General features: G+C 67.5%; 60 protein-coding genes, 1 tRNA gene and 1 pseudogene (1 of these 62 cut by a window edge). 32 read left to right on the forward strand and 30 right to left on the reverse strand.

The window, feature by feature from the left end; genetic code table 11:
- The first annotated feature begins 85 nt into the window (after nucleotides 1-85).
- Together artA (GQS65_RS03230) and artA (GQS65_RS03235) are read left to right on the forward strand one after the other, a co-directional pair.
- On the forward strand, nucleotides 86-994 hold the full coding sequence (gene artA, locus GQS65_RS03230; RefSeq protein ID WP_158203242.1) for an archaeosortase A: 909 nt from the start codon (nucleotides 86-88) through the stop codon (nucleotides 992-994).
- Nucleotides 995-1000: 6 nt separating this feature from the next.
- A complete protein-coding gene (artA, locus tag GQS65_RS03235) occupies nucleotides 1001-2011 on the forward strand; it encodes an archaeosortase A (RefSeq protein WP_158203243.1) in 1011 nt (336 codons plus the stop codon).
- A gap of 24 nt (nucleotides 2012-2035) precedes the next feature.
- On the opposite strand, the gene dph5 is transcribed toward artA (GQS65_RS03235), so the two are convergent.
- Complete coding sequence (gene dph5 / locus GQS65_RS03240) at nucleotides 2036-2923, reverse strand: diphthine synthase (protein WP_158203244.1); 888 nt, start codon at nucleotides 2921-2923, stop codon at nucleotides 2036-2038.
- 103 nt (nucleotides 2924-3026) lie between these two features.
- Between dph5 and GQS65_RS03245 the strand changes: the two genes are divergently transcribed.
- Nucleotides 3027-4007, forward strand: a complete 981-nt coding sequence (locus tag GQS65_RS03245; RefSeq protein ID WP_158203245.1) for a class I SAM-dependent methyltransferase — start codon at nucleotides 3027-3029, stop codon at nucleotides 4005-4007.
- 42 nt (nucleotides 4008-4049) lie between these two features.
- On the opposite strand, the gene GQS65_RS03250 is transcribed toward GQS65_RS03245, so the two are convergent.
- The gene (locus tag GQS65_RS03250) at nucleotides 4050-4283 is read right to left on the reverse strand and encodes an amphi-Trp domain-containing protein (protein ID WP_158203246.1); all 234 of its coding nucleotides are present in this window, start codon (nucleotides 4281-4283) and stop codon (nucleotides 4050-4052) included.
- A gap of 129 nt (nucleotides 4284-4412) precedes the next feature.
- On the opposite strand from GQS65_RS03250, the gene GQS65_RS03255 reads away from it, so the two are divergent.
- Together GQS65_RS03255 and GQS65_RS03260 are read left to right on the forward strand one after the other, a co-directional pair.
- Nucleotides 4413-4688, forward strand: a complete 276-nt coding sequence (locus GQS65_RS03255; RefSeq protein WP_233265006.1) for a HalOD1 output domain-containing protein — start codon at nucleotides 4413-4415, stop codon at nucleotides 4686-4688.
- A gap of 198 nt (nucleotides 4689-4886) precedes the next feature.
- On the forward strand, nucleotides 4887-5165 hold the full coding sequence (locus GQS65_RS03260) for a UPF0058 family protein (RefSeq protein ID WP_158203248.1): 279 nt from the start codon (nucleotides 4887-4889) through the stop codon (nucleotides 5163-5165).
- Between the two features lie 221 nt (nucleotides 5166-5386).
- Here the strand turns inward: GQS65_RS03260 and GQS65_RS03265 are convergent, their stop codons facing one another.
- On the reverse strand, nucleotides 5387-6535 hold the full coding sequence (locus GQS65_RS03265) for a thiolase family protein (RefSeq protein ID WP_158203249.1): 1149 nt from the start codon (nucleotides 6533-6535) through the stop codon (nucleotides 5387-5389).
- Between the two features lie 297 nt (nucleotides 6536-6832).
- Here GQS65_RS03265 and GQS65_RS03270 point away from each other — a divergent pair.
- Nucleotides 6833-6905, forward strand: a tRNA-Thr gene (locus GQS65_RS03270).
- A gap of 372 nt (nucleotides 6906-7277) precedes the next feature.
- Entirely contained in the window at nucleotides 7278-7838 is a 561-nt protein-coding gene (locus tag GQS65_RS03275) for a DUF3267 domain-containing protein (protein ID WP_158203250.1), read from the forward strand.
- A gap of 31 nt (nucleotides 7839-7869) precedes the next feature.
- On the opposite strand, the gene GQS65_RS03280 is transcribed toward GQS65_RS03275, so the two are convergent.
- From GQS65_RS03280 to btuC, 3 genes are all read right to left on the reverse strand, one after another.
- Complete coding sequence (locus GQS65_RS03280) at nucleotides 7870-8598, reverse strand: hypothetical protein (protein ID WP_158203251.1); 729 nt, start codon at nucleotides 8596-8598, stop codon at nucleotides 7870-7872.
- Between the two features lie 106 nt (nucleotides 8599-8704).
- Entirely contained in the window at nucleotides 8705-9616 is a 912-nt protein-coding gene (locus GQS65_RS03285; protein ID WP_449271787.1) for a heme ABC transporter ATP-binding protein, read from the reverse strand.
- The gene (gene btuC / locus GQS65_RS03290) at nucleotides 9613-10749 is read right to left on the reverse strand and encodes a vitamin B12 ABC transporter permease BtuC (protein WP_394351426.1); all 1137 of its coding nucleotides are present in this window, start codon (nucleotides 10747-10749) and stop codon (nucleotides 9613-9615) included. The genes GQS65_RS03285 and btuC overlap by 4 nt, the downstream gene beginning before the upstream one ends.
- 59 nt (nucleotides 10750-10808) lie before the next feature.
- On the opposite strand from btuC, the gene GQS65_RS03295 reads away from it, so the two are divergent.
- The 4 genes from GQS65_RS03295 (at nucleotide 10809) to GQS65_RS03310 (ending at nucleotide 14092) form a co-directional block, all read left to right on the forward strand.
- Nucleotides 10809-11969: a PGF-CTERM-anchored ABC transporter substrate-binding protein gene (locus GQS65_RS03295; protein ID WP_158203252.1), complete on the forward strand. Its 1161-nt coding sequence runs from the start codon at nucleotides 10809-10811 to the stop codon at nucleotides 11967-11969.
- Nucleotides 11970-12058: 89 nt separating this feature from the next.
- A complete protein-coding gene (srp19, locus tag GQS65_RS03300; protein ID WP_158203253.1) occupies nucleotides 12059-12337 on the forward strand; it encodes a signal recognition particle subunit SRP19 in 279 nt (92 codons plus the stop codon).
- Nucleotides 12334-12561, forward strand: a complete 228-nt coding sequence (locus GQS65_RS03305; protein ID WP_158203254.1) for an H/ACA ribonucleoprotein complex subunit GAR1 — start codon at nucleotides 12334-12336, stop codon at nucleotides 12559-12561. The genes srp19 and GQS65_RS03305 overlap by 4 nt, the downstream gene beginning before the upstream one ends.
- 502 nt (nucleotides 12562-13063) lie before the next feature.
- Nucleotides 13064-14092, forward strand: a complete 1029-nt coding sequence (locus tag GQS65_RS03310; RefSeq protein ID WP_158203358.1) for a presenilin family intramembrane aspartyl protease PSH — start codon at nucleotides 13064-13066, stop codon at nucleotides 14090-14092.
- Nucleotides 14093-14264: 172 nt separating this feature from the next.
- On the opposite strand, the gene GQS65_RS03315 is transcribed toward GQS65_RS03310, so the two are convergent.
- Both GQS65_RS03315 and GQS65_RS03320 read right to left on the reverse strand, forming a co-directional pair.
- The gene (locus GQS65_RS03315) at nucleotides 14265-15254 is read right to left on the reverse strand and encodes an ornithine cyclodeaminase family protein (RefSeq protein WP_158203255.1); all 990 of its coding nucleotides are present in this window, start codon (nucleotides 15252-15254) and stop codon (nucleotides 14265-14267) included.
- Nucleotides 15255-15344: 90 nt separating this feature from the next.
- A complete protein-coding gene (locus GQS65_RS03320; RefSeq protein WP_158203256.1) occupies nucleotides 15345-15557 on the reverse strand; it encodes a hypothetical protein in 213 nt (70 codons plus the stop codon).
- A 264-nt stretch (nucleotides 15558-15821) separates the two neighbouring features.
- Between GQS65_RS03320 and GQS65_RS03325 the strand changes: the two genes are divergently transcribed.
- Nucleotides 15822-17111, forward strand: coding sequence for an MFS transporter (locus tag GQS65_RS03325; protein WP_368279786.1), 1290 nt, complete (start codon nucleotides 15822-15824; stop codon nucleotides 17109-17111).
- A 29-nt stretch (nucleotides 17112-17140) separates the two neighbouring features.
- On the opposite strand, the gene GQS65_RS03330 is transcribed toward GQS65_RS03325, so the two are convergent.
- Nucleotides 17141-17587 (reverse strand): DUF3054 domain-containing protein, encoded by a 447-nt coding sequence (locus tag GQS65_RS03330; protein ID WP_158203257.1) that lies wholly within the window; start codon nucleotides 17585-17587, stop codon nucleotides 17141-17143.
- Nucleotides 17588-17689: 102 nt separating this feature from the next.
- On the opposite strand from GQS65_RS03330, the gene GQS65_RS03335 reads away from it, so the two are divergent.
- Entirely contained in the window at nucleotides 17690-18241 is a 552-nt protein-coding gene (locus GQS65_RS03335; RefSeq protein WP_158203258.1) for a GNAT family N-acetyltransferase, read from the forward strand.
- A gap of 57 nt (nucleotides 18242-18298) precedes the next feature.
- On the forward strand, nucleotides 18299-18616 hold the full coding sequence (locus GQS65_RS03340; protein ID WP_158203259.1) for a DMT family transporter: 318 nt from the start codon (nucleotides 18299-18301) through the stop codon (nucleotides 18614-18616).
- A gap of 15 nt (nucleotides 18617-18631) precedes the next feature.
- Here the strand turns inward: GQS65_RS03340 and GQS65_RS03345 are convergent, their stop codons facing one another.
- Nucleotides 18632-18901: a hypothetical protein gene (locus GQS65_RS03345; protein ID WP_158203260.1), complete on the reverse strand. Its 270-nt coding sequence runs from the start codon at nucleotides 18899-18901 to the stop codon at nucleotides 18632-18634.
- Nucleotides 18902-18980: 79 nt separating this feature from the next.
- On the opposite strand from GQS65_RS03345, the gene fen reads away from it, so the two are divergent.
- Both fen and GQS65_RS03355 read left to right on the forward strand, forming a co-directional pair.
- Nucleotides 18981-19955, forward strand: a complete 975-nt coding sequence (gene fen, locus GQS65_RS03350; protein ID WP_158203261.1) for a flap endonuclease-1 — start codon at nucleotides 18981-18983, stop codon at nucleotides 19953-19955.
- Between the two features lie 70 nt (nucleotides 19956-20025).
- Nucleotides 20026-20286, forward strand: coding sequence for a BolA family protein (locus GQS65_RS03355; RefSeq protein ID WP_158203262.1), 261 nt, complete (start codon nucleotides 20026-20028; stop codon nucleotides 20284-20286).
- A 33-nt stretch (nucleotides 20287-20319) separates the two neighbouring features.
- Here the strand turns inward: GQS65_RS03355 and GQS65_RS03360 are convergent, their stop codons facing one another.
- From GQS65_RS03360 to GQS65_RS03405, 11 genes and pseudogenes are all read right to left on the reverse strand, one after another.
- The gene (locus tag GQS65_RS03360; protein WP_158203263.1) at nucleotides 20320-21480 is read right to left on the reverse strand and encodes an ABC transporter ATP-binding protein; all 1161 of its coding nucleotides are present in this window, start codon (nucleotides 21478-21480) and stop codon (nucleotides 20320-20322) included.
- 33 nt (nucleotides 21481-21513) lie between these two features.
- Nucleotides 21514-22464: a carbohydrate ABC transporter permease gene (locus tag GQS65_RS03365; protein WP_158203264.1), complete on the reverse strand. Its 951-nt coding sequence runs from the start codon at nucleotides 22462-22464 to the stop codon at nucleotides 21514-21516.
- A complete protein-coding gene (locus GQS65_RS03370) occupies nucleotides 22461-23456 on the reverse strand; it encodes a carbohydrate ABC transporter permease (RefSeq protein ID WP_158203265.1) in 996 nt (331 codons plus the stop codon). Before GQS65_RS03370 ends, GQS65_RS03365 begins: the two co-directional genes overlap by 4 nt.
- 21 nt (nucleotides 23457-23477) lie before the next feature.
- Nucleotides 23478-23744: a hypothetical protein gene (locus tag GQS65_RS21565; protein ID WP_233265007.1), complete on the reverse strand. Its 267-nt coding sequence runs from the start codon at nucleotides 23742-23744 to the stop codon at nucleotides 23478-23480.
- Between the two features lie 4 nt (nucleotides 23745-23748).
- A pseudogene (locus GQS65_RS03375) lies at nucleotides 23749-24804 on the reverse strand (ABC transporter substrate-binding protein); the annotation flags it as partial.
- 163 nt (nucleotides 24805-24967) lie between these two features.
- The gene (gene gfcR, locus GQS65_RS03380; protein WP_158203266.1) at nucleotides 24968-25591 is read right to left on the reverse strand and encodes a transcriptional regulator GfcR; all 624 of its coding nucleotides are present in this window, start codon (nucleotides 25589-25591) and stop codon (nucleotides 24968-24970) included.
- Nucleotides 25588-25821: a hypothetical protein gene (locus GQS65_RS03385; protein WP_158203267.1), complete on the reverse strand. Its 234-nt coding sequence runs from the start codon at nucleotides 25819-25821 to the stop codon at nucleotides 25588-25590. The genes gfcR and GQS65_RS03385 overlap by 4 nt, the downstream gene beginning before the upstream one ends.
- 95 nt (nucleotides 25822-25916) lie before the next feature.
- On the reverse strand, nucleotides 25917-27041 hold the full coding sequence (locus tag GQS65_RS03390; RefSeq protein ID WP_158203268.1) for a DUF5305 domain-containing protein: 1125 nt from the start codon (nucleotides 27039-27041) through the stop codon (nucleotides 25917-25919).
- Between the two features lie 45 nt (nucleotides 27042-27086).
- Complete coding sequence (locus GQS65_RS03395) at nucleotides 27087-28250, reverse strand: signal peptidase I (protein ID WP_158203269.1); 1164 nt, start codon at nucleotides 28248-28250, stop codon at nucleotides 27087-27089.
- Between the two features lie 76 nt (nucleotides 28251-28326).
- Nucleotides 28327-28833, reverse strand: coding sequence for a DUF1102 domain-containing protein (locus GQS65_RS03400; RefSeq protein WP_158203270.1), 507 nt, complete (start codon nucleotides 28831-28833; stop codon nucleotides 28327-28329).
- 215 nt (nucleotides 28834-29048) lie between these two features.
- The gene (locus tag GQS65_RS03405; RefSeq protein ID WP_158203271.1) at nucleotides 29049-29618 is read right to left on the reverse strand and encodes a hypothetical protein; all 570 of its coding nucleotides are present in this window, start codon (nucleotides 29616-29618) and stop codon (nucleotides 29049-29051) included.
- A gap of 397 nt (nucleotides 29619-30015) precedes the next feature.
- Between GQS65_RS03405 and GQS65_RS03410 the strand changes: the two genes are divergently transcribed.
- The 6 genes from GQS65_RS03410 (at nucleotide 30016) to GQS65_RS03435 (ending at nucleotide 35832) form a co-directional block, all read left to right on the forward strand.
- A complete protein-coding gene (locus GQS65_RS03410; protein ID WP_368279789.1) occupies nucleotides 30016-30561 on the forward strand; it encodes a DUF7344 domain-containing protein in 546 nt (181 codons plus the stop codon).
- Nucleotides 30558-31208, forward strand: a complete 651-nt coding sequence (locus tag GQS65_RS03415) for a hypothetical protein (protein WP_158203272.1) — start codon at nucleotides 30558-30560, stop codon at nucleotides 31206-31208. The genes GQS65_RS03410 and GQS65_RS03415 overlap by 4 nt, the downstream gene beginning before the upstream one ends.
- A 39-nt stretch (nucleotides 31209-31247) precedes the next feature.
- Nucleotides 31248-32483: a mandelate racemase/muconate lactonizing enzyme family protein gene (locus tag GQS65_RS03420; RefSeq protein WP_158203273.1), complete on the forward strand. Its 1236-nt coding sequence runs from the start codon at nucleotides 31248-31250 to the stop codon at nucleotides 32481-32483.
- Nucleotides 32484-32951: 468 nt separating this feature from the next.
- Nucleotides 32952-33398, forward strand: a complete 447-nt coding sequence (locus GQS65_RS03425; RefSeq protein ID WP_158203274.1) for a DUF7344 domain-containing protein — start codon at nucleotides 32952-32954, stop codon at nucleotides 33396-33398.
- A gap of 170 nt (nucleotides 33399-33568) precedes the next feature.
- Nucleotides 33569-34621: an HTH-type sugar sensing transcriptional regulator TrmB gene (gene trmB / locus GQS65_RS03430; RefSeq protein WP_158203275.1), complete on the forward strand. Its 1053-nt coding sequence runs from the start codon at nucleotides 33569-33571 to the stop codon at nucleotides 34619-34621.
- The gene (locus tag GQS65_RS03435) at nucleotides 34618-35832 is read left to right on the forward strand and encodes an HAD hydrolase family protein (RefSeq protein ID WP_368279791.1); all 1215 of its coding nucleotides are present in this window, start codon (nucleotides 34618-34620) and stop codon (nucleotides 35830-35832) included. The genes trmB and GQS65_RS03435 overlap by 4 nt, the downstream gene beginning before the upstream one ends.
- A gap of 90 nt (nucleotides 35833-35922) precedes the next feature.
- Here the strand turns inward: GQS65_RS03435 and GQS65_RS03440 are convergent, their stop codons facing one another.
- A complete protein-coding gene (locus GQS65_RS03440) occupies nucleotides 35923-36249 on the reverse strand; it encodes a hypothetical protein (protein ID WP_158203276.1) in 327 nt (108 codons plus the stop codon).
- A 115-nt stretch (nucleotides 36250-36364) separates the two neighbouring features.
- Here GQS65_RS03440 and GQS65_RS03445 point away from each other — a divergent pair, with 115 nt between their 5' ends.
- From GQS65_RS03445 to GQS65_RS03460, 4 genes are all read left to right on the forward strand, one after another.
- The gene (locus GQS65_RS03445; protein WP_158203277.1) at nucleotides 36365-37774 is read left to right on the forward strand and encodes a class II fumarate hydratase; all 1410 of its coding nucleotides are present in this window, start codon (nucleotides 36365-36367) and stop codon (nucleotides 37772-37774) included.
- Nucleotides 37775-37881: 107 nt separating this feature from the next.
- Nucleotides 37882-38346 carry a DUF4395 domain-containing protein gene (locus GQS65_RS03450; protein ID WP_158203278.1) on the forward strand — a complete coding sequence of 155 codons (465 nt, stop codon included), beginning with the start codon at nucleotides 37882-37884 and terminating at the stop codon, nucleotides 38344-38346.
- A gap of 76 nt (nucleotides 38347-38422) precedes the next feature.
- Nucleotides 38423-40285, forward strand: coding sequence for a Glu-tRNA(Gln) amidotransferase subunit GatE (gene gatE, locus GQS65_RS03455; protein ID WP_158203279.1), 1863 nt, complete (start codon nucleotides 38423-38425; stop codon nucleotides 40283-40285).
- Nucleotides 40286-40344: 59 nt separating this feature from the next.
- Nucleotides 40345-40647: a DapH/DapD/GlmU-related protein gene (locus GQS65_RS03460; RefSeq protein WP_158203280.1), complete on the forward strand. Its 303-nt coding sequence runs from the start codon at nucleotides 40345-40347 to the stop codon at nucleotides 40645-40647.
- 40 nt (nucleotides 40648-40687) lie between these two features.
- On the opposite strand, the gene GQS65_RS03465 is transcribed toward GQS65_RS03460, so the two are convergent.
- On the reverse strand, nucleotides 40688-43309 hold the full coding sequence (locus GQS65_RS03465) for a penicillin acylase family protein (RefSeq protein WP_158203281.1): 2622 nt from the start codon (nucleotides 43307-43309) through the stop codon (nucleotides 40688-40690).
- A gap of 87 nt (nucleotides 43310-43396) precedes the next feature.
- On the opposite strand from GQS65_RS03465, the gene GQS65_RS03470 reads away from it, so the two are divergent.
- Nucleotides 43397-43582 carry a hypothetical protein gene (locus GQS65_RS03470; RefSeq protein ID WP_158203282.1) on the forward strand — a complete coding sequence of 62 codons (186 nt, stop codon included), beginning with the start codon at nucleotides 43397-43399 and terminating at the stop codon, nucleotides 43580-43582.
- Nucleotides 43583-43846: 264 nt separating this feature from the next.
- On the opposite strand, the gene GQS65_RS03475 is transcribed toward GQS65_RS03470, so the two are convergent.
- Both GQS65_RS03475 and GQS65_RS03480 read right to left on the reverse strand, forming a co-directional pair.
- The gene (locus GQS65_RS03475) at nucleotides 43847-44575 is read right to left on the reverse strand and encodes an RNA methyltransferase (protein ID WP_158203283.1); all 729 of its coding nucleotides are present in this window, start codon (nucleotides 44573-44575) and stop codon (nucleotides 43847-43849) included.
- A gap of 48 nt (nucleotides 44576-44623) precedes the next feature.
- Nucleotides 44624-45409, reverse strand: coding sequence for a helix-turn-helix transcriptional regulator (locus GQS65_RS03480; RefSeq protein ID WP_158203284.1), 786 nt, complete (start codon nucleotides 45407-45409; stop codon nucleotides 44624-44626).
- A 206-nt stretch (nucleotides 45410-45615) separates the two neighbouring features.
- Between GQS65_RS03480 and GQS65_RS03485 the strand changes: the two genes are divergently transcribed.
- On the forward strand, nucleotides 45616-46374 hold the full coding sequence (locus GQS65_RS03485; protein WP_158203285.1) for a hypothetical protein: 759 nt from the start codon (nucleotides 45616-45618) through the stop codon (nucleotides 46372-46374).
- Between the two features lie 69 nt (nucleotides 46375-46443).
- Here GQS65_RS03485 and GQS65_RS03490 read toward each other — a convergent pair whose 3' ends face one another.
- Entirely contained in the window at nucleotides 46444-46968 is a 525-nt protein-coding gene (locus GQS65_RS03490; protein WP_158203286.1) for a hypothetical protein, read from the reverse strand.
- Nucleotides 46969-47086: 118 nt separating this feature from the next.
- Here GQS65_RS03490 and GQS65_RS03495 point away from each other — a divergent pair, with 118 nt between their 5' ends.
- Nucleotides 47087-48730 (forward strand): bacterio-opsin activator domain-containing protein, encoded by a 1644-nt coding sequence (locus GQS65_RS03495; RefSeq protein ID WP_158203287.1) that lies wholly within the window; start codon nucleotides 47087-47089, stop codon nucleotides 48728-48730.
- A 65-nt stretch (nucleotides 48731-48795) separates the two neighbouring features.
- On the opposite strand, the gene GQS65_RS03500 is transcribed toward GQS65_RS03495, so the two are convergent.
- Both GQS65_RS03500 and GQS65_RS03505 read right to left on the reverse strand, forming a co-directional pair.
- Nucleotides 48796-49173: a DUF7344 domain-containing protein gene (locus GQS65_RS03500; protein ID WP_158203288.1), complete on the reverse strand. Its 378-nt coding sequence runs from the start codon at nucleotides 49171-49173 to the stop codon at nucleotides 48796-48798.
- 72 nt (nucleotides 49174-49245) lie between these two features.
- The gene (locus GQS65_RS03505; protein WP_158203289.1) at nucleotides 49246-50277 is read right to left on the reverse strand and encodes a M48 family metalloprotease; all 1032 of its coding nucleotides are present in this window, start codon (nucleotides 50275-50277) and stop codon (nucleotides 49246-49248) included.
- 105 nt (nucleotides 50278-50382) lie between these two features.
- Between GQS65_RS03505 and GQS65_RS03510 the strand changes: the two genes are divergently transcribed.
- Both GQS65_RS03510 and GQS65_RS03515 read left to right on the forward strand, forming a co-directional pair.
- Nucleotides 50383-51513 (forward strand): dihydropteroate synthase, encoded by a 1131-nt coding sequence (locus tag GQS65_RS03510; RefSeq protein ID WP_158203290.1) that lies wholly within the window; start codon nucleotides 50383-50385, stop codon nucleotides 51511-51513.
- 164 nt (nucleotides 51514-51677) lie between these two features.
- Nucleotides 51678-52370, forward strand: a complete 693-nt coding sequence (locus GQS65_RS03515) for a 6-hydroxymethylpterin diphosphokinase MptE-like protein (protein WP_158203291.1) — start codon at nucleotides 51678-51680, stop codon at nucleotides 52368-52370.
- A gap of 30 nt (nucleotides 52371-52400) precedes the next feature.
- Here GQS65_RS03515 and GQS65_RS03520 read toward each other — a convergent pair whose 3' ends face one another.
- Both GQS65_RS03520 and GQS65_RS03525 read right to left on the reverse strand, forming a co-directional pair.
- A complete protein-coding gene (locus GQS65_RS03520) occupies nucleotides 52401-52592 on the reverse strand; it encodes a hypothetical protein (protein ID WP_158203292.1) in 192 nt (63 codons plus the stop codon).
- A gap of 3 nt (nucleotides 52593-52595) precedes the next feature.
- The gene (locus GQS65_RS03525) at nucleotides 52596-53567 is read right to left on the reverse strand and encodes a quinone oxidoreductase family protein (protein ID WP_158203293.1); all 972 of its coding nucleotides are present in this window, start codon (nucleotides 53565-53567) and stop codon (nucleotides 52596-52598) included.
- Nucleotides 53568-53696: 129 nt separating this feature from the next.
- On the opposite strand from GQS65_RS03525, the gene GQS65_RS03530 reads away from it, so the two are divergent.
- Nucleotides 53697-53950, forward strand: the 5' portion of a protein-coding gene (locus GQS65_RS03530; RefSeq protein WP_158203294.1) for an FAD-binding oxidoreductase. Its footprint extends 1159 nt past the window's final position; only the first 254 of its 1413 coding nucleotides appear in the window; the start codon lies at nucleotides 53697-53699; its stop codon lies beyond the right edge, outside the window.

Genomic DNA, 53950 nt, shown 5'->3' on the forward strand with positions numbered 1-53950 from the left:
ACCGGGCGACGGAGATTCGCTGGTACTGACCCGCCCGGACCACAGGAGACTTATCCACCCGCGCCAGAGGTACAGTCAGGATTTCATGGCATCACCTACGACCGACCTGCTGGCGTGGCTCGTCGTCGGCCTGTTCACCGGTGGCTCGCTGCTGGTGACCGTCGACCGTCGCCTCGGCCGGTCGCTCTGTGTCCTCGCGTGGGGCGTCTTCGCCGTCTTCTGGGCGCTGCTGGTCCCCCACTTCACCTTCGTCGTCCAGAGCGCCATCGAGGGCGTCGCCGCCGCCGTCGCGGTTCCGGGCTGTCTCTACGCCGGCTACCTCCTCGCTCGCGGCCGTGACTCGTTGCTGGTGCTCTCGCGGGCCGTCGGCGTGATGGGGCTCATCTACCTCCCCTTCCTCACGAGCGACGCGCTCCGAGGCTGGCTCATCGAGACCGTCGCCGTCCAGACGCAGTGGGGTATCAATCTCCTGGGGTACTCCCCCGAACTGATGACCAGCGAGTCCGGTTACGAGTCGCTGTTCGTCTTCCGGCGTCACGGCCTGGTCAACGCCACCGAAATCGTCCTGATGTGTACCGGTCTTGGGAGCCTCACCATCTTCGGTGGTCTCATCGCGGCCGTCGACGCGCCGCTACGCCGGAAACTACAGGCGGCGGCCGTCTCGATACCGGTCATCTACGCACTCAACCTCGTGCGCAACGTCTTCATCGCCGTCGCGTTCGGCGACCAGTGGTTCCAGTGGCTCTACGGCCCCGCGAACGCGGTGTTCGCCCTCGACTCCCCCGAACTGGCGTCGTTCTACGTCGCCGACCGCGTGCTCGCCCAGTCGCTGTCGGTCGTCGCGCTCGTCGCCATCCTCTGGCTGGTCGTCAACCGACTCCCCGAACTGCTCGTCGTCGTCGAGGACGTGCTCTACATCCTCACCCGCCGCGAGTACGACCTCGAACGCGCGTTCGACCTCGACACGACCGAGAACGCCTCGGCCGCGGACTGACCCGCCATGACCGCCCTCCTGCAGACCGGAGACGCACTCCTCGACGCGCTCGCAGCGCTCGGCGTCCTCTCGGACCCGCTGGCGTGGCTGGTCGTCGCCACGTTCCTCGGCGCGGCGCTCCTCGACGTCGCGGAGCGACGCGAGGCCCGGCCGCTGGCCGTCGTCGGGTGGGTGCTGTTCGGCCTGTTCTGGCTCACATTGGTCCACCACTTCGTGGTCGTCCAGAAGAGCATCGTCGAGGGCGTCGGCGTCGCGCTCGCGGTTCCGGGCTGTCTCTACGCCGGCTACCTCCTGGCGAACGGCCGCGAATCGCTGATGGTCCTCTCGCGGGCCGTCGGCGTGATGGGCCTCGTGTTCTTCCCGATACAGGCTATCGGCCCGGCCCGCCAGTTCCTCATCGAGTCGGTCACTCAGCAGACCGAGTTCGTCATGGGACTGCTCGGCCAGACCGCGCCGACGGACTTCACCGTCGTCAGCGGGGCGACCGTCGACCCACCGCGCCGTGACTACCAGAACACCTTCGAGTTCTACCAGGGCGACCACCGCATCACCTACACCATCCTCGTCGCGTGTACCGGTCTCGGGAGCATGGCTATCTTCGCGGGTCCCATCCTCGCGGTCCGGGCACCGTGGCGACGCAAACTCCGGGCGCTGGCGGTGAGCATCCCCGTCATCTACGGACTCAACATCGCCCGCAACGTCTTCATCGCCATCGCGTTCGGCCAGAGTCGCCTCCAGGTGTTCCCGACCCTCGTCATGGACCTGTTCGGGACGACCGACCCCTACATGGTGTCGTACTACGTCGCCGACCGACTGCTCGCACAGTTCCTGTCGGTCGTCGCACTCGTCGGCATCACGTGGTTCGTCGTCCGCGAACTGCCCGAAATCGCGGTCGTCCTCGACGACGCGCTCTACCTGCTGACCAGGAAGGAGTACGACCTCGCGGCCACGCTCGGGGCGGACCCGTCGGGCGACCGGCCGACCGCGGCGGCGACCGACCGGCCGACCGACGACTGACCCGCGACCGCGTCACACCACCGCTCAGACGGTGGACTCCTCGACGAGCGCCGCGGGTGCGTCCGCGAGTTCGCGGAGGGCGTCGGCTTCGAGCAGGTGGAGGTCGCCGGGAATCACCAGCAGGTGGAGGGGGCCCCCGAACGCCCGGTCGGCGAGGGTGTCGAGTCGGTCGGCGGCGACGAGCGGGTCGGGGCTCCCGGCACGACAGACCGCCACGGCGAGCGTCTCGGGGAGCGCCCCGCTCAGCAGGTCCGCCGCGTAGTCCGCGGACATGAACTCCTCGTGTTCGCGTTCGTCGGTCGCCAGTTCGGCGTTGCGGCGGTCGGTCGAACTCCCCCGCACCTTGATATCGAGGAAGACGAGCGTGTGGAGGCCACGTTCGCGGTTGGCCGCGATGGTGTCGAGGACGCTGTCGGGGACGCCGTCGCCCCCGTCGTCGGAACGCGTCGCGTTCTGGCTGGCACGTGAACCGCGCCGGGATTCACGACTGTGGACGAACGGGAACGGGAGCGTCGTCGCCTTCCCGAACCGGTAGTTCTGGAGGCCCGTCAGCGAGGAGGCGGCGGCCTCGGCGGTGGTGCCGTGGACGACACGCGTCTCGATGCCGCGTGCTTCCGCCCGCATCCGCAGGTCGACGTGTGTCGTCGAGATCATCGTGTCGCCCGCAGTGAAGAAGACGACGTCGACGTCTTCGGCCGCATCGAGGATGGGGTCGGGGTTCTGTTCGACACCGGCACGGTCCCGAACCTCGACGTCGCAGTCGTGGAACGTCTCCAGTTGGTCGAGCGAGCTTCCCATCAGCCGCGAGGTGTAGAACTCGGCGAAGACGCGGTCGGCCGCTGCGAGCGTCTCTCGGCCCTCGAGGGTCACCGAGCGCTCGTCCCAGAGTCCCAGTCCGACGAACGTGAGCATACTCCCGGTGGTCGGCGCGGAGGCTTAACCGCGTGGACTCGTCGGCGGCCGGGACGCCACGGCGAAGCGTCACGCTTAGCCCACCCCGCCCGCGAGAGAGCGTATGGAAGTGCCCTGTGTCCGCGTCCGCCCGCAGGACGGCGAGGCGACGCGGAGTGCCCTCGCCGCCCGTGACCTGGTCGACGGCGACCACGAGATTACGGTCGAAGAGGGCTGGCTCTACGTCCCCGTCACCGAGGCGAGTGTCGCCGCGAACGCAGGGTACGACGTCGTCGCCCACGACGTGGCGGCGCGGCGCGGTCAACTGATGCCCGCCGACGTCCTCGGCGAGGAACCCAGCTACGAGCGTCTCGGCGACATCGCCATCGTCGACGAGGAGGACCCCGACAGGGCACGGGCCGTCGCCGACGCCATCGTCGAGAGCGACCTCCCGGTCGAGAGCGTCCTCAACCGCGCGTCGAAGGTCAAGGGCGAACTCCGGGTACGAGACTGGGAGGTACTGGCCGGGGACACCCGGACCGTCCACCGCGAGTACGGCTACGAGTACGTCCTCGACCTGGCGACGGTCTACTTCTCGCCGCGTCTCGCCACCGAACGTCACCGAGTCGCCCGGCAGGTCGACGCGGGCGAACGGGCGTTCGACATGTTCGCCGGCGTCGGCCCGTTCGTGATTCCCTTCGCGGGACGTGGGGCGACCTGCGTCGGGACGGACCTCAACGGGGCGGCCATCGAGTTCCTGCTGGAGAACGCGGAACGCAACGGCGTCGCCGACCGGGTCACGGCCGTCGCGAGGGACGTCCGCGAGGTGGCGACCGACTACGAGGCCTGGGCGGACCGACTGGTGATGAACCTCCCACACAGCGCCGACGCGTTCCTCGATACGGCCGTCGCGCTGGCGGGCGACGACTGCGTGGTTCACTACTACGACATCCAGCACGACGAGGACCCGTTCGGCCCCGGCGAGCGAGCCATCCGCGACGCTGCGGGGTCGAGTTACGAGGTGCGCGTCGAGAACCGCCACGTCGTCCGGTCGTACGCACCCCACGAGGAGAACGTCTGTCTGGACGTTCGGCTCACGCGGTGAGGCTGCGGACCGTCGTCACGGGTCGGGACGGTCGGTCGTCGATTACGGCTTCCACTCCATCGTGACCGTGATGGTCTCGCGGTTGCCCCTGAGGAGCGAGGAGCGCTCTTTGACGCTGATCTCGTAGGTGACCTCCTCGGACGGCGAGAGTTCGACGGTCTTGTTACCGACGCGGATGCTGCCCGACCCCTCCCGTATCTCCCGTGCCAGGCCTTCGAGTCGGTCGGCGGCGTCCTCGCGCGAGAGCTTGGCTTCGTCCTGCAGTTTCTCCGCCATGTGCATACGAACGAGAGGACGCGGGATAAGAGTGCGGCCCTGTATCTGCAAGGAGACCGGTCTGTGAGGCGCTGACGTGGCCGTTCTGCTTCAGTACACTTATACACGATGAGTGGCGACGTCGAGAAAATGTCCCACTTCCGCCGGTTCGACGAAGCGGCCAGTACGGCCGTCGTCGATGCGGTCGCTTCCGCGGAGGGAGTGCCCCCTCGAAGACTCGAACCGCTCTACGACACCATCGACCCGGACGCGCTCGACGCCCTCGTCACCGACGACGCGTCGGTCGACGTCCGGTTCGAGTATGAGTGGTACACGGTTCGCGTTCACGGAGAAGGCCGTCTCGAACTCCAGTCGAACGTCGCCACGACGGTCACCGACACCGACCCGAGCGCCGCCTCGGACTGAGCGCTCGACGTCGACTCTCGACTCCCGTCGCCGTCCGGCCCGTGAACCCGTCTCTCGTCCCCTCTTCTGGCTCCACACGGTCGTTTCTCGTCGGCCCTGAATCGACCCCTGACGACGCTCCTAGCGCCACTGTGACGGTGGTATGGTGTGGCGTATCTCGAAGGTTTTAGGCACGCCAAACACTTAGCGGAAGACACCATGAGAAAACGGGAGTTGGTCCATTTCCACGCCTTGCTCGACCGTATTCGGTGGTTCGTCGACGAGCGGGGAGACCTCCCCGAGGAGACGCTCGGCGAGTACGACGAACTCGACGTCGCCCCCACCGCCGTCTACCGGTCGAAGCAGGCACACGAGGACGCGGTCGTGACCCTCACGGAGTCGCTCGCGGAGACGCTCGGCGACGACAGCCCGGCCACGAGACGGACCGACGACTCCGACGCCACCGACGAGTCGACGCCGCCGGTCCACAGCGACTGACCGCGCCTCGCGCCGAGCGCCCGCCGTCGAGGAGTCGACGGACTCGAAGCTATCGTTAAGTGTCCGGTCACCGTGACGGTTCGCATGGACGGCTCCGACCGGTTCTTCCTGTTCGTCACGGTGCTCATCTTCGTCGTCATCGTCGCCGGAATCGCGTTCAGCCTCCTCTGAGGCGGCCGGCGAAGCCCGCACGCCGCGGGTGGTCAGCGAGCGGCGGGTCTTCAGACCCGTTCGACGATGGTGGCGATACCCTGCCCGAAGCCGATGCACATCGTCGAGAGCGCACGCTCGGCCCCCGTCCGGTCGAGTTCGTGGACGAGTTTCGTCACCAGTGCGGACCCCGTCGCCCCGAGCGGGTGGCCGTGGGCGATAGCACCGCCGTTGACGTTCGTCTTCGCCCAGTCCGCACCGGTCTCTTCGAGCCACGCGAGCACGACGGGTGCGAACGCCTCGTTGACCTCGAAGAGGTCGATGTCGTCGACGGTCAGGTCGGCTCTCTCCAGCACTCTCTCGGTCGCCGGAATCGGTCCCAGCAACATCGTGACGGGGTCGACGCCGACGACCTCGGTCTGGACGATGCGGGCTTTCGGCTCCCAGCCGTGCGCTCGGGCCGCCTCCTCGCTGGCGACGACCATCGCGCTCGCCCCGTCGACGATGCCCGAGGAGTTACCGGCGTGGAGGACTCCGTCACCCTCCTCGCGGAAGGCGAGCGGCAGGTTCGAGAGGCCCGCCACGTCCGTCCCCGGTCGTGGGTGGCCGTCCTCGGTGACGGTGACCGACTCGCCGTCGAGTTCGGTGTCGACCGGAACGAGTTGGCTCTCGTAGCGCCCCTCGTCCCACGCCTCCTTCCAGCGCCGTTGTGACTCGACGGCGAGTTCGTCCACGTCCGACCGGGTCAGGTCGTAGCGCTCGGCGATTCGCTCCGCCCCCTCACCCTGTGTCGTCAGCTCCTCGAACTGTTCGAAGTACGTCGGCGTGACGTCCGTCCCGTCGGAACTCATCGGGACGCGCGTCATGTGCTCGACGCCACCGGCGACGACGACGTCCTGGAAGCCCGCCCGGACCTGCCCTGCGGCGAAGTTGACCGCCTGCTGGCCCGACCCGCACATCCGGTTGAGCTGTACCCCCGGCACCTGGTCGCCCCACCCCGCCACCATCGGTGCGATGCGGGCGATGTTCCACCCCTGTTCGTCGACGGGCGTCACACAGCCGTAGACGACGTCGTCGACGACGACGGGGTCGAACCCCAGTCGCTCTTCGAGCGCCCGGAGCGGGGCCGCAGCGAGGTCCTGTGGGTGTGTGTCGCGGAACTCTCCACCACGCTTCCCGAACGGCGTCCGTACTGCGTCGACGATGACTGCGTCCTGCATACGATGGTGGTTGGTGACGAGGGCCAAAGAGCTTCGCCCGCCCTCACGCTCCGGTCGCTCCTCGCCTCGCTCCGGCCACTGTGGAGGGCGCTCGACGAGACGCCGGCAGGGGACGCCCACGGCCACCAGCACGTGAGGAGGCGGAGACCACCGAGGAGGCGGTTCGGAGACGTGACAGAACCAGCCAGTCCACGCTCACGAACGGACGCACGGACGTGCCGTCCGTCAGTCCGGCGCACGCACGCCACCACTCCGCAACCCTTATCTTTCCGTTGCCACCAGTATCTGGTACACCCCGCCGGTGTAGCTCAGCTGGCAGAGCGATTCCTTCGTAAGGAATAGGCCGAGGGTTCAAATCCCTCCACCGGCTCTCTCTGTTCCCACTACTCGACCGCTGAGCCACACGTGTGGCAGCCGTCTCTCTCGATTCTCGGACTCTCTCACGAACGTGACTGTGTGCCGACTTACGGCGTCGGTATCGGGTACCTGTCGTCCGGAAGCCACAGGATAACAATATCCTCGACTCGTGTCTCTCGGATTGCGGGAGAGCAGTGCCACACGTTCTCTCGCCGAACGTTGCAAGTCGGACTCGCTCGGTGGCTGGGGGGTCACCGGACGAACCGACGTTCTGAAGCGACGATCTCTCCGACCGGTCAGCGACGGCTCTCGGTCCGACGACGTCTCCTCGGGGCATATCGTGAGCCCAAAGATTGATTCGGGGCCGATACTGCGGTCCGCTCGAATGAAGGACGTCGAGTCGCCGGGTGGGTACGAACCTTACCGACGCTACCCGGTCGGTGGGATGAGCGTCGACTTCGCCGCCATCGGTATCGCCCTCCTCCTCTGGCAGGGGTTGGGAATCGAATCGCTCTTCGGCGACCTCGCCGTCGCGGAACTGATCGCGGTACTGTTCGTCGCGGGTCCGGTCGTCGTCGCCCACGAGGGCACCCACTACCTGGCGGGTCGAGCGCAGGGGCTGACCCCGACGGTCCACTGGGGACTCCCGACACCCTACGCGGTGCCGCTGCGACAGCACGTCCGTCGCGGGCAGAACCTCGTGGTCCTGTTGGCACCGACGGTGGTTCTCAGCGGCGGTGCCCTCGTCGTCGGCTCACAGGTCGCGTCGCCGCTCGTGCAGTCGGTCTGTGGCTTCGTCGTCCTCGTCAACACCGCGTGTGCGGCCGGCGACCTGGTCGGTGCGGTGTGGCTGGCGTGGCAACCGCCGGGGACCGTCGTCTACCTCGATACGGCACAGGAGGGAGCGCACGAACTGTACGCACGACCGGAGTCACGGCGAGAGTAAGAGTCGGTCCGTGCTGCCGTCGACAGGTCGCTCAGCAGAGGTCGACCGTGGCGTAGACGTAGCCGTCGTCGGTGACCGTGACACCGACACCGGCCTTCTTCGCGTTCTGCAGGCTCAGCTTCTCCGTGGCCGTCTCGTCGGCCGTCCACTCCGCGAGCAGTTGGTCGGCGATGACCCGTTCGTTCGGGTCGTCGCCCGTCTCGAGCGTGATGCGGGTGATGACCTCCAGTTCCTCACCGTCGCGGATGCCCCGGTTGTCGTCGTTCGGGACGCGACAGTGGTTGTAGCGGTCGAACTTCTCGTAGCGAGCACGCGTCGAGAGGCCGTTCGCGGCGTGTGCGGGGTAGCCCTGGTCGGCCATCGCGTCGCTGTGTGACTGTGCCATCTTCCCGAGAGTCGCTTCGTCGGCGAGCGACCCCAGACCGCTGCGGACCTCCTCGTCGATGGCCACCCGAAGGTGCCCTTCGACGGCGGTCGTGTTGACCGACGACGCCGAGAAGGTCGGTGTCGGTTCGGGTGTCGCGGTCGGGTCGGGCGTCGACGACGCCGTGGTCGGGTCGGCCGTCACCGCCGTCGTGGTCGTCGGTGCGGACGTCGCCGGCGTCGTCGACGCCGGTGCCGACTGCCCGGCGGGGGTCGCAGTCACTGCGGGTGTCGTCTCACCGACGCTGCCACCGAACTGCATCCCGAGCAGGCCGCCGACCACGAGCGACGCGATGACGACGGCCCCGAGAACCAGAACGAGGACCTTGTTTACCATGCGGGGTCGTTAGTCTCGGCATACATCTAACTTTTGGATACATACATACCGTCGAAACATTCTGTGTGGGGGACTATCCCCTCGAATCGGAGGGCCGACCGACGACTCACTCGTCGCCGCCGTCCGGCCGGGCGTCGACCCGGCGGGAGTCCTCGGGGCCGCCGTCGGGTAGCCCCACCGTACCGTCCGCCTCGCCCGTCGTGTCCGTACTCCGGCGCTCCGCGACGACGTCCTCGAGAGGGGTCTCGTGGTCCGCCAGTGCGGTGACGGTGGGCGTCCCCGTGACGGGGTTGGACCGGACGGCCGTCCGCGTCCCGAACGCTCGTTCGAGGACCGGTTCGTCGAGCACCTCTTCGGGCGGGCCGGCGGCGAGGACGCGACCGCCGGCGACGACCAGCAACGCGTCGCAGAACCGCGCGGCGAGGTCGAGGTCGTGGATGGCCGCCAGGGCGGTCTTCCCCTCGTCGACGAGCGACCGGACGAGCGAGAGCGTCCGCACCTGGTGGTTGATGTCGAGGCTGGCGGTCGGTTCGTCGAGGAGCAAGACGGGCGTCTGCTGGGCCAGCGCACGGGCGAGGAGGACGCGCTGTCGCTCCCCGCCGCTGACCGCCCCGACCGAGCGGTCGGCGAGTGTGTCGACCTGTGCGCGTTCCAGTGCCGCGTCGACCGCGTCGCGGTCGGCCGTCGTCGCCCGCTCGAACCGACCACGGTGGGCGGTTCGTCCCATCGCCACCACCTCGCGGACCGGGAAGTCGAACGCGAAACTCGTGTCCTGGGGGACGGTCGCCACGCGACGGGCGAGCGCCCGTGCGGAGAGCGACGCCACGTCCTCGCCGTCGACGGTCACGGACCCCGAATCGGGTGTCAGGATGCCGTTGACGGTCCTGAGTAGCGTCGTCTTTCCCGCCCCGTTGGGGCCACAGACGCCGACGAGCGTCCCCGCCGCCACGTCGAACGAGACGTCGTCGAGCACCCGTTCGCCGCCCAGCGATACGCTCACGCCGTCGCCGTGTATCACAGTGTCCGCACCTCCCGGCTACGAAGCAGGTAGAGGAAGAACGGTGCGCCGAGCGCGGCGGTGACGATACCGACGGGGAGTTCGGCGGGTCCCGACCGTGCGACGGCGTCGGTGGCGACGAGGAAGACGCTCCCGGCGAGCGCGCTCGTCGGGAGGAGGAGGCGGTGGTCGGGGCCGACCAGCAGGCGCATCACGTGCGGGACGACGAGGCCGACGAAGCCGACGACGCCCGCGACGGCCACCGCGGCGGCCGTGACGAGACTCGACACCGCCAGCAGGACGCGCTTGGTCCGTTCGACCTCGATACCGAGTGCGTGAGCGTCCTCCTCGCCCATCAGGAGGACGTTCAGGTCGCGGCTGTAGACGGCGAGCACGACGAACCCGACGAGCGCCAGCGGGAGCGTGACGACGACGTCGTTCCACGAGGCGGCCGAGAGGTGGCCCATGAGCCAGTAGAGCGCCTGTCCGACCGACTCGTCGGCCTGCAACAGGAGATACGACACGACCGCACCCAGAAGCGTCTGGATAGCGACGCCCGCGAGGAGGAGCGTGGCGACGGGCGTCCGCCCGCCGTCGGTGGCGACGAGGTAGACGGTGAACGCCGTCACGAGTGCGCTGGCGAAGGCGAACACCTGGAGGGGACCGACCAGCGGGACCAGCCCCAATAGCGGGATCGCGGCGACGAAGCCGGGAAAGACGATGGTGGTGACCGCACCGACGGCCGCGCCCGTCGAGACGCCGACGATGGAGGGGTCGGCCATCGGGTTCCGAAAGAACCCCTGCATGACCGTCCCGGCGCTGGCGAGTGCGAACCCCACGACGGCGGCCAGCGCGACGCGTGGCGCACGTAACTGGACGACGATGGTCTGGGCCGACGCGGGCACCGCGAACCCGAACGGTCGGACGTACTGCAGGTCGACGCCGAGCCACGGAACCTGTCCCACGAGCGGGACGCCGAGCGCACCCCCCGTAACCGAAAGCCCCGCGGGCACGCTGACGGCGTTCAACATCGCCTTGGCGACGACGACGGGCGAGAGGTCGACGGTGCCGTAGGCGACGCTCCCGAGCGAGACGGCGACCAGCGCGGCCGCTAACCCGCCACACCACAGGCCGAGTCGTCGCCACGACTGCACGTTCACAAGCCTGGTTGGATTAGATAAATACTTGTTGCACTGGTGTGCATCCCGAGTCGATGCGACGAATCACGCTCGCCTTGCTCGTCGTCCTCTCGGTCCTCGCGGGACCGGCGACGGCGATGGGCGCGGCGGCCCCCGAGACGGCCGCAGTGAGCCAGGAATCGACACAGTGTAGCGACCCGTTCATCGGCACGGACGCGACCGGTACCGAGGTGACCGTCGACGAGGACCCCGAACGCATCGTGACGCTCGGAGCCGACATCGCCCAGATACTGTGGGAGATAGACGCCGAGGAGAAGGTCGTCGGGATGCCCGTCCGTTCGTACACCGCGTACCTGAACGGTTCCGACTCGCGCGAGGACGTCTACACCGAGGACGGCACCGCCGTCGACGTGGAGTCCGTCGTCGCGCTGGAACCGGACCTCGTCGTCGCGCCGGCCATCATCCCGAACTCGACGGTCGAGCGGTTGCGCGAGACGGGCCTCACGGTCTACCGGACCGGCTTCCCGGCCTCCATCGACGGTATCTACGAGAAGACCGAACTCGTCGGCCGACTCGTCGGCGAGTGCGAGGCCGCGAACGAGACGGTCACGGAGATGCGCGACCGCGTCGAAGCGGTCGAGACGGCCGTCGAGGGCCGCGAGCGCCCCGGCGTCCTCTACGTCTCCTTCGGCTTCACCGCCGGGAACGGCACGTTCGTCGACGAGGTACTCACGACGGCGGGCGGGACCAACCTCGCCGCCGAAGCCGGTGTCACGGGGTTCAAGGAGTTGAACGAGGAGGTCGTCGCCGACACGAACCCGGAGTACGTCGTCTACCCGTCGGGCGGCAGCGTCCCCGAGGGTGAACCGTACAGTTCGACGACCGCCGTCCAGCAGAACCAGACGCTCGAAGTCGACGCCAACTACATCAGTCAGGCCGGTCCGCGCGTCGTCATCGCGCTGGAGAACGTCGCCGAGACGCTCCACCCCGAGGCGTTCGAGAACGGCACCGAGACGCCGACGGAGCGCCCCACCGGCACCGAGACGAGTGACGGCGAGCCGACCACCGCCGGCGACGGTGACCCCGGAGCCACCGCGACGACCCAACCGGTCGCCACCGACGGCGGTGCGACGACGGCCGAGACGACCACCTCCTCCGGAACCGGCCCCGGCTTCGGTGTCGTCGTCGCACTCGTCGCACTCGTCGCCACGGCGCTGCTCGCCCGCCGCGACTGAGAGGTCTCGTCTCCTCTCGCTGTCCTCGTCCGTCGAACGCTCGCCGTGTCCCGAAAGCTAGTTCCCTCGCGCCGGGAGAACGTACGGGTATGGTCGAGAACGTCATCTGGCCCGCCGCGCTCGACGCCAACTGCTCGCGCGCGGAGGGCCGCCGGGTCTCGCTGGACCTCGCGGTCCCGGACCCGACCGTCGAGGAGATAGCGAAGGCCGTCCAGCAGGTCGGCTACGACGCCAGGGTCGAACGCGAGAAACGCTACCCCCGCGAGTACGAGACGCGAGGCCGGGTCATCGTCGAGAACGCCGACGACGCCGGGAAGTCGGACCTCCTCCAGGCCGTCGCCGCCTACGTCGGCGCACTCCGGACATGAAGCGCGTCGGCGAGGTGGTCCGGACCGCACAGGGACTCGCCGTCGTCCGCGCTCCCGACGAACAGTACGCCGACATCGGGACGATGGTGCTCGACGAGAACCTCGACGACGTGGGCCGGGTCGTCGACGTGTTCGGCCCCGCCTCGAAGCCCTACCTCGCGGTGACGCCCGACGCCGGGGTCCACCTCCCTACTCTCCTCGGGAACGTGCTCTACGCCCGCTGATGGAGACAGTACCTGTCGACGGTCGTGAGCGTTTCGAGCGATGCCCTCCCGCCGTCGTCTCCTCCGTAACTCGTCGCTCGTCGTCGCCACTTCACTCGCCGGGTGTCTGTCGATGGGCGATTCCCCGTCGGACCCAGTGGCCGACGACGCCACCGCCTCGAAGTCGTCCGAGACGACCGGTTCGTCTCCGGTCACCGGAGCCTCGCCGTCGGTCCGGGAACGTCGGTACCTCCCCCAGACCGTCGAGGAGTTCTCGATGTTCTCCGAAGGCGGCTACCTCTCGTTCCGGTTCCACGGTGTGGCGGACGACACGCTCAGGGTTCGACTCGGGGACGTCGACCACACCGTCTCGATACTGCGTGACTGGTTCGACTGTAACGCTCGGAGCGTTGAACTACCGGTACGCGAGACGACGGCGGAGGACCAGCGGATGTCGACGATGATGGACTGCCAGGGGACGACGGAACGCAACGCCCAAGCGTGCGGGTCCGAACCTCGGAGTATGAGACGGTCCCTCCTCGCCACCGGCGCGACGCTCGCGCTGTTTCTGGTCGTTCAACTCGGCGCACTCGCGCTCGCCAACCCGTTCGTCGACGCGGGCTACCAGACCGTCGAGGACCCCTCCGACCCGACCAACAGCGTCGTCTACGTCGTCGCCATCCTCGTCGCCACGGGCGTCATGCTCGCGGCGTTCAAGTACGACGCCGACGTGCTGATTCGGGGCCTCATCGTCTTCTCCAGCGCGTCGCTGTCGTACTACGCGCTCTCAATCCTCCCCGCCGGAGTCGGTGTCCTGGGCCTCAACGGCGTGGCGCTGGTCGGCGCACTGCTCGTCGCCGTCGGCCTCGTCGTCTACCCCGAGTGGTACGTCATCGACGCCGCCGGCATCCTGATGGGGATGGGCGGGGCCGCGCTGTTCGGCATCAGTTTCGGCCTCCTCCCGGCCATCCTCCTGTTGACCGTGCTCGCCGTCTACGACGCCATCAGCGTCTACGGCACCGAACACATGCTCTCGCTGGCGTCGGGCGTGATGGACCTGAAGGTCCCCGTCGTGCTGGTGATTCCGATGACGTGGTCGTACTCCTACCTCGACGGCGAGACGGCCACCGACGGCGGCGCGGAGCAGGGCGACGAGGCGGCGACGGGTGACGACGGGACACACGACGACCCCACCGGGGAGTCGACCCCGAGCGGCGACGTGACGGCCGCGGAGCGTCCCGACGCCTCGGAGCGCGACGCGTTCTACATCGGCCTGGGCGACGCCGTGATGCCCACCGTCCTCGTCGTGAGCGCGGCCGTCTTCCTCGACACGCCGGCGCTCGTCGACGGGACGGTTCTGACGCTCCCGGCACTGACCGCGCTCGTCGGAACCCTACTCGGTCTCACGGTACTGGTCCAGTTCGTGATGCGGGGCCGGGCACACGCCGGTCTGCCGCTGCTCAACGGCGGCGCTATCGGCGGTTACCTCGTCGGTGCGCTCGTCGCGGGGGTCCCGCTACTGGAGGCACTGGGCCTCGCGCCGTATCTCTGACCCACGGTCGCTCGTCGGACCGCTCGTCGTCTCGTCACGGTGCCACGACAGCCGACGGGACTGTCTCACGTGGGATAGAGTTATGTGGTGTGACGACACAGCATCCGATGCTGGTGGCGTGTCCACATCTGACACGGCTCACCAGTCGCCTCATTCCTTTCTGACCCGTCGCTCAGCGACCCGTGAGCGCCTCGCTCCCCGGTGCGATGTCGAACGTCTCGCCGAGGCCGGCGTCGACGGCCTTCTCGTAGAGCATGTAGGCCGCGGCGACCGTCTCGATACCGGTCCCACCGGAGTCGAACACGGTTATCTCGTCGTCGGACTGCCGACCGGGGACGTCGCCCGCGAGCACCGCACCGAGGTCACCGTGGACGTCCGCCTCGGTGACGGCCCCCTCCTCCATCGCCTGGATGAACGACCCGGCGTCGCTCGTCGCCCGTGCGTGGAGGTCCGGGACGTACGTCGCCCGCTGGACGGTCGTCGTGTCGAGTTCGCGCTTCTCGGGGTCGTACTGGCCCATCGCGGTGACGTGCGTGCCGGGTTCGAGCACGTCGCCGTCGAACACCGGTTCGGACGCGTTCGTGGCGGTGACGACCACGTCCGCGCCCTCGATGGCGGCGTCCGAGGAGGCGACGGCCCCGACGCTGGCCTCGACCTCGCCGTTCATCTCGGAGGCGAACGACTCGCGGTGCTCCTTGGTCGGCGAGTAGACGTTGACCGTCGAGAAGTCGCGGACCTCCATCGCCGCCCGGAGCTGGCCGCGTGCCTGTGCGCCCGACCCGACGATGGCGAGCACGTCGGCGTCACGGCGGGCGAGTTCGTCGATACCGACGGCACCGGTCGCGCCGGTCTTGAACGGGTTCATGCTCGCGCCGTCGAGCATCGCCAGCGGCTCGCCCGAGTCGGCGTCGAACAGCGGCGTCATGAAGTGGACGTCCGCGTCGCCGAAGCCGGCGGCGTACGTGTACCCGCCCATCGCCCCCGTCTCCGGCAGGATGGCGATGTAGCTCGTGAGCATCCCTGGCGGTTCGGCGTTGACGAGTTTCGTCCGTGGTTCGGCCGGCCCTCGCTGGCGATAGCCCTCCCGGACGGCGTCGACGTACTCGGACATCTCGGCGAGTCCGGCGAGGTCCTCACTCCGCAGAAACAACGTCTCCGTCATACTCCCACCCACCGAGGCGAACGGCTTAGCGTTGGTGGGAGCAGGGAGCGTCGTCACTCGGAGGCGGGTGGCGTGTGGCGGTGAACAGGCTCAGTCCGCGTTGAACGGGCGTGTGTCGGTGGGTACTGGCGTCGAGTCCGTCGGGCCACGGACGAACAGTGCGTGGCCGATGAGCGTCACGGCGACGAGGCCCGCGAAGCTGACGGCGGTCGGTACGGCGAAACCGGCGGCGTAGAGTCCTCCAGAGATTCCCAACAGCGCGAGCGGAATGAGACCGAGGACGATATCATAGTATCCAGTCATCGTCTATCATCACTTTGTGTTACCTACGATATAAAACCATCGCCGGTATCGACGTGTATCCTTCATTAGACCCGACTCGTTGCCACAGGATATTCAACTGCTACTATTTCCATAAGTTACTGATTACTTCGGACACAAGAGATATATACAATCGATATTCCGGCCGCTGTGGTACTCTCAGAATCCGACAATCACCGGGCGGTCCCCAGGAGGGGAGACTGTCCGAACCGACGAGTTGAAACGGTCTCTCCGAGGAGGTGTGCTGTGAACGAGAACGACCGGGCGATAACCGGGTTGGTGATGCTCGCACACTCGATGGTCCACACCTACGAGTTCGCGTTCCCGGTGTTCGTCCCGCTGTGGCTCTCACAGTTCGGCACGACCGAGGCCGTCATCGGCGTGGTGCTCACGCTCGGCCTCTCGCTGTTCGGCCTCGGCTCCCTCCCCGCGGGCGTGCTCGCGGACCGCTACGGCTCGAAGGAGCTCATCGTCCTCTGTCTCGTCGGGATGGGCGGGTCGTTCCTGCTCCTCGGGGCCGCCCCCGCCGTCGGCGGCCTCCTCGGCGTCGAGTCGCTTCCGGTCGTCGGCGTCGCGCCCGAACTCGGCGTCGTCGCCGTCGCCCTCGTCCTCTGGGGGACCGCCGCCAGCGTCTACCACCCCGCCGGCCTGTCGCTCATCACCCGTGGCGTCGTCGAGCGTGGCGACGCGTTCGCCTACCACGGCACCGCCGGCAACGTCGGCACCGCGCTCGGTCCGTTCGTGACCACCGTCCTCCTGTTCGCGCTGAGCGACAACTGGGAACTCGTCGCCGCGGTGCTCGCGCTCCCCGCTCTCGCGGGGGCGCTCGCGGCGACCCGCGTCTCCGTCGACGAGATGGCCGCCGTGGCTACCGACGGCGGTGCGGACGGCGCGTCGAAGGCCGACCCCGGCGTCGACTCGCTCGGCGAGTTCCTCGCCACCTCCCGACAGCTGTTCGTCGGCGCGTTCGTCGTCGTCTTCGCCGTCGTGATGCTCTCGGGACTCTACTACCGCGGTGCACTCACCTTCCTGCCCGAACTGTTCGCCGGCTTCGACGCCATCCAACCCGTCGAACTCGCGGGGCGGGAGGTCGAACCGGGTAACTACATCTACACCGGCCTGCTCGCCGTCGGCGTCGGCGGCCAGTACGCCGGCGGAAAGCTCACCGACCGACTCCCCGTCGAACTCGGCCTCGCCGTCGGCTACGGCACGCTCGGCGTCATCGCACTCGCTTACCTCCCCGCCGCCGAAGCGGGCCTCGTCCCGTTGCTCGTTCTGAGCGCACTGCTGGGCTTTTTCCTCTTCTTCGTCCAGCCGTTCTACCAGGCGACCGTCGCGGAGTACAGCCCCGCCGAGGCACGCGGTCTCTCCTACGGCTACACGTATCTCGGCGTGTTCGGCGTCGGCGCACTCGGTGCCACCGTCGCGGGCGTCGCACTCTCGGCGTTCTCACAGGCCGTCCTGTTCGCCATCCTCGCCGGACTGGGCCTGTTCGCGGGCCTGCTCGGGTTCGTGCTCTACGGCCGCGCTCGGTAGGAGGGTCGGACCGCCGCCGAGGGCCCGATTCAGTCGCTCGACGACCGGAACCGTCGCACGGCACGGGGAACGAACGGCAGCAGGTGGAAGGGCACCAGCAACGCGAGGCCGACGCCGATGGCGACCAGCATGAACGCTACGGCGAACCCGCCGGGGAAGAACGCCGTCGCCCTGAGTGCGAGGCCGACGAGGGCCGCCCCGACCCACGCCCCGACCACGCGTGTGACGGCGGTCCGTGGCGACTGTCGTGTTCGCGCCGCGTAGACACCGGCGAGCGGGAAGAGGAGTAGCCATCCGACGTAGAAGGGAGCGGCGACGCCGGCGAACGCGCTCACCTGCTCGGACGCAGCGGTGTCGTGCTGGAGCGTCCCCGCGAAGAGGAACGCCCCGATGAGCAGCAGGTCGCCCACCACGAACCCGAGCGTCGTCGGTGAGCGGTCGATGCGTCCCCGGAGACCGGCGGTAGCCGTCGCCATGCCTCGACCTCCGAGTGCCGTGAACTTCACTCCCGTGCTCGCCACCCGTCGGTACGGGCCGCCGACCAGTCGTCCTATGTCTCCCGCGCCACTGGTCTCGGTATGCACGTCGTGGTCCTCGACAGCGCGGCCTTCCGCCTCGACCACGAGGCCTACGCCTACGCCGGGAAGTTCGTCGTCCCCGGCGGGAAGGCCGTCGCGCTCCCCGACGACACCGCAGCGGCGTTCCCGGATCCACGTGAGGGGGACGCCGAGGAGGTTCTGGGAGCTATCGCGTTCTCCGAGGACCGCACCGACGACTCGACGGTGTGGCTCCGGTACGTCACGGTGCGTCGTGACCGCCGTGGCGAGGGAATCGGCACGCGACTCGCCAGCGAGACGACCGCCCGCCTCCACGACAGGGGTTACGAGACGGTCCGCATCGCGGTCAACAACCCCTACAGCTACGAGGCGCTCTCGAAGGCCGGCTTCGGGTTCACGGGCCGCGAGACGGGGCTGGCGGAACTCGTCATGGACCACCCGAGCGACCGGGAACGCTACGACGAGGGTCTCGCACTGTTCGCCGACCGGGACCTGAGCGACGAGGAACTGACGTTCACCCGCGAGAAGCGCGAACGCGGCCCGCCAGCGGTCGGTGGCCCGCACCACGGCTGACTCGACCCGCCCGCCCCGAACCGGCGCGTTTTCATCCACGCCCCGACGACGCGGCGTATGAACCCCTGGCTCGTTCTGCTCGTCGCCGGCCTGTTCGAGGTCGTGTGGGCGCTCTCGCTCGCCGCCTCCGACGGCCTCTCGAAGCCCGTACCGACCCTCGTCACCGTCGTCGCACTGCTCGTCAGCATGGTGTTGCTCGCTCGCGCCGTCCAGGACCTCCCCATCGGCACGGCCTACGCCGTCTGGACCGGTATCGGGGCGGTCGGTGCCGCAGTCGGCGGCGTCGTGCTGTTCGACGAACCGGCGACGGTGCTCCGTGGCGTGTTCATCGCGGTCGTCCTCGTCGGTATCGTGGGTCTGGAGACGACGGCCTGAGCGTGCGTCGGGTGGTCAGGTCGGGCCGTCACGGAGCGCCGCGAGGTCCAGTCGGAACAGCGACCCAGTCGAGTATCCGGCGACGCCGACGACGGCCGCCACGACGATGCCGAGCAACGTCGCGTCCTCCGGCAGGACGACGACACCGCCGGTAACGGTGAACACGTCCACCGCGTCGGCGCCGAACGAGACGAGGCCAGCGAGGACCACGACTGCGGCGTCCACGAACCGCTCTCGACGACTCACGGACCGGCCGAGGGCGAGCGTGCGTGCGGTAGGGACCATACCGCGCCTCGTGAGTCGACCGACAAGTAGCTGTTCGTCTCTCGGGGGATTCAAGCCCGCCACCCACCACACTCCGGCAATGGGAAACGCGGACCTGCGCCAGCTCGCGGTCATCGAAGAGGTGTCGTTCGACGACGTCTCGGGCGTCGTCGCCGTCGACGCGCACAACTGGCTCTATCGGTATCTGACGACGACGGTCCGGTTCACGAACAGCGCGGCCTACACCAAGGACGGACAGGAGGTGGCCAACCTCATCGGCGTCGTGCAGGGCCTGCCGAAGTTCGTCGAACACGACCTGACGCCCGTCTTCGTCTTCGACGGCGGCGTCACCGAACTGAAATCCGACGAGGTCGACGAACGGCGCGAACAGCGCGAACGCTACGAGGAACAGCTCGACGAGGCCCGCGAACGGGGTGACGCCGCCGAGATAGCGACACTCGAATCCCGGACCCAGCGCCTCACGCCGCTCATCGTCGAGACGACGAAGGAGTTGCTCGAACTGCTGGACGTGCCCGTCGTCGAAGCGCCCGCCGAGGGCGAGGCACAGGCCAGCTACATGGCCCGGCGTGGCGACGCCGACTACGTCGGGAGCGAGGACTACGACGCCCTCCTGCTGGGCGCACCGCGAACCCTCCGGCAACTGACGAGCAAGGGCGACCCCGAGGTGATGGAGTTCCAGGCGACGCTGGACGAACACGACCTGACGTGGGAGCAACTGGTCGACGTGGGCATCCTGATGGGGACGGACTTCAACGCCGGACTGTCGGGCGTCGGGCCGAAGACGGCCGTGAAACTGGTCCACGAACACGGCGACCTGTGGGGCGTGCTGGACGCCCGCGAGGAGTACATCGACGACGCCGACCGCATCCGGTCGCTGTTCCTCAACCCCGCTATCACGGACGACTACGACTTCGACACCGACTGCTCGCCGGACGTCGACGCGGCCCGGTCGTTCGTCTGTGAGGAGTGGGCCATCCCCGAGAGCGAAGTCGAACGTGGCTTCGAGCGCATCGAGGAGGCGCTCACCCAGACCGGACTGGACGACTGGCTCTGAGCGCACCGGGGCCCGACGCCGCCGAGTCCGACCCACGCCGCTTATTCCGACGCCTGCCCGACCCGACGGTATGACACCCGAGGAAGTCGCCCGACTCATCGAGGACGGTATCGAGGACGCCGAGGCCGACGTGTTCCCGCCGCGGAACCCCGACGACGACACGCACCTCGCGGCCGTCGTCGTCTCGCCCGCCTTCGAGGGGGAGTCGCTGGTCGCACAGCACCAACTCGTCTACGACGCGCTCGGCGAACACATGACCCGCGACATCCACGCGCTGGAGCTGAAGACCTACACGCCCGAGGCGTACGAGGAACACGCACGGGACGACTGAGAAGCGTTCGTAGAGCCGGACCCCGGTCGCGCTTCAGTTGATGGTCGCCTGCGTCTCCACGTCCTCCTCGAGGACGCGGTTGTGCAACGCGTCTCCCGTCGCGGCGTCGAAGAGGTGAACCGAGTCCTCGGGGATGCGAGCGACGACGGTCGAGTCGCGCTCGACCCGCCTGAGGCCGCCGACGGTGGCGACGAACCGCTGGTCGGGTTCCTCGTCGCTCGGTTCGTCCCCGAACGAGAGATAGACGTTGTTCTCGTTGCCCATCGGTTCGACCACCTCGACGGTCGTCCGGAAGTCGTGCGCGTCGGTCGCCGACTCGACCAGCGAGACGTCCTCCGGGCGGACGCCCAGCACGCAGTCGGTGGTCTCGCCGAGGTCCGACGCGACGTCGCTCGACAGCGGGTACTCGAACCCGTCGCCGACGAGCGTCCCTCCCTCGTGGCTCACGTCGAAGAAGTTCATCGACGGGTCGCCGATGAACCCCGCGACGAACTGGTTGGCTGGTCGGTGGTAGAGTTCGAGCGGGGACCCGACCTGCATCAACTCGCCGTCGTCGAGCACCGCGATGCGGTCGCCCATCGTCATCGCCTCGGTCTGGTCGTGGGTGACGTACACCGTCGTCACGTCCAGGTCCTCCTGGAGGCGCTGAATCTCGGTGCGCATCCCGGCACGAAGCTTCGCGTCCAGGTTGCTCAGCGGTTCGTCCATCAGGAACACCTCCGGGTCGCGGACGATGGCCCGACCCAGCGCGACGCGCTGTTGCTGGCCACCGGAGAGTTCACCCGGCTTCCGGTCGAGCAGGTTCTCGATGCCCATCGTCGTGGCGGCGTCGGTGACCGTCTCCCGGATGGTGTCGTCGTCGAGGTCCGTCGACTCCTCCAGTCCGAAGCTCATGTTCTGCCGGACGGTCATGTGTGGGTAGAGCGCGTAGCTCTGAAACACCATGGCGATGTCCCGCTCCGCGGGCTGTTTCTCGTTGAGACGGCTCCCGCCGAGCCGAATCTCGCCGCTGGAGATGGTCTCTAACCCCGCGATCATCCGCAGCGTCGTCGACTTCCCACAGCCCGAGGGACCGACGAGGACGAGGAACTCCCCGTCCCCGATGTCGATGTTCACGTCGTCCACGGCGACGACCTCGCTGCCGTCACCCTCCTGAAAGACCTTCGTTACCGCGTCGAGTGTCAGTTCTGCCATGTGTAATCACCTCTATCTCTCTCGGTCGTCATCCTATGCGGCCACCCCGCGTGCGAACTTGTCGCCGAAGAAGACGTAGACGACCAGCGTCGGCAACGCCGCGACGAGCGCCGCGGCCATCCGCAACGGGAAGTTCGTCCCCGACTGTGAGACGCCGATGCCGACCAGTTCCTGCGTGACGACCGCCGCGTCACCGAACTGGACGATGGTGAGCGCGAACAGGAGGTCGTTCCAGATCTGTGTGAACTGGTAGATGAACACGACCGCGAACATCGGAATCGACAGCGGCAGGACGATACGTCGGTAGATTCGCGTCACCGACGCGCCGTCGAGTCGCGCCGCTTCGAGCATCTCGTCCGAGAGCTTCTTGTAGTGCGCTCGGAACAGCAGCGTGCAGATGGGCAGGCCGTAGGCGACGTGCGTGACGATGAGCGCCACGAGCTTCCAGTGATACGGTTCGATGATGGGCAGCGCCATCCCGACCGGTTCGAACATCGTCCGCAGCGGGACGACGTTGTACCAGAACTGCGTCAACGGGACGAGCACGGCCTGGTACGGGATGAAGATCCCCGCGACGAACAGCATGTAGATGGCCAACTGGCCGCGCCAGTGGACGTTCGTCAGGCCGTAGGCGGCCATGCTCCCGAGCAGGCCCGAGAGGACCGTCGCCGGAATCACGAGGATCATGCTGTTGAGCAGTCCTTGACTCAGCCCCGAGACGGCGTTCTGCCACGGCTGAATCGAGAACTCGCCGGAGTTGGCGACGAGCGGTTCGAGCGGCGGCAGGAACGGTGCTCGACCGGTGTAGCTGGCCGGGTCGGTGAACGCCGTCATCACTCCCGTCTCGATGGGCACGAGGTAGAACACGCCCATGGCGAGCAGGATGGCGTACAGCACGACCCGTCGGAGACCGTAGCCGCCGAGCAGTCCCGTCTCTCGGTCGGTCTCGTCGGTGGTGCCCTCCGTGGCGACCTGCTGGCTCATAGCGCCCCCCGCCGGTACTGCGAGTAGATGTACGGTGCGACGATGAACAGCGCCATCACGAACAGCACGACGGCGATGGCGGAGCCGTACGCCCAGTTGCTGTTGGCGTACGCCTCACGCACCATCCGGGTGGCGAGGATATCCGCCGAGGGACCGGGCTGGTAGCCGCTGTACATCGAGAACAGGAAGTCGAACGCCTTCAGCGCGAACACCGTGAGCACGACGAGCGCACTCACCGTCGCGGTCCGCAACTGCGGCAGGACGACCCGGCGGTACAGCCGGTAGGTGCTCGCACCGTCGACACGGGCGGCCTCGAAGTGGCTCGTCGGAATCGCCCGCAGCCCCGCGAGGTAGACGATCATCGCGTAGCCGCTGAACTGCCAGACGAGCGCGAACGCGACCGCCGCCAGTTTCAGGTCGGGGTTCTGGACGATCTCGACCGGCCCGAACCCGAGCGACGTGATGACGATGTTGACGAGTCCGGTCTCGACGTTGTACATGTAGAGCCAGAACTTCGCCGTGACGACGAACGAGAGGCTCATCGGGAGCAGGTAGACGGTCCGGAAGGTGTTCTCGAAGCGGATCTCCTGGTCGACGAGAATCGCCAGCAGGAGACCGAGGACGAGACAGAACACCGTGAACCCGACCATCAGCGCGACGGTGTTGCCCAGCGAGTTCCAGATGGGTTCGACCGAGAGGTCCGACCAACTGGGGGTCCCGCCCGTGAACGCGACGACGTAGTTCTCGAAGTCGAGGTTGGTGTAGTCCGGCTCCCCGAGTCCGGTGAAGTCCGTCAGCGACAGGACGATGTTCCAGAGGATGGCCCCGTAGACGAACAGGGCGACGAGCAGGAACGGCGGCAGCCAGAACGGTGCCGACCGGACCGACTCGCGCTGGAGGAACGGCGTCCGCTCGGCGGCCGTCCCGCCGTCCGTCCGAACGTCGTCGCTGTCGGACCAGCGGCGTCTGATGATGGATAGTGGGTTTCGCATGCGAGACGGAGTGTGACGGCGTTACTGGAACGCGCCGACGAGTTGTTCGGCGGTCGTCGCCGCGTCGTAGTTCTCCAGGAAGCCGCTGAACGCCGACCCGATGTTGGTCTGAATCGGCGGTGCGACGGCCAGCCCGTGCTGGATGGACGGTGGCTGGTTGTCCGCGTTGTTGAAGTCGTCGTACTGGTCCTGCTGGAACTGGCTGAGTTCGGAGACGTCGGCGTCCCCACGGGGGGGGAATCGACCCCTTCTCGGCGTTGAACAGGACCTGTCCCTCCGTGGAGCCACAGTAGCTGAGGAACGTCTTCGTCGCCTCGGGCGACGGGTTGTTGGCGAAGTACGGGAACGAGTCCATGTTCAGCTGGTAGCTCCCCTCCGTGCCGGGGTAGGTGACCTGGTTCCACTGCTCGCCGTAGTTGAAGCTCTCGCTGCTGCGGTAGGCACCGGCCGCCCAGTCACCCTGGTGGATGAACGCGGCGTCGCCCTCCATCACCATCGTGTTCGCCTCGGTGAAGCTGATCGAAGAGGAGTCGCCGGGGTAGTACTGTTCGAGCTCGACGACGTTCTCCAGAGCGGACTGAACCTGCTGCTGGTCGCCCTCGCCGTTGGTGAACGCCTCGTAGCCGTCGATGCCGGCCTGCCCGAGGAGGATCGTCTCCCAGAGCTGGACCGTCGACCACGCGCCGCTGGTCTGCTGGGCGAACGGGACGGCGTCCGTCTCGCTGGCGATGGTCTCACACGCGCTGACCACGTCGGCCGGCGAGGAGAGCGACGTCGGATCGACGCCCGCCTGCTCGACGACCTCGACGTTGTAGAACAGGTTGTTGATGCGGTGGATGTTGAGCGGCACCGTCACGAACTCGCCGTTCAACTGCGCCTGGGTCCGTGGCCCCTCCAGATAGTTGTTCTTCAGGTCGTCGGTCCAGACGTCGCCGTCGATGCTCTCGTAGGCCTCCCCGAACTTCTCCAGGGTCTTGCCCGGCCACGTCTGGAACGTGCTGGGTGGCTCGTTGCTCTGGAGACGGTTCGAGACGACCTGGTCGAGGTTGCCACGGGCGGCCCCGTTGACCGGCTCCTCGGCGAACTCGACGTCCGGGTGAGCCTCCTGGAAGCCGCCGATGAGCGCCTCGATGGCGGCGCTCCCGTCACCGGACGACCAGGCGTGGAGCAGTTCGAGCTGTTCCATGCTCCCACCGCCGCCCGAGCCGTCGCCACTGCCGTTCCCGCTTCCGTTCCCGTCGCCGCCGTCTCCCCCGAGACAGCCGGCGAGACCGGCGATACCTGCAGCGCCCGCACCCGCCAACACGCGCCGTCGTGAGACTCCGTCGTCTGTGTGCTGCTTTGCCATTGTGTTTCCCCTTGTGAAGGTTGTTCGTGCAGTACAGCGCCTCCCACTTAATTATTAGCTCCATTAACTACATTCCGAAGAATATTTTTCGGGACGCCGGACGGGGAGGCGTCGTCCACGAGGAGCGACCCGATACCGAAGGCGAGCGGTACCGAGCGGCGTCTCAGACCCGGATGACCTGAATCAGCGAGTAGACCGGGACGCCTTCGACCTCGTCGACACCCTGCTTGTCGACGAGGACGGCACAGGCCACGGGATTCCCGCCGCGTTCCTCGACGGCGGAGATGGTCTCGGTGAGCGTCGTCCCGCTGGTGACGGTGTCGTCGACGACGATGCAGTCCCTCCCCTCGACGGGCGCGAAGTTCCGCGAGAAACTGCCGCCGAGGTCCTCGATGTCGCCCTCGTCCCACTGGTGCTTTCGCGGGGTGTAGGTTGCGAGGTCCGATTCGAGGTCTCGCGAGACGACGGTCGCCAGCGGAACGCCCGCCTTCTCGACACCGATGGTGACCTCCGGGACGCCGCTCCGGTCCTGGACCATGTCCGAGATGGCCCTGCCGACGAACTCCAGTCGGTCGCTGTCGGTGCCGACGGCCGACCAGTCGACGTGTACGTCGGTCGGTTCCCGCGGTACGTCGTCGGCCGTACCGCCGGTTGAGGTGTCGCCACGCTCGACGAGCCATCGGGCCGTCTCACGGGAGACGTTCAACTCGTCGGCGATCTCGCCCTTCGAGAGTCCTTTCTGTGCCAGTGCCGTCGCGTTCTCGATGAGGTCGTCTACGTTCTTCATAGCGTGCTGAGTTCGATGGCCGTCTTGATAGTCGAATCGTCGTCGCGGCCGGCGTACCCGCCGTCGTCGGGCGGAACCACGCCGAGCGTCTCGACGACCGGCCCCGAGTGCGAGGCGTTCGAGTCGACCGACCCGACGGACGACTCGGCCGGTTCGGTGACGGGGCGTGGCCGCTCGACACGTCGAAGGCCGTGACCGTCGCCGTCCCGGTGTGTCGCTATCGCGTCCATGCGGAGTTCTACCGTGTGAAAAGCTGATTCGCTTCCGAGTTAAGCCTTCGTGTCGGGGACGGAACCACGATTCGCCGCTCGCGGGGAGGCGACGACTACTCGTCGTCGCTCGCTGGCCGGTCGTTCCGGCCGGGGGTGTCGTCGCCGTGGGCCGACGTCGCGTCCGCGGGCGGGTCGTAGACGTACAGCAGGTCCGGCGTGACGACGTAGTAACTGCCGTCGTCGGGTGACTCGACGACGCCGGTCTTCGAGTCGATGGCGAAGTCCACCAGGTCCGCGAGCGAGGCGGCGTGCGCACGCTCGCGTGCTCGAACCGACTCCGGCAGGCGAATCGTCGTGATCCACTCGTCGAACTCCGCTCGGTCACCCTGGTGGCGAAGTCGTTCACGTTCGTCGTCGCTCAGCCGTACCCCCTCCCGCCTCGTCCCGACGAGTACCGCCCCCAACAGGAGCAGTCCGCCCATCGTGAGCATCGGCCCACCGAGGGTGAGTAGCGGACTGCGAGCGGTCCGGACCACGGTCGTCTCCATCCGGTCGTGGCGTTCGACGCCGTTCGAGACGTTGCCGACGCGGTACGCCGTCCCGAGTTCGACGGGCAGGTCGTAGGTCCGCGTTCGGTCGACCTGCTGGCCGTCGACCGTCCCGGTCCGACTCACGACGGTCCGGACGAGCACCTCCGACTGTCCGACGCTTCCCCCGAGTCGGTCTTCGATCATCTCGGTCCGGTTCGACACCGCGCTCACGTTCACCGCGAACGGGACCGTGACTCGCTCGCCCGCGTCCACGCGTTCGACGGCCGGGTCGCTCAGTTGCGTGGTCCGCTGCCAGAGCACCGTCTCGTTCCCGCTCCGGGACTCCTCGACCGCTCTGACGACGAGCATCGACTCGACGCTCACCGTCATGTTCCCCTCCGACCCCGTGTAGCCGTAGCTGAACGTTCCGTTGAGCCACGGCGCGATACTGCTGAAGTACGTCGAGCGGTTGTGGAGCGTCGTCCCCGTCTCGTAGACCGGGTTCGGTTCGACGACGACCGCCGAGTGACTGTAGCCGCCTCGCTCCTCCCACGAGGAGGCGACGACCTCCCGAGTGTCGGTCGCCGGTGCTGCGTACCCCGTGTAGGTCAACCAGCCACCAAGCACGACGACGACCACGAGTATCCCGGCGACGAGCGCCGCGTTGTCCATCACCGCCTGTCTGAGACGAAGTGTCCAGTCCGACATCTGAGGTAGCGTTCGAGAATGTGAGATTAGTTACCGACCGATTTATCAACCGACCAACCGCTTGAACCGCCGTGTCACCGTGCCGAGAAGTCCCCCCGTGTTTCGCGTTCGCTTCCGGATGCGTCCGCCGGGCGCGAACGGGAGCGTCAGCGCGAGGAACCCACCGGCGAGCAGCGCGTCGATGGCGACGATGGGTGCCCACGGGTGGACCCGGTAGAGCGAGTCGACGACACCCCCCGGCAGGACGGCGAGGTAGCGGTGCTCGACGAGATACCGCCGGTAGTAGCCGGTCTCCGGTGGGGCGAAGAGGGTGACCGCCGTGCCGACGGTCTGACCGCCGCCGACGTAGAGTCGCTGCTGACTCACCGCGATACCCTCGCTGGCGGGTTCGACGTACACCTGCTGTGGGACGAGGCCGCCGTTGAACACCTCGTAGCTGTGGGTCTTCGACTCGCCCATCGGGACGACGTTGGGCCGTTCGGACTCGAACTCCGCGCTGACGACGCCGTACTGCTGTGTGCCACTCGGTGCGACCATCGCCGCCGTCGCGCCGACGACGAGGAGCGTGGCGAACCCGACGAGCACGAGACGCATCGAGACGCCGGTGTCGCGCTTGGTGATACGCTTCGCGCGCTCGCGGGTCGCTCCCTCGCGGTACCAGTCGAACGCGTAGAACAGGAGCGCGCCCGCGAAGAACAGGTACGCGAGCCCCTGTGTTCCCAGTACGGACCCGGTACCGAGGAGGCTGGCGAGCGTCCCCTGGACCGTCCGGAGGACACTCTGGATGCCCTCGACTGCGGTCCCGAGGTGGGGGATGACGACGACGTTGCCGTTTATCTGCAGGGCTTTGGCGACGATCTGGGCGTCCTTGACCGGGGGTTCGCGGTCCGATTGGTCGGTGAACGGGTTCGCGTCCCCCTGCGTGATGTAGCCGCGGTCGGTCTCACCGACGATGCGGTGGGTGGTTATCTCCGCGCCGTTGATCTCCTCTGGTTTGAACACGACCACATCCCCCTCTCTCACACTCCCTGCCACGCTACTAGGAACCGATACGAATCCGTCACCCGGACTCATCGTCGGTTTCATGCTGCCGGTCTCTACATACCCCAGGAAAAACGGCTGTCCGAGGAGTGAGCCAGTTACGATCAAGACTGTCGCTAGTATCGTCGCAACGATCGCTAAACGGGAGAGGATCGATCGCACGTTCATTGGCGGCGTCTGTTTCTCATTCGGATGGTTCCAGTCCCGAAGGAACGGTTTCGGGCCGTGTGCCCGGAGTCACGTATCAGCCCTGCGATTGGTCAGCTTTGATATTGATGGTCCCTGGTAGATCACCACCCATGTTGAATATTATCACGTTCACGCTGAGACTACTACCTGGGCCCACGGCGGTAGCGTTTCCGGATCCTTCGATCGAGTTCGAGAACCCCGAGCCCGAGTACCACTCGACGTTGTTCGTGCCGTCCGACTCGTCATCCTCAATCCACACACCCACCGAGTTCTCCCCGGCGTTCGTGATCTCGAAGACGCCAGTGAACGAGTAATCAGAGTTGACGTTGATACCACCGCCGTCGGCCGTCGAGTCCCCGTTGAACGTCAGCTTGAGTTGACCGCTCGAATCGTCTGCGTACGCACTCGTTGCGTCCAAAGCGAGAAACGCGTTCGTGTCGTCGACAACCGCGATACCGGCGTTACGCTCGATGTTTGCGAAGTTGAACGCACCGGTCCCCATTGCAGCTGCCCCCGCGGCAGCGAGCGATCCTGCACCAAGTAGGAATTTTCGTCGTTGCATCGGTCTTCACTGCGCGCCGTCGTGGCACGCGTCACCACCACCTGTCGACCATATGCTATTCAGAATACACAGCGACGCAACGCCAAGAGGGACTCCGGGGATACGCAAGAGACGGCCCCCGCCGACTCAATAGACACTCTCCACACGCTGTACACCGAGACTTACCGCGGTACGAACGGCGAGACCAGAACGGTCGGAGGCCTCGTTTCGATCGGTCAGGCGTTCGAGTCCGTCCCGTCGGCGGTGATGGTGAGCGTGTCGGGCTTGGTGAACCCGTTCGGGTTCCCGTCGTTCGGCCCGGTAGCGAAGAGGAAGACGAAGTTGATCTCCACGTACTCACCCGGTCCGAGTTCGACCGACCCACCGTCGTCGAGTCGGGTCGGACTCCCGCCACCGGAGGGCTGGGCGAAGATCTGGAGCGTGTCCTCGTAGCCGCCGTTCCAGTCGGGCGAGTCGTCGATGGTGAGCGTCACCGGCGCGCCGGTCGTGTTCTGGACCCGGAACACGTCGTCGAACCGCGAGTCCATGTTCGGGTTCAGGCGGTCGAACGTCACCGCGAGTTGGCTGACGCCCTGACCGCCCTCCCAGCCGCCGCTCACGGGTTCTTCACTCGCGTACGGGCTGGTAGGAATCAGGCTCAGGTACGCGCCCGAGTCGCTCTCGAGGTCGACGGTCATCGACCGGTCGCCGTTGATGTACGCGCCCTCGAACGCACCGGTCCCCATTGCAGCCGTCCCCGCGGCGGCGAGCGATCCAACACCGAGTAGGAATCTGCGTCGTTCCATTGGTCTTCAGGGCGCACCGTCCGTGGCACGCCTCGATTCCGACGTGTTTCCGGTCCCGAGTAGGAACATACAGCGGATAGAGTGACAAACACTGTCGGGACTCTCCAATACGACGTACAGAACGCCCAATACACGTCGAGCGGGGCCTCAACAGCGACTACCTGTTGGCTCAATAGACTGCCAACGCGAACTGTAAGACCGACTTTACTGGTGGTCGTCACGTAGGACCTGTCCTAACACCGACCTGTCGAGGCACAAATTGTACACGGATACTCACTGATGCTGGACTCTGTTGGCTCACGACCGTATAACTAACTCCGAATACTCAACCGATTAGCACGACTCGGAGGGAGCTGAGACATGGCAAACGCGGAGGTCAGTGCGGCGGGGGGGGACAGTGCGAGAGTTGTCGGAGGACGACGTGTTCGACGTTCTCTCGAACCAGCGACGGCGGTACGCCTATCACTATCTGAAACACGCCGAGGCGGGCGAACTACCGCTCCGTGAGTTGGTCGACAACGTCGCGGCCTGGGAGTGTGGAAAGGAGGTCAACGCGCTCACCTCCACCGAGCGCAACCGCGTCTCGACGGCGCTCCACCAGTTCCACCTGCCGAAGATGGACGACTGTGGGTTCGTCGAGTACGACGACCGACGTGGTATCGTCTCGCTCTCCGAACCGGCGACGGACCTGGAGGTGTATCTGGACGTGGTCCCCGGGCGGGACATCCCGTGGAGCAGGTACTACCTCGGTCTCGCGGGGGTCAACACGCTCGTCCTCGTCGGCTGTCTCGTCGGCGTCCCGCCGATGAGTCTGTTGCCCGTCCTCTCGTGGCTGACGTTCGTCGTCGCCTCGTTCCTGCTCTCGGCTGCTGTCCACACGTTCTACAACCGACGACTTCGTATCGGGTCGACGACCACACCGCCCCCCGAGTTGGACCGATGACCGTCCGCGGCTATCACGTCCTGCTCGTGCTCGCAGCGGCCTGTCTCGTGGTGGGGTCTGGTGCGTTCTCGTCGGTGTCGGCAGACCGGGGGATGACCGTCGCCATCGTCGACGACGAGAGCGCGTACCTCGGTGTCGACGTCCCGGAGGAGGTGTTCGTCACGGGCGGCGAGAAGGTCGACGGGAACGGCGACTCCGTCGGTGAGGGGTCGGGCAACGGCGGTGGACAGGGTGACGGAGAGGTGGAGAGCGGAGACGAGAACGGCAAGGAGAACGGGAACGGTGGGCAGGCAGGAGACGGACGGGGGAACGGCCAGAACGGTGCCACCGACGAGTCGGGGCTTCGAGAGACCGACGTGACGCTCATCGAGGTACAGAACCGGTTCGGGTTCGACCTCGACGTGACGGTCACCGTCGACCCGACTGTGGACGGTGACGGACGGTTCCCGCAGGTCGGTGAGAGCGAACGAGCGGCCCCCTTCGAGGTGGCGTTCTCGCTCCCGTCGGGCGGCAGCGAGGCGGTCACCGTCCCGGCGACCTGCCCCGGAAACGGTGAGCAGTCCCGGACGGTCGAACTCGTCGTCGTTGCGACGGGGGAGTCGGGCAGCGTCGAGTTGACCCGTGAAGTCACCGTCACCTGCTCGTAGCTCACAACGTTTTACTAAGTTCCGAGTGAATAGCTCGTCATGAGTCGAGACTACGGGTCGCTGCACGACCCGAACGCGGAGTACACGATGCGAGACCTCTCCTCGGAGTCGATGGGTCTCTCGAACGACCGCGGGCCGCGCGACGTGGAGATCACCGACGTCCAGACGACGATGGTCGACGGCAACTTCCCGTGGACGCTCGTCCGCGTCTACACCGACGCGGGCGTCACGGGGACCGGCGAGGCGTACTGGGGCGCTGGCGTCCCCGAACTCGTCGAGCGGATGAAACCGTTCGTCGTCGGGGAGAACCCCCTCGACATCGACCGCCTGTTCGAGCACCTCGTCCAGAAGATGTCCGGCGAGGGCTCTATCGGTGGTGTCACCGTCACCGCCATCTCCGGTATCGAAGTCGCGCTCCACGACCTCGCGGGGAAACTCCTCGACGTGCCCGCCTACCAGTTGCTCGGCGGGAAGTACCGCGACGAGATGCGGGTCTACTGTGACTGTCACACTGCCGACGAGGCCGACCCCGAGGCGTGTGCCGACGAGGCCGAACGCGTCGTCGAGGAGCTGGGCTACGACGCGCTCAAGTTCGACCTCGACGTCCCGTCGGGCCACGAGAAGGACCGTGCGAACCGGCACCTCCGGAACCCCGAAATCGAGCACAAGGCACGTATCGTGGAGGCGGTCACCGAACGCGTCGGTGACCGTGCGGACGTCGCGTTCGACTGCCACTGGACGTTCTCCGGTGGCTCGGCGAAGCGCCTCGCCCGCGAACTGGAGGAGTTCGACGTCTGGTGGCTCGAAGACCCGGTTCCCCCCGAGAACCACGACGTCCAGCGCGAGGTCACCCAGTCGACGGTGACGCCCATCGCCGTCGGCGAGAACGTCTACCGGAAACACGGTCAGCGTCGGCTGCTCGAAGAGCAGGCGTGTGACATCGTCGCCCCCGACCTCCCGAAGGTCGGCGGGATGCGCGAGACGCGGAAGATAGCCGACGTGGCCGACACCTACTACGTCCCCGTGGCGATGCACAACGTCGCCTCGCCGGTAGCGACGATGGCCGCTGCCCACGTCGGGACGGCCATCCCGAACGCGCTCGCCGTCGAGTACCACTCCTACCAGCTGGGCTGGTGGGCGGACCTCGTCGAGGAGACGGTCATCGAGGACGGCTACATCGAGGTTCCCGAGAAGCCCGGTCTCGGTGTCACGCTCGACATGGACACCGTCGCCGAGCACATGGTCGAGGGTGAGAGTCTGTTCGACGAGGCGTGAGCCTCGTCGAGCCAGTGGTGCGTAGCACCACGCTGTTCGACCGAGCGAAGCGAGTGCGATAGCGTGGTCTCACTCCACGCCCCCGAGTACCGACCCGAAACCACGTGTCGGAAGCGCCGAGCACAATCGGAGGGTGGCACCGTGACAGTGGCTTATTTTCACGTCGCTGACGATGAGTAGAACACTGTTCCCGAGCCGTCGAGTTCGATACTGAATGGTGGACTTCGGTTTGGGTCCCCCTATCACGGTGGTCGCCGTCGAAACTCCGGCGGCGGTTATCGGTGCGCTACTCTCGTCCCCGATTATCGTCAGACCAACGTCTGACAGGCGCTGAAACACCGTTGAACTGCTGTTTTGAACAGTCCTGAACCGAGAACGATTCGAACGAACTCGGTGCAACAGGGCGCAACGGTTGCGATTCGGCAACGGAGTCACCGGTTTATCCCGGTGACCTTCATGGTGTAGTGTATGAGTTCACAGCGACTCACGGAGACCCCGTCCGAGACCGCTACCACGCCTACCGACTACGAGAGCGTCGACCGCGACGATGCCTACCACCTGCTCTCGAACGCGCGGCGACGCGCCGTCATGCGCTACCTCCTCGACGTCGAGGAGACGACCGAACTCGGCACGCTCGCCGAGCACGTAGCGGCCATCGAGAACGACTGTGACCCCGACGCGCTGTCGTCGGACGACCGCAAACGCGTCTACATCTCGCTCTACCAGGGACACATGCCGAAACTCGACCAACACGGTCTGGTCGACTACGACCAGGCGCGGGGGGTGGTGTCCCCGAAACCGCTCGTCGAAGCGTTCGCGCCGTTCCTCGACGAGAGACCGCTCTCCCGAGAGGAACCGGCGATTCAGGAGCCGAACCGTTCGTCGGGATTCATCTCCTCGCTGTTCGGTCGATAGGCTCGACGCCACCACGCCAGTGCGTGCCGTGCGTTCTCCTCGGTCTTCGCGGCGAACCGCCCCGAGTATCGACTCCACCTCGTGGCCGCACCCGGTGATTGACTCGGTTCCGAACGGTGTTGCACTCGAATCGGAGTAAACCCTTTGCCGAGTGGTACTGAAGCCCATCCATGAGTTCGACCGACCTTCGCCGGACGCTGGAGCGGATGGGTGACCGCTTCGACTTCGGCGAGTACGAAATCGAGGCGTATCTGGCCGTCCTCGACCACGGGGACCTGACGGCCAGTGAGATCGCCGACCACACCGACATCCCGCAGCCACGAGTCTACGACACCGTCCGGAAACTCAGCGACCGCGGGATGGTCGAAGTGCGCGAGTCCCGGCCGATGCGGGTGGTCGCACTGGACCCCGACTCGGTGTTCCCCCCGGTACAGGAGTCACTCGACGAACTCGTGACTGACCTCGCCGCCCGCTACACCGCGCCGGCCCGCGAGACCGAGGCGGTGTCGCTCGTCAAGTCCCGACCGAGCATCGTTCGGTACCTCGAATCCGCCCTCGAGAGTGCGGAGTACGAGTTGGCGTGTTCGCTCACGCCGGACCTGCTCGACCGGTTCGAGACGGACCTCCGAGCGGCCGTCGACGGCGGCGTCTCCGTCGAACTGCTCGTCACGCCCGCGAGCGACGCTCCGTCGCCCGAGGAGTTCGACTACGAGGCCGTCGCCACCGAGGTCCGGGCCAGACGCGGCATCACGACGCCCGTGATGGCCGTCGCGGACGGCGAGCGCTCGGTGTACGCCACGCAGGACGCGCTGACCGACGGCAGCGAGCGCTACGGCGTCATCTTCAACCGCTCGGCGCTGGGCTTTCTCGTCGGTGGCTTCTTCAACACGGTCCTCTGGACGACCGGCGAGTCGCTCGTCGCCGGCGGTGCTGGCGGGTTCCCCCGGCGGTACGCGTCGATTCGACGGTGTCTGAAGGATATCGCCGACGCCGACGGGTCGTTCTCCGTCACCGTCGTCGGCCGTGACGTGGTCGACGGAACCCGGCGGCGCGTCACGGGGTCCGTCGCCGAGTTGAGTCTCGGGTCCTCGGACGAGGTGGCGACGCTCACGCTCGACACCGACGAGGGGCCGGTGAGCGTCGGTGGCCGGATGGCGGCCTACGAGGACATCGAGGCCCACGAGATTCACGTCGAACGACCGGCGGACGTGGAGGGAGCGTGAACCGCTACGACGCCCTCTATCGACTGTACGACGAGTTCGACGCCGACACGCTCAGGGAGTACCAGGAACTCGCCGACGTGTTCCCGGCCATCGGATCGCGGGTCGCCCTCGACCAGTGGAAGGAGGTCCGCGACGAGTTGGACCGTCGCAAGACCGCCATCCGCGACGCGTTCCCCGTCGGCGAGACGTTCGCCGCTATCGCCGCCAACGCTTCCCGGGAGGAAGCGTTCACCGCCCTCGACCTGCTCGGGAAGTACGACCGCGCGGTCAACGTCCTCGTCCTCGACGTCGACGAGACGCTCCGGTCTGCGGGGCGGACCGACAACGAGATTCCCCGCGAGACGCTCTCACTGCTGACGAAACTGCACGAGGACGGGATGCCGCTCGTCATCTGTACGGGACAGACCCTGGAGAACGTCAAGGGGTTCATCACCCAGGGCCTCGGCAACGAACTGGTCCACTCCGAGCGCTTCTCCATCGTCTACGAGGCGGGCAACGGCGTGTTCACGCCCGGCCACGGGTCGGAGACCAAGCGGTTGCTCTACGACGACCTCGACCCGGAGGTCCGGGGGATGTTCGACGAGATTCGGTCACGGGTCCTCCCCGAGGCCCCCGAACGGGTCCACCAGTACTGCCACCTGCAGGGCAACGAGTTCACCGTCACACTGAAACCGAACTTCCAGACCGGGAGCGACCGGGCCGTCGAGGTCATCGACGAGGCGCTGGTCTACCTGCTGGACCTGCTGGGTGACGCGCTCGACGGCGCGACGGGCGAGCAGGTGCGCGTCCACTACGCCGCCTCCGACCCGGAGATCCGTGGCATCCTCGAACGCGGTCCGGGCGTTCCCGACGCCGAGGTGCCCGACGACGTCCGGGAACGACTCGAACGACTGGAGGTCGGCTACTACGAGGGCGACGCCGCGGAACTCGGGAGCTACGAACTCGACAAGGTCGCGGGCGTCGAGGCCGCACTCGACGTGCTCGACATCGAAGAACCGTTCTCGCTCGTGATGGGTGACTCGAAGTCCGACCTCCGGGTCATGGAGTGGGCCGCCGCCGAGGACGCGGGCATCGCGGCCGCGCCGAACCACGCCTCGGAGGTAGTCCTCGACCACGTGCTGGAGACGGACGAACTCGTCTTCGAGCGCGACGGTGCGGCGAGCATGCTCCGGATGGTCTACGCCCTGGACCGACTCGCCGGCCTCGAGTAGCGAGCGCGAAGAGACACGTCGAGACGCGGGTCGAACTGCCGCGAGAACGAGACGGGTGGGCAGGGGCGAACCGGGTCGGTCGTCGGGGACTCAGTTCGAGACCTGGAATCGGATCCGGTCGCCGTGGGCGAGTTCCTCGCTGCCGGGGACCCGCTCCCAGCCCTCGCGGGTCCGACGGAGGGCGACGGTGTCCTGTCGGAGTCGGCTACCGCTGAGGAGCGCGGGTCGAACCGGGTCGCCGTGTTTGTCGGCGAGTCGGTCGACGGCGTCGACGACGGTCGCCCCCTCCGGGAGTGCCATCTGTGCCCGTGAGACGCCCGCTCGAACCAGCGAGAGCCCCGTCAGTTCGATACCCACACCGACGGTGGTCTCGGTGGTCGTCGCCCCGGCGTCCATGCCACCTACTCTCGTACTCATAGTACCTCCTTAGACTGTATAGTGAAAAGGTTTACTCACATCCGAAAGAACATTGTCCGGCCGCTGGCGGCGGGTTTCGGTGGGTTTTACGCCGAGGCCGGGCGTCGGCCCAGCCATGACCGACGAGTACCGAACGGAACGCGACAGTCTCGGTGAGATGCAGGTCCCGGCCGACGCCTACTGGGGTGCCCAGACCCAGCGAGCCGTCGAGAACTTCCCCATCTCGGGTATCACCTTCTCCCGGCGGTTCGTCCGCGCACTGGGCGTCGTCAAGAAGGGGGCGGCGCAGGCGAACGTCGAACTCGGTCACCTCGACGAGGAAGCGGGGATGGCCGTCGTCGAGGCCGCCGACGAGGTCATCGCGGGCGACCACGACGACCAGTTCCCCGTCGACGTGTTCCAGACCGGTTCCGGGACGTCCTCGAACATGAACGCCAACGAGGTCATCGCCAACCGCGCCGCCGAGATTCTCGGCCACGAAATCGGCTCACGGGAGGTCCACCCGAACGACCACGTCAACTTCGGCCAGTCCTCGAACGACGTCATCCCCACGGCGATGCACGTCTCGGCGCTCGAAGCCGTCGAGAAGGACCTGATTCCGGCGCTCGAAACGCTCCGTGACGAACTCGCCGCCAAAGAGCAGGCGTTCGACGGTATCGTCAAGACCGGCCGCACGCACCTGCAGGACGCCACGCCCGTCCGTCTCGGGCAGGAGTTCGGCGGCTATCGCGCACAGATAGAGAAGGGTATCGAGCGCGTCCACCACACCACCGACCACCTCGCGGAACTCGCCCTCGGCGGGACGGCCGTCGGGACGGGGCTGAACACCGACCCCGAGTTCCCCGCCCTCGCCGCGGAGTACATCGCCGAGGAGACCGGCTTGCCGTTCCGCGAGGCCGACAACCACTTCGAGGCACAGGCCGCTCACGACGCCATGAGCGAGGCTCACGGCGCGTTGCGCGTCGTCGCCGGGTCGATGAACAAGATAGCCAACGACCTCCGTCTGCTCGCGTCTGGGCCGCGCAACGGCCTCGGTGAACTCGACCAGCCGGAGAACCAGCCGGGCAGTTCCATCATGCCGGGGAAGATCAACCCCGTCGTCGCCGAAGCCGTGAATCAGGTCCACAAGCAGGTCGTCGGCAACGACGCCGCCGTCAGTGCGGGCGCTGCGGAGGGCCAGATAGACCTCAACCTCTACAAGCCGGTGCTGGCGCACAACGTCCTCGAATCCACCGAGATGCTCGCCAACAGCGCCGAGACGTTCGGCGAGAAGTTCGTCGCCAAACTCGAAGCCGACCGCGAGGTCTGTGAGGAGCAGGTCGAGCGCTCGATGGCGCTGGCGACGGCTCTGAACCCGGCCATCGGCTACGACAGGGCGTCGAAGGTGGCGAAGCAGGCGCTCGCGGAGGACAAGACCGTGAAGCAGGTCGCCGTCGAAGAGGGCCACCTCACCGAGGCGGAGGCCGACGAGGTACTCGACCCGATGGCGATGACCGAACCGGGCATCCTCGGCGACGAGGACTGACCGCGCGTCGACTATCGAATCGGGGGACGACGCTCCGTCTCGCGGTTGTGTGCTCGACCGGACGAGACCGGAACAGCGGTTATACGTCGCCACTGTTGGTGAGAGTGATGGCAACCGTGACGTCTCGGTCGGACTCGTCGAGCCCCGACCTCGCGCTGGTCGACCCACGTGCACCCCGCTTCGGACAGGCATTGACGGCGACCGGGATGGTGTTGGGACTGGCTCTCGCCGAACCGCTGTTCGTCTACGCGGTCGCGCTCGCCCTCGGTGTGGCCGTCGTCTCCCGGTGGCGGGTCGACGCCTACGCGACCCTCTGGCGACGCGTCCTGATACCGGTCGTCGGTCGGCCCGACGAGCGCGAACCCGCCGCCCCACATCGCTTCGCCAGACTCGTCGGCGCGGCGACGACGACGCTCGCCAGCCTCGCCTTCCTCGCCGGGTTCTCACTGGTCGGCAGCGTCTTGGCCGCCGTCGTCGCCACGCTCGCGGGCCTCGCAGCCGTCACCGGCGTCTGTGTGGGCTGTCGATTCTACCGGCAGGTGGCGTTCGTCCGACGGCTCGGCGTGGTCTGAGCACGCCACCCGTTGGACGCGCGTCGAGCGACCGCGACTGGCTGGTTTTTTACCGTCCCGTCGCGGAATCCCGGACATGACGACCCCGGACTACGACTACGAGGACCTCGGCCTCGTGGCGGGGCTGGAGATTCACCAGCAACTCGACACCGCGACGAAGCTCTTCTGTGGCTGTCCGACGACGCGCCGCGACCCCGAGGTGGCGACGCGGACGGTGACGCGCTACCTCCACCCGACGCGCTCGGAACTCGGCGAGATAGACGACGCGGCGCTCGAAGAGAGCCGCGTGGACCGCGAGTTCGAGTACCTCGCGTTCGACACCACCTGCCTCGTCGAGGAGGACGACGAACCGCCCCACCGCATCGACGACGAAGCGCTCGACGTCGTCCTCGAAATCGCCGCACTGCTCGACACGACGACCGTCGACCAGGGGCAGATCATGCGCAAACTCGTCGTCGACGGGTCGAACACCTCCGGGTTCCAGCGCTCGATGCTCGTCGCCACCGACGGCGAGATTCAGACCGACGACGGTCCCGTCGGCGTCGCCGACCTGCTGCTCGAAGAGGAGTCCGCAGGCCGCGTCGAGGAACGCGAGGACGGCGTCACCTACGCACTCGACCGACTGGGCATCCCGCTCGTCGAAATCGGAACGAAACCCGACATCCGCTCGCCCGAGCAGGCCCAGGAGGCGGCGGCACAGATCGGGATGCTCCTGCGCTCGACCGGGCAGGTCAAACGCGGTCTCGGGACCATCCGCCAGGACGTCAACGTCTCCATCGCCGACGGCGCGCGCGTCGAACTGAAGGGCGTCCAGAGTCTCGCCGACATCGCCGACATCGTCCGCAACGAGGTCGGCCGACAGGTCGAACTCGTCGAGATCCGCGACGAACTCGCCGACCGCGACGCCAGCGTCGGCGACCCACAGGACGTGACCGACACCTTCGCGGACACCGACAGCGGCGTCATCGCGGGTGCGGCGACGGTGATGGCCGTCCCGCTCTCCGGCTTCGACGGCCTCGTCGGTCGGGAGATTCAGCCCGACCGCCGCCTCGGGACGGAGCTCTCAGACCACGCCAAACGCTCCGGGGCAGGCGGCATCTTCCACACCGACGAACTGCCCGCCTACGGCGTCACCGAGGCGGAGGTCGACGCCCTGCGCGACGACGTGGGGGCGAGCGACGACGACGCCGTCGCGCTGGTCGCCGCCGGCGCGTCGGTCGCGGAGAGCGCCATCGACGCCGTCGTCGCCCGCGCGGAGGCGGCCATCGAGGGCGTCCCCGAGGAGACCCGCGGCGCGAACGACGACGGCACCTCCCGGTACCTCCGGCCGCTGCCCGGCGCGGCCCGGATGTACCCCGAGACGGACGTGCCGTCCGTCGACCTCGACCTCGGTGCGGTCGAGACGCCCGAACTGCTCACCGAGCGGGTCGAACGCTACGTCGCGGAGTACGGTCTCGACGACGGCCTCGCCGAGCAGGTCGCGTACGGCCGGCGGATGCCCGTCTTCGAGACGGCCGTCGAGCAGGGCGTCGACCCGACGCTCGCCGCCGGGACGCTCGAATCGACGGTCACCGAACTCCGGCGTGACGACGTGCCCGTCGGGAACCTCCGGGAGGACCACTTCCTCGCCGTCTTCGACCGCGTCGAGTCCGGCGAGTTGGCGAAAGAGGGTGTCGACCCCGTCCTCCGGACGCTCGCCGAACACCCCGAGATGAGCGTCGAGGAAGCCTCCGAGGAGGCCGGCGTCGCCGGCGTCGACGAGAGCGAGGTCCGCGAGACCATCGCCGAAGTCGTCGAACGCAACGGCGACCAGGTCGAGGCGGAGGGGATGGGCGCGTTCTCCGGCCTGATGGGCGAGGCGATGGGCGCACTGCGCGGGAAGGCCGACGGCGAACTCGTCAGCAGCGTCCTCCGCGAGGAGATTCAGAAGCGCGCCTGAGCCGGGACCTGTCACCGCCGGCAGAGGTTTCAAACGGGAGGGTCGTGTCCGCTCTTCACATGCCGCTGGAGAAACACGCCACCGTCCACGAGTCCGCCGAGGTCCACCCGACCGCCCGTATCGAGAAACACGCCACCGTCCGCGCGGACGCCGTCGTCGGTGAGAGCGTACGCATCGGCAAACACGCCACGGTCGGGGCGAACTCGACCGTCGAGTCGGGGGCGAACGTCGGTAAGCACGTCACCGTCGGCGAACGTGCGGTCGTCGGGTCGAACGCCGTCCTCGACAGACACGCGACGGTCCACCCGAACGTCCGCGTCACGGCGGGCCAGCGCGTCGGGAAACACGTCGACGTTCGCTGAGCGAGACGGCCCCGACGCTGACACCGGCCGGTGCGGTCGGTCAGCGCCCGAGCAACCCCCGAAGCCGTGGGAGTCGACCCGGTGGCTCGGCGTCCATCCGCGTCCGGTGTTCGGCGCGTTCCTCGACCCGCCGCCGAGCGACCGGGAACGGCTTGTAGTCGAACGCCACGTACATCGCCAGTTGGTCCTCCAGCCGGTCGGGGACGTTCCCGCGTGCAACGCCGAGGAGTTCACCGACCGAGACGTGCCCTCCGTTCGAGGGGGCGAGCACGCCGCGCCCGCGGTCCTCGGCGGGCGAGACGACCTGGTTCCACGACCCACGGTTGACCATCGGAATCTCACAGGCGGGCAGCGCTCCCATCGGCGAGAAACCGGTGTGTCGGACGTCGCGCCGCCAGTCGCCGGGGTCGTCGCTCTCGAACTCCTCGGCGAGTCGCTCGGCGGCCGCCCGGAGTGCGGCTTCGACCATCGCGTCACGGCCACCGTCACCGGGAGACGCCCCGTCCCGGTCGTCGTCTGGCGTCTCTCCGTCCTCGGGCACGTCGAACCAGTCGTGAGCCGTCTGGCCGCGGAGCGCGGCCACGAACGCGACGTCCCGGAGGGTCCGGGCGTGGTCGCCAGCGTGGGTGTCCTCGTCCGCCTCGGGGTGGCTGTCGAGCGGCGGGTCGAAGACGAGTTCCGGCGTCAGGTCGCCGAGCACCGGTCCGAACACCCGCGCTTGCAGTTCCAGTCTGGTCTCCTCCCAGATGGCCATCGCGGCGAAGTCGTATCGGCCGTCACCGTCTGCGCGCCGGCCGTGCCGGCGCGACCTTCCGGCGGCGCTTCGCGCCGCCCAGCCGAACCCGCCGTCGCGCGAAGGGTCGTCCGAGTCGGTCGCCCCTTCGGCCCACGAGTACCCCGACTCGTGCCAGGCGTCGAACTCCTCGGCGATGGCTCGGAGTTGTGGGTCGTCGCTCTCGCGGGCGACGTCGGCGAAGACGGGGGCGGAGTGGCGGGCGACCGGGTCGCGGGTCGCCGCCTCCTTCAGGACGACCTCGACGCTGTCCATCGACAGCGGCCCGTCCGCGAGGTGTTCCTCGACGACCGTCTCCAGCAGGTCGACGCGGTGAACCGACCCCCACTGGCCCTCCTGGTCGCCCGCTCGCCACCCCGTCGCCGGGGCGTTGTTCCACTGGCAGAAGTATCCACGTTCGGGGTCCGTGCCCGACAGGCCGAGTCCCGCACCGACACGGGTACCGTGCCAGCGGAACTCGTCGGCCGGCACCGGCAGGCGGGGGTCCACGTCGTCGGGGCGCTCCGGGACCCGACCGGTGTGGAGGTATCGCACCTCCTCGTCGTCGGCGAACAGGAAGTTGAAACTGAACGGGAACTCCGCGAGGTGGGCTTTTGCCTCCGCCGCCGAGTCCATCGCCCCGAGTTCCGCCCACGACAGCGCCGCCTCCAGTTCCTCGCCCCGCGTCGTCGTCCGCTGTGCCCACGCGACGCGCTCGGTGGGGTTCCACGCGACGACGGGCATCGTCACCCCGCCTGCCTCGACCCACGCCAACTGCTGGGTCTCCTTCCCGGCGGGACGCCGGCCGTCGGCGAGCGCACCCAGTCTGGACGGCGCGTGGGTCACCTCCTCGGTACGGAACTCGCGCCAGCGCCCCCGCCAGTAGTACCGGTCGTCGTCGGTCGGGTGGAGGCGGAGCGCGACGGTGTCGCGCATGTCGTCGTAGCCGCTCGTGACCGACCAGGCGAACTCGGGGGTGCGTCCGATGACGATGGCTGGCGTCCCGACGACGGCGATACCGGCGCAGTCGAACCCCGCGCCGTGGAGGCCCACCTCGTGGATGACCGGCGGCCGGAAGTAGCCCATCTGTGGCCCACCGAACATGAGCGGCGACCCGGTCTCGGTGTGTTCGCCCGAGACGGCGAGCGCGTTCGACCCCCACTCGAACCCGGACATCACTCCACTGGCGCGCTGGAGGCCGAACACCTCCCCCTCGCGTTCGCCCCACGGCACCGCTCCCAGTGCGGCCTCCGCGAGGTCGAACTGCTCGTCGGGCACGTCGTCGAAACCGAGCAGGTCCTCACCACCGTCGTGCGTGTCGTCGAGCGTCGCGGTGTGGTCGTCGGGGACGCGGAGCCAGTTCAGGTCGCCGTACGCCTCGTAGGCAGTTGCGCGGTCGCCGAGTGTCTCTTCGAGACGGGCGAAGCGGGCGGCGTTCCCGATTTCGTGGCCGCCGAAGACGCCGAAGACGCCGATCGTGTACGCCAGGATGGCGACCGTGTCGACTGGCTTCCACGGTTCGGGGAGGTGACCGAGCGTGAGGAACTCCGCTGGGAGGTCCCGCATCGCCTCCGCCCGTCGCCGGTTGACGCCGGCGGCGAACCCCTCCAGATGCGCTCTGGCCTCCGGCCGAAGCCCTCGCAACTGCTGTTCGAGTTGTGCTTCGGTGTAGAGGTCACGGCGGACCTGCCGGTCGGAAGCGACCTGTCCGGGGCCGAGGACGCTCGCGCTGTCGCCGTAGCCGACGTGGCGCAACACGTCCATCTGGAACAGGTGGTCCCTGGCCTGTGCGTAGCCCTGTCCGTACCCCAGTGCGTACCTCGAGTCGGCGTAGACGTGGCTGACACCGTACTCGTCGGTCAACAGTTCGACGCCCTTCTCGTCGGTCATTGTTCCGGAGTGACACACTCGTGGGACAAGAAGCTATGCGCGGGGCGGCGGGAGAAGACACTTCTCTCGGCGCTCGATATCGAGTGTATGGTCTCCGGTCTCGTGGACGCCGTCCTCACCCTCGGTCTGCTCGCCGCCTGTTCGCTCGCCCTCGTCGGCGTCACCTACCGGTCGCTCGACGCCGTGGGCGTCCCGAACCACTACGTTCGGTCGCTGGTGGCGACCCTGGTCGCCGTCGCCGGTGCGTTCCTGCTCCTGGACTTCCTGTTCTGAGCGCTCGATGGCACGGTCCGCATCCGTCGACCCGTAGACGAGGTACTTGCACCGACCCACCGTGGGTTCGGTATGGTCTCCGATCCCCTCGACGTCGTCCTCACGTGGGGAATCGTCGTCGCGGGGTTCGTCCTCTCCGGCGTCGTCTACCGACTCCTCGACGCGGCCGGCGTCCCGAACAACCGCGTTCGCTCGGCAGTGAGTGCGGTTCTCGCCGTTCTCGGTGGTGTCGTCGCCGTCGGGGCCGTCACCAGCGGCCTGTCGTCAGTCGTAGCGGTCGGGATGCTCGATACGGTTCTCCGCTCGGCGCAGGATACCGCGGAGCGTGCTGACCTCGCGCGTCGTCGGATGTGCTCTCCCCATCAGGCGGCGGAACATCCGACGGGTCTGCTGGCGACGTTCCTCGACGATGCCCGCCGTCTCGACGAACGACGCCCACTGTTCGTGCAGGCCGACGACGTCCGACTGGGGGGCGCGGTCTATCTCGGTCGGGTGCTGGTGGTCCTCGACGGTCAGCGTCCGCAACTCGTAGAGCACGATGGTCGCGGCCTGCCCGAGGTTGAGGACGGGGTAGTCGGCGCTGGCGGGGATGGTACACACCTCGTCCATCCGTTCGAGTTCGCTGTTGTGCAGGCCGACACGCTCGCGGCCGAAGACGACGCAGGTGTCCGCCTCGACACCCTCCAGCGAGTCGGCGAGTTCACGCGGCGTTCGGAACGGGTAGCGGACGTGACGGCGCTCGTCGTCGTTCGTGATGGCCGTCGTCCCGACGGTGTGGTAGCGTTCGACGAGTTCGTCGAAACTCACCTCCCGAGCGTTCGGGAGGACGTCCTCGCGTGCCTGTCCGGCGAAGCCGTACGCCTCGCCGTCCTCGTCGAGTTCGGGCGGGTCGACGAGGAGGAGTTCCGAGAGGCCGAAGTTCTTCATCGCCCGAGCGATGGTTCCGACGTTGCCGGGCGTGCTCGCGTCCACGACGGCGACCGCGATACTCATTGGTCGGGGTTGCTCGCGGGCGGACAAAAGCGGCGTGTTTCCGGGGGACTACTGCCGTCCCGTCTCCTCGGTCGCTACGAGTGTGGCGTCGGTTCGAGCGTCCTCGAACTGCCGCTCCGCCCACTCCAGTGCGTCGGCCGTGTCGTTCTCGATGACACCTTCGACACTCCGCTCGCCGTAGACGACGACACCGACGTGGCTCTGGTCGGCAATCCAGAGGCCGAACGGAATCCCAACCGGCCCTCGGTACAACGAGAGAGACTCGTCGGCCGTCGCCGCCGCCATCCGTTTCGGGTACATCTCCTCGAGACGGTCCAGCACGTGGTCGTCCGCGACCAGTTCTAACTGTGCCCCGTCGCCCGTGGTCGCCCGCTCGTAGAACGGAAACGCGTGGCCTGCCAGTGCGACCGGTGCGACACCACGCACGAGGGTGGCGTCCGCCACCGACTCCAGTAGCACCTGAACGACCTCGTCGGGGACTGCTCGGTCGGTCTGGTGAGTCGACGCACCGACGAGCAGTTCACACCCCAGTGACGTGTCGCTCGGAAGCTTACTGACGACGCTCGTCGAGTCTGTGAGCGTCTCCAGGCGTCTACAGTAGTCGTCGAGGACCTCGACAGCACACGAACCGAGGACCGTGGCTCGCCACACACCGTCGCTGTACTCGACCAGTTCGAACTCCTCTAGCTCCCGGACGACGTCGTCGAGTGTCGACCGAGGTGTATCGAGCGCGTCGACCAGTTCCCGTTTCCCCCGTGGTTCCGAGTGAATCGTGCGAAGGCAGTCTCGTCTCCGATACAACACTGCCGGAAGGTCTCGGCCGAAGGACGGCATCGGCGTATAGTTATCCTATCAGGTTATAAAATTTGCAGTGCTACCTTCAGAAATCTACTCTCCGACGAGTTTCGCCACCCTGCGACTCACTCGCCGGACTGCGAACGAGTGGTCCGGGGTGGCCCGAACTCGCACCCAGTTGTTTCCGAGGACAAAGAGCGAACAAATAGAACGAATGCAGGTCGAACGAAGGTACCGACTGCATCATGGCACGAGACGATTTCAACCGTCGAACGGTACTGAAATCCACAGGAATCGCCCTCGCCGGCGGAGCGCTGTCGAGCGGCAGCGTTCTCGGAGCGGCCCGGTCGGAGAGCGAACGCGAGCACCTCCGGAGCGTCGTCCAGCGCGCCCGTGAGATTCACCGCGAGACGGGGAGTCCGAAACGCCACGACGAGTACCTCGACGGGACTGACGTCTCCGTCCAGCGCAGTGTCTCGGGGCCCGGCGACGTCACTGCCGACGACGACGGGCCTTCGGTTTCGCCAGCCGCGGTGAGCGGTGTCTCCAGCACGCTGAACGTCTACTCCAGTGGCGGCAGCGCGAGCGCCTACTACAACGTCGATATCGCCTCACAGTTCGGAGGCGGTGGCTCCCCGAAGGACAAGGTCGGTATCACGTGGCCGAACTCGGACTACGAACTCCTGCAGAACGGGACGGGGAAGAACAACGCCGCCAACGCCACGCTGCGCGACTCGGGCTTCGGGGGTGCGGTGTGGGACTTCGCCGACGGTGTCGCCTGTGGTCTGACGTGTAACCTCTCGTTCCAACTGTCGACGGAGATGGACGTCATCACGAACGACACCCCCCGAAAGGTCGAAGGGACCTACAAGTCCGTGAGCGGCAGTTGTTCGAGTGCGGGCGTCTCGTTCAACGTCGGCGGTGGGTTCACCGTGAGTGGCTCCTCCAGTTCGTGTGACATCGACGTCAAGCAACTCGACAGAAACGTCACCAGCGACTACTGAGCGTTCCGTCGGCAGGTCCCCGCGCTCACCACCCTATCGAGACGACCGGTCACTGTCGTCGCTTCTCCACTACAGGTCCAGGTCCGAGAGGTCGATGTTCAACTGGTCGCGCTCCTCCTCGCTCATGTTCGACAGTTCGGTCTCCAGGTCGTCGAGTTCGGGGGCCGGGTCCGGTTGGACGAGTTCGTCGGGGTCGGTGTCGACGTGCTCCATCCCGCCGTAGTCCTCCGGGGCCTCGCCGCCGTCGGCGAACCACTGGTGGAACGCGTTCTGTACGAGACGACTGCCGGCGAGGTCGGCACCGCCCTCCTCGCGGAACCAGTAGAGGAAGTCGACCTCGTGGTCGTCGCACAGCAGGACCTCGCCGAGCGGTTCGCCGTAGACGACTTGCGCCTGCTTGCAACGCTGTCGCCCCTCCTCGCCGTGAACCAGCCAGCACGCCTGACACGGCTCCGTCACGAGCGTCGCCAGCCGTGCGATTCGTTCCCGTGGCTCCTCGGGCATCTGTGCGAGCGGCTTCAACGATCCGTCGTCGTCGAGGACGGTCGCCTCGTCGAACCGCCAGCCACGAAGGCCGATGGACACCTTGCTCATACCCGTCCTACCCGACGCGGCGAGAAAAACGCCGTGTTCCACGGATTTGCAAAGCGCAGCCTTTTGGGGACGCTCACCTTGGCTGTTGTAAGCTGGGAAACCGGCGTGAGGCCACAGCGTGAGCAACTCAGGAGACAACGTCGAGACGGAGACCGAGGGCGCGCCCACGACGCGCTCGGTGTTTCGGTCACATCCGCTCGCGAGTGCAAGCTTCGATACCCTGCCGACAGAGGTCGCCATCCTCGGCGGTGATGGCGAGATCGTCTACACCAACGAGGCGTGGCGAGAGTTCGGCGAGATGAACGACATCCAGGGTGACCCCCACACCATCGGGGAGAACTACCTCGCAGTGTGCGAGGACGCGGACGACGAGAGCGCGAGGACCGCAGCGGCGGGTCTGAGAGCCGTCCTCGACGGTGAACGCGAGGACTTCGCCTTCGAGTACCCCTGTCACGCGCCCGACGAGGAACGGTGGTTCACGATGCGGGCGGTCGGGTTCGTCCACGAGGGCGAGCAGTTCGTGCTCGTCCTCCACCTGAACGTCACCAAGCAGAAACTCGCCGAACGACGTGTCCGCAGTCAGAACACCGAACTGGAGACGACCAACCGGGTCGGCGAGTTGATTCGCGGGCTGACGCGCACGCTGTTCGACGCCGAGACGCGCGACCAACTCGAACGGGAACTCTGTTCGGGACTGGTCGAGGACGACCTCTACTCGTTCGCGTGGACGACCGAACGGGACGTCAACGACGACGGCATCCGACCGCGTGCGTTCGCCGGTGACGACGGCGGCTTCCTCGACGCGGCCGCCGACCTCTCACACGAGGCCCGCGCCGGGAGCGTCATCGGGAAGGCGACGAGCGAGCGACGCGTCTACCACGAACGGGCACATCCGGAGGCGGACGATCCGCTCTCGCGGGCCGTCTTCGAGGCCGGCGGGACGGGCTACGTCGTCGTCCCGATGGCGTACAACGAGACGACACACGGCTCACTGGTCGTCCACACCGACCGACCCGACCCGTTCGGTGACGCCGAGCGAACGGCGCTCGGCCTCCTCGGTGAGACGGTGGGCTACGCCATCACCGCGATGGAGAACCGTCGACTGCTCAACGCCGACAGCGTCGTCGAGGTGGAACTCGCCGTCGACTCCTCGGCGATCATCGACCTCTCGTCACGGGTCGACTGCCCCGTCGCGCTCGACGGCTTCGTCCCGCTCACCTCGGGGACGGCCATCCTCTACGTCACGTTCGACGACTGTGACACGGAGCGCGTCCTCGCGGAAGCGGAGTCCATCCCGGCCATCGACCGCATCTCGGCGGTCGCCGACCGCTCGGACGGACAGGTGTTCGAGGTCATCGTCGCGGAGGACTCCGCGGTCATCGCGCTGGCGGACGCCGGCGCGAACGTCACGGCCGCGACGGTCGACGACGGCGTCGGCCGCATCGTCGCCGAAGTCTCTCCCGAGACCGACATCCGGGAGTTCATCACCACCGTCCGCGGGACGTTCCCGGAGGCCGAACTGCTCGCCAAACGGAACGTCGAACGCTCGGTCGAGGCACGGCCGGATTCGACTCCGCTCCACGACCTGACCGACAGACAGCGGTCGATTCTCGAAGCGTCGTACCACGCCGGCTACTTCGAGTGGCCGCGCAACTCCTCGGGCACGGACATCGCCGAGTCGTTCGACATCTCGCCCCCGACGTTCCACCAGCACCTCCAGGTGGGACTGGGCAAACTCCTCGCGTCGGTCATCGAAGACTGAGAGAAGAGGGGTTCACGAACCGATTCGAGAGACGACGGCCACGACGGAGGTCCGAACGGGCCGCGTCAGTGCTCGACGCGCGGGGTGGAGCCATCTTCGGCGACGGCCGCGAGACTGCTCGCCGCTTCCGACAGGTTCTCGCCGGGACCGACGAGTCCCGTCTCGCGGTCGTACTCGACGATACCGTACTGTGCGAGGCGTGGCAGGTGGTTGTGGTGGAACGCGAGTCGCGTCTCCGAGCGGTCGGTCGTCGTCCCGTGTTCGGCGTGGAGCGTGTCGACGAACTCCTCGGCCGTCGTCGCCTCGGAACGGGTCGAGAGGGCACGGACCGCACGACGACGCCACTCCGAGGAGAGGACCTCGAACAGGTCGTCGAGCGAGATGGCGCGGTGTGAAGCCGTCGGCGACTTCACGGTCGCGGCGGAAGGCTGTGGGCGTGTCATCTGTCTGTGTTCCAACCTCCACCGGGTTAGAACGGCTACCTAAAGGGTTAGGGAAAACACTGTCACTGTCGCCTATCTGTCCGTTTTCGGTACTCTCACCCCTTCTTGAGTCCGTTCGAGGGCTCGAAGCCGGTCGATTCGCTCGTCGGTCGCCGGGTGGGTCGCCAGCACCGGGCGGACGTACCGGTCGTTCACGCGGTGACGGGCCCGTCGGACGGGGAGGCGAAGCCCCCACAGGACGGGGCGACGTCTCTCCCAGGTGAGCGCCGGTCCCGAGTTCTCGCGCGGTGCGGGGACGACCGACAGCGCGGCGAGTGGGGTCGCTCGTGCGTCCGTCTCGGGTGTCGACTGGAGGTCCTCGGCCAGCGTGTCGAGCGCGCTGGCCAGCGGCGCGGGGTCGCCGAGCAGCGCCGACGCACCCCGGTCGGCGGCGAGTTCCCGCGAGCGCGACAGCGACGCGACGAGCGCCCGGCCCAGGCCCCAGAACAGGTACGACCCGGCGGCGACGCCGAGCAGGGCGAAGTGGACGCCGCCGCTGTGCTGGAGCATCCGGCCGAGGTTGCGCGCGCTCGACAGTGGGAGTTCGACGAGCGTCATCACCGTCGCGTCACGGTTCTTGACGTGTGCGAGTTCGTGGGCGACGACCGCGTCGAGTTCCTCGTCGTCAAGCGCGTCCAGGAGGCCCGTCGAGACGACGAGTTTCGCGTCGTCCGTCGAGAGGCCGGTCGTCATGGCGAACGGCCGGTCGCGGTCGGCGACGTGGACGCTCGGCAGCGGGAGGTCGGCGGCCTGTGCCAGTCGCGCGACAGCGGCGTGGAGGCGGGGGTACTCGTCGGGGGCGACCTCGTCGGCGTCGAACGTCTCGGCGGCGTCCTGCTGGAGCGCCCGGTGGAGGACGACGCCCCCACCGACGAGCGTCGTCAGCGCACCGAGCGCGTAGAGTGTCGACGTGCCGAGTGCGAGACCGAACACGCCGGAGAGCCACTGCACGCCCCACGCGACGAGCACCGAGAGTCCGGCCCCGAACGCGAGCGTCAGCACGCCGAGGGCGAGCAGGGTCACGGCCATCCGCCGCTGGAGGGAGCGGTCGAGGGACCAGTTCATGTTCGTTCGTTGGACGGACGCTCACATAAGTACCACACCACGTTCTCGCCCGGTGAACACGCCGTTACCGGACCGGCTATGGGGCCGCCGACGCTACGTCGTGGTATGCGAACCGTCGACGCCGCCGGTCTCGAAATCGGCGACGACCGTCCCCCGCGCATCATGGGTGTGTTGAACGTCTCCAGCGAGTCGCCGTACAAGCCGAGCGTCTTCGACGACCCCGGCGAGGCCGCCGAGTACGTCGACGAACACCTCGTCGACGAGGGGGCGGACATCGTCGACGTGGGTCTCGAATCGGCCAACAAGAAGTTCGAGGTGCTCTCCGCACAGGAGGAACTCGACCGCCTCGACACCGCCGTCGAGACCGTCCACTCCGTCTCGGGGGACGCGGTGTTCTCCATCGAGACGCGCTATCACGAGGTCGCCGCCGAGGCACTCGACCGTGGGTTCGACATGGTCAACGACATCTGTGGGTTCGCCGACCCGGAGATGCCCCGCGTCTGCGACGAACGTGACGCCGCCGTCGCCAAGATGGCCTCGCCGCCGGACCTCGAACGACCCGGTGCGGTCGAAGCGGTCGACGACATCTACGACGCCCTCGAACTGAACGGGTTGACCGACAAGACCATCGTCGACCCGGCGTTCGGTGGCTGGTCCGAAGAGAAGACACTCGCACAGGACCGCGAGACGTTCGAGCGCCTCCGCGAGTTCCGGGGCTACGGTCGACCCATCCTCGTCTCCATCAACCGGAAGAACTTCCTCCGCGACATCGCGGGGCGTGACACCGAGGAAGCGCTGCCGGTCAGCCTCGCGGCCACCTCGATGGCCGTCGAGCGCGGCGCTCACGTCGTCCGCACGCACGACGTCGCCGAGACCCGCGACGCGGCACTCGTCGGCCATCGCTTCGCCCGCGACCGGGTCCACACGCCGACCGTCGAGGAACTGGACGTGACGACGACCGGCGAGGCCGAGCGTCACGCCGCCGAGTCCGGTGTCGACGCCGACGTCGCCGGACACGCCGCGGTCCGGACGTTCGCGGTCGAGGGCCTCCCCGAGGACGCCCGCGGGGAACTGGCGACGCTCGCCGCCGAATCCGGGTGCCACTACGCGCGTGGGGAGACGGCGGACCTGCTGGTCGGCACCGACGCCGCGTTGGCGACGATGGCGTCGACGAGCGACCGGACGGACCCGGCGGCCGGGGGGGCACTCGACGACGTCGCGTCGGCACTCGACTGACGGGGCGTCGTCCGAGGAGAACGTCTGACGCACGTCGTCCGTCGGGCGGACGGCTAAGAGAAAACTTATACCGCCTCCGTAAATATCGTCGGATGCGAGTCGACCGGCCACGCGGGTAGGGGTACTTGGTGGCCGTTCGACCTTCGGTTTATTACTACACGAGCATGCGCTCCTCCGACTGGATCCCCGTCTACGAGGCGATTGTACACGAGTTCGGCTACGACCGTACCGGCGACGAACGAGTCAGAGACCGCCTCGCGGCCCTGACGACGCCGTTCGACCACGACCGACTGCCCCGGTTCGACGGCGCGACGGTGGCCGTCTGTGGCGCGGCCCCGAACCTGACCGAGGACCTGCCACGCGCGAGCGCCGCGGACGTCGTCGTCGCCGCCTCCACCGCGGCCGACACCTGTCTCGACCACGGCGTCACCGTCGACTGCATGGTGACCGATCTCGACAAGAACCCCGAGACGGCCGTCGAACTGACCCGGACGGGAACGCCCGTCGCCGCACACGCTCACGGGGACAACCTGCCGCTCGTCGAGGCGTACGTCCCACGGATGGCCGCCGAGTGGACCCTCCCGACGACGCAGGTCGAACCGGTCGGCCCCGTCGAGAACTTCGGCGGGTTCACCGACGGCGACCGGGCGGCGTTCCTCGCGGACCACTTCGGGGCCGACCGACTGGTGTTTCCGGGGTGGGAGTTCGATGACCCGTCGGTCGGCCCCGCGAAGCGCCGAAAGCTGGCGTGGGCCGAGCGGCTGCTCTACTGGTTGGAGCGTCACCGCGGCGAGCGGTTCGGGGTGCTGGACGGTCGTCGGGCGGGAATCGACACGAGCGCGTTGCCCCTCGAGTAGTCGGTCGGTCGTCGCGGGCCACGGGACGACTCAGTGGTCGGTCGACCCCGAACCGAACAGGCCGAGCAGGACGAGAAACAGCACGAGAGCGACGCCGACGGCCGACGCCAGCGCGAGCGGCGGGTCGCCGCTCGTCATCTGGACGGCGACGCCCAGTCCCGCACCCGGTGGCACCGAGAACAGCAGGGCGTAGCCGACGACGGTGCGACTGGTCGAGCGCACGGTCTACGGGACGAGGAGGACCTTCCCGCTGGACTCGCGGTTCTCGATGTACTCGTGGGCCTCGGCGGCGTCTTCGAGCGCGAAGGTCTCTCCGACCTGCACTTCGAGCGCACCGGAGCCGAGCAGCTCCATCAGCGGCGGCATCGCGCTCATCACCTTCTCGGGGGCGCGGTACATCCCCTGTCCGAGGTGGTAGCCGATGACGCGCTGGTTCGAGAACAGCAGCGAGGCGGTGTCGGGGTGGCCCGGTTCGCCGCTGGCCGCGCCGAAACTGACCATCCGGCCGAAGTGCGACAGGCAGTCGAGGCTCTGTTGAGTCGTCTCCCCGCCGATACCGTCGAGCACGAGGTCGACGCCCTCGCCGTCCGTCAGGTCGTTCACTTCCTCGGCGAACTCCGTCTCGGTGTAGTCGATGGCGTGGTCCAGCCCCAGACTGGTGGCGAGGTCACGCTTCTCCTGCGTGCTCGCGGTGCCGAACGTCTCCGCGCCGGCCTCGCGGGCGATCTGGACGGCGGCCGTCCCGACGCCGCCCGCCGCAGCGTGGATGAGCACGCGCTCGCCTTCCTCCAGTCCCCCCCACTCGTGGAGGCAGTTGTGCGCGGTGAGAAACTGGACGGGGAAGCCGGCGGCCGCCTCGAAGTTCATCCCCTCGGGAACGTCGAACAGTCCCGAGGCGTCGGCGGTCACGTACTCGGCGTAGCCCCCGCCGTCGACCATGCCGACGACCTCGTCGCCCTCGGAACGACCCACGCCCTCACCGACGGCGTCGACGACGCCCGCGACCTCCATGCCGGGGACGTACGTCGGCTCCGGCCCGCCCTGGTAGTGGCCACGGCGCTGCATGATGTCCGCGAAGTTGATGCCCGCCGCGCGGACCTCGATGCGAACCTCGCCCTCGCCCGGTTCGGGGACGTCGCGGTCGGTCACCTGCATCGTGTCGCTTCCGCCGAACTCCGTCACCTCGATGACCTGCATATCTCGCACTCCGGGGGCGACCCGCATAAAGCCGGACGGAACTCCGAACCTACGGTTCCGAGTTTCCGCTCCGATTTCGGCCGACGCCGCCGGGGAACCCTTAACCCCTCAGGCGAGTCACGTCGACCCATGACACACGACTGCTCGTTCCTCTCGGACCTCGACGTCGCCGTCTCCTTCGAGGACGGGGACTTAGAGAGCCACGCGGCCGACTGGGGCACACAGGAGACCGAGAAGGCGACGCTCCCGGACGCCGTCGTCCGTCCCGACTCCACCGAGGAGGTGAGTGCGGTGCTCGCCGCCGCGGACGAGCGTGGCGTCCCCGTCACGCCCTACGCGGCGGGGACGAGCCTGGAGGGCAACGCCGTCCCCGCTCACGCGGG

Origin of the sequence: Halomarina oriensis, assembly GCF_009791395.1 — an archaeon.
In the GTDB taxonomy this organism is placed as follows: domain Archaea; phylum Halobacteriota; class Halobacteria; order Halobacteriales; family Haloarculaceae; genus Halomarina; species Halomarina oriensis.

What these genes read in the sequence shown, in the direction of transcription:
- GQS65_RS03280 (WP_158203251.1), bottom strand. Translation starts at nt 8,598, where the DNA reads ATGGTAAACAAGGTCCTCGTTCTGGTTCTCGGGGCCGTCGTCATCGCG.
- srp19 (WP_158203253.1), top strand. Translation starts at nt 12,059, where the DNA reads ATGGTCGAGAACGTCATCTGGCCCGCCGCGCTCGACGCCAACTGCTCG.
- GQS65_RS03330 (WP_158203257.1), bottom strand. Translation starts at nt 17,587, where the DNA reads ATGGCGACGGCTACCGCCGGTCTCCGGGGACGCATCGACCGCTCACCG.
- GQS65_RS03255 (WP_233265006.1), top strand. Translation starts at nt 4,413, where the DNA reads ATGTCCCACTTCCGCCGGTTCGACGAAGCGGCCAGTACGGCCGTCGTC.
- GQS65_RS03250 (WP_158203246.1), bottom strand. Translation starts at nt 4,283, where the DNA reads ATGGCGGAGAAACTGCAGGACGAAGCCAAGCTCTCGCGCGAGGACGCC.
- GQS65_RS03450 (WP_158203278.1), top strand. Translation starts at nt 37,882, where the DNA reads ATGGCAACCGTGACGTCTCGGTCGGACTCGTCGAGCCCCGACCTCGCG.
- GQS65_RS03265 (WP_158203249.1), bottom strand. Translation starts at nt 6,535, where the DNA reads ATGCAGGACGCAGTCATCGTCGACGCAGTACGGACGCCGTTCGGGAAG.
- GQS65_RS03365 (WP_158203264.1), bottom strand. Translation starts at nt 22,464, where the DNA reads ATGAGCCAGCAGGTCGCCACGGAGGGCACCACCGACGAGACCGACCGA.
- GQS65_RS03355 (WP_158203262.1), top strand. Translation starts at nt 20,026, where the DNA reads ATGACACCCGAGGAAGTCGCCCGACTCATCGAGGACGGTATCGAGGAC.
- GQS65_RS03445 (WP_158203277.1), top strand. Translation starts at nt 36,365, where the DNA reads ATGACCGACGAGTACCGAACGGAACGCGACAGTCTCGGTGAGATGCAG.
- GQS65_RS03370 (WP_158203265.1), bottom strand. Translation starts at nt 23,456, where the DNA reads ATGCGAAACCCACTATCCATCATCAGACGCCGCTGGTCCGACAGCGAC.
- GQS65_RS03310 (WP_158203358.1), top strand. Translation starts at nt 13,064, where the DNA reads ATGAGACGGTCCCTCCTCGCCACCGGCGCGACGCTCGCGCTGTTTCTG.
- gatE (WP_158203279.1), top strand. Translation starts at nt 38,423, where the DNA reads ATGACGACCCCGGACTACGACTACGAGGACCTCGGCCTCGTGGCGGGG.
- trmB (WP_158203275.1), top strand. Translation starts at nt 33,569, where the DNA reads ATGAGTTCGACCGACCTTCGCCGGACGCTGGAGCGGATGGGTGACCGC.
- GQS65_RS03470 (WP_158203282.1), top strand. Translation starts at nt 43,397, where the DNA reads ATGGTCTCCGGTCTCGTGGACGCCGTCCTCACCCTCGGTCTGCTCGCC.
- GQS65_RS03485 (WP_158203285.1), top strand. Translation starts at nt 45,616, where the DNA reads ATGGCACGAGACGATTTCAACCGTCGAACGGTACTGAAATCCACAGGA.
- GQS65_RS03425 (WP_158203274.1), top strand. Translation starts at nt 32,952, where the DNA reads ATGAGTTCACAGCGACTCACGGAGACCCCGTCCGAGACCGCTACCACG.
- GQS65_RS03360 (WP_158203263.1), bottom strand. Translation starts at nt 21,480, where the DNA reads ATGGCAGAACTGACACTCGACGCGGTAACGAAGGTCTTTCAGGAGGGT.
- GQS65_RS03475 (WP_158203283.1), bottom strand. Translation starts at nt 44,575, where the DNA reads ATGAGTATCGCGGTCGCCGTCGTGGACGCGAGCACGCCCGGCAACGTC.
- GQS65_RS03400 (WP_158203270.1), bottom strand. Translation starts at nt 28,833, where the DNA reads ATGCAACGACGAAAATTCCTACTTGGTGCAGGATCGCTCGCTGCCGCG.
- GQS65_RS03295 (WP_158203252.1), top strand. Translation starts at nt 10,809, where the DNA reads ATGCGACGAATCACGCTCGCCTTGCTCGTCGTCCTCTCGGTCCTCGCG.
- fen (WP_158203261.1), top strand. Translation starts at nt 18,981, where the DNA reads ATGGGAAACGCGGACCTGCGCCAGCTCGCGGTCATCGAAGAGGTGTCG.
- GQS65_RS03245 (WP_158203245.1), top strand. Translation starts at nt 3,027, where the DNA reads ATGGAAGTGCCCTGTGTCCGCGTCCGCCCGCAGGACGGCGAGGCGACG.
- artA (WP_158203243.1), top strand. Translation starts at nt 1,001, where the DNA reads ATGACCGCCCTCCTGCAGACCGGAGACGCACTCCTCGACGCGCTCGCA.
- GQS65_RS03505 (WP_158203289.1), bottom strand. Translation starts at nt 50,277, where the DNA reads ATGAACTGGTCCCTCGACCGCTCCCTCCAGCGGCGGATGGCCGTGACC.
- GQS65_RS03275 (WP_158203250.1), top strand. Translation starts at nt 7,278, where the DNA reads ATGAAGGACGTCGAGTCGCCGGGTGGGTACGAACCTTACCGACGCTAC.
- GQS65_RS03260 (WP_158203248.1), top strand. Translation starts at nt 4,887, where the DNA reads ATGAGAAAACGGGAGTTGGTCCATTTCCACGCCTTGCTCGACCGTATT.
- GQS65_RS03420 (WP_158203273.1), top strand. Translation starts at nt 31,248, where the DNA reads ATGAGTCGAGACTACGGGTCGCTGCACGACCCGAACGCGGAGTACACG.
- GQS65_RS03500 (WP_158203288.1), bottom strand. Translation starts at nt 49,173, where the DNA reads ATGACACGCCCACAGCCTTCCGCCGCGACCGTGAAGTCGCCGACGGCT.
- GQS65_RS03390 (WP_158203268.1), bottom strand. Translation starts at nt 27,041, where the DNA reads ATGTCGGACTGGACACTTCGTCTCAGACAGGCGGTGATGGACAACGCG.
- GQS65_RS03490 (WP_158203286.1), bottom strand. Translation starts at nt 46,968, where the DNA reads ATGAGCAAGGTGTCCATCGGCCTTCGTGGCTGGCGGTTCGACGAGGCG.
- artA (WP_158203242.1), top strand. Translation starts at nt 86, where the DNA reads ATGGCATCACCTACGACCGACCTGCTGGCGTGGCTCGTCGTCGGCCTG.
- dph5 (WP_158203244.1), bottom strand. Translation starts at nt 2,923, where the DNA reads ATGCTCACGTTCGTCGGACTGGGACTCTGGGACGAGCGCTCGGTGACC.
- gfcR (WP_158203266.1), bottom strand. Translation starts at nt 25,591, where the DNA reads ATGAAGAACGTAGACGACCTCATCGAGAACGCGACGGCACTGGCACAG.
- GQS65_RS03440 (WP_158203276.1), bottom strand. Translation starts at nt 36,249, where the DNA reads ATGAGTACGAGAGTAGGTGGCATGGACGCCGGGGCGACGACCACCGAG.
- GQS65_RS03460 (WP_158203280.1), top strand. Translation starts at nt 40,345, where the DNA reads ATGCCGCTGGAGAAACACGCCACCGTCCACGAGTCCGCCGAGGTCCAC.
- GQS65_RS03305 (WP_158203254.1), top strand. Translation starts at nt 12,334, where the DNA reads ATGAAGCGCGTCGGCGAGGTGGTCCGGACCGCACAGGGACTCGCCGTC.
- GQS65_RS03395 (WP_158203269.1), bottom strand. Translation starts at nt 28,250, where the DNA reads ATGAACGTGCGATCGATCCTCTCCCGTTTAGCGATCGTTGCGACGATA.
- GQS65_RS03340 (WP_158203259.1), top strand. Translation starts at nt 18,299, where the DNA reads ATGAACCCCTGGCTCGTTCTGCTCGTCGCCGGCCTGTTCGAGGTCGTG.
- GQS65_RS03525 (WP_158203293.1), bottom strand. Translation starts at nt 53,567, where the DNA reads ATGCAGGTCATCGAGGTGACGGAGTTCGGCGGAAGCGACACGATGCAG.
- GQS65_RS03415 (WP_158203272.1), top strand. Translation starts at nt 30,558, where the DNA reads ATGACCGTCCGCGGCTATCACGTCCTGCTCGTGCTCGCAGCGGCCTGT.
- GQS65_RS03515 (WP_158203291.1), top strand. Translation starts at nt 51,678, where the DNA reads ATGCGCTCCTCCGACTGGATCCCCGTCTACGAGGCGATTGTACACGAG.
- GQS65_RS03345 (WP_158203260.1), bottom strand. Translation starts at nt 18,901, where the DNA reads ATGGTCCCTACCGCACGCACGCTCGCCCTCGGCCGGTCCGTGAGTCGT.
- GQS65_RS03405 (WP_158203271.1), bottom strand. Translation starts at nt 29,618, where the DNA reads ATGGAACGACGCAGATTCCTACTCGGTGTTGGATCGCTCGCCGCCGCG.
- GQS65_RS03315 (WP_158203255.1), bottom strand. Translation starts at nt 15,254, where the DNA reads ATGACGGAGACGTTGTTTCTGCGGAGTGAGGACCTCGCCGGACTCGCC.
- GQS65_RS03385 (WP_158203267.1), bottom strand. Translation starts at nt 25,821, where the DNA reads ATGGACGCGATAGCGACACACCGGGACGGCGACGGTCACGGCCTTCGA.
- GQS65_RS03335 (WP_158203258.1), top strand. Translation starts at nt 17,690, where the DNA reads ATGCACGTCGTGGTCCTCGACAGCGCGGCCTTCCGCCTCGACCACGAG.
- GQS65_RS03510 (WP_158203290.1), top strand. Translation starts at nt 50,383, where the DNA reads ATGCGAACCGTCGACGCCGCCGGTCTCGAAATCGGCGACGACCGTCCC.
- GQS65_RS03465 (WP_158203281.1), bottom strand. Translation starts at nt 43,309, where the DNA reads ATGACCGACGAGAAGGGCGTCGAACTGTTGACCGACGAGTACGGTGTC.
- GQS65_RS03320 (WP_158203256.1), bottom strand. Translation starts at nt 15,557, where the DNA reads ATGACTGGATACTATGATATCGTCCTCGGTCTCATTCCGCTCGCGCTG.
- GQS65_RS03480 (WP_158203284.1), bottom strand. Translation starts at nt 45,409, where the DNA reads ATGCCGTCCTTCGGCCGAGACCTTCCGGCAGTGTTGTATCGGAGACGA.